Below are 46,988 nucleotides of genomic sequence, written 5' to 3'. Positions count from 1 at the left end.
TGCGGGGAAACTCGCACGTCCGGTTCGGCGGGCGGGGCATGGAAACGTACCAGAAGCAATTCCGGCAACGCGCCATGCCCCGACCCACCATGGCTGTCACGGAGCAAGGTGGTGAAAACGCGCACGTTGAAGAAGTTCCGGAACGAGAGAACTGGTGCCAGGGTGGCACTGTTCGTCCCCAGTACCCCAGGATGGCGACAACTTCATCGTTGTCATCAGCAGTCCGAAAAGGATCGCGCCAAAGCCTTACGATGGCGCTTTGGCAGGCACGGAGGAAGCATGTCCAGGCTGAGCGCTGACCTTGTGCGCAAGTACGCCTGGGCGGAGCCACTTGCGCTTGAACTGGTTTGGGCCGTGACCGTCGTCGAGGGTAGTTCCCTGCCAACTGTCGTTCGCGCCTTCGGCGGTGACCCAAGCACACCAGAAGGAATGCTGACTTTTCGGGAGGCGGAACGGGAAGTACGGCGCTCCGCGAAAGAGTTCGGCGAGTTCTTCTTCTTTCAAGTGTTCACCCACGGTCGCTACGTGGTCGCGCTGGAAAACAACGGCTACAGTGGTGTTATCCCTGAATTGGGTCGCAGGGTTACGGCAGCGGGCGGGCGATACTTCAGTTACTTTCGAAATGACAACGGGGCAAGCAAACTCGTACAAGCGATCGATGGGCGGATAACCGCCTACCTTGAGCCGCTGTTCGCGGATGAGCCGCAGCAAATCGGCGAGATTCGGCCCGCGTGGATTGGCGGTGTGGGTATAGACACTGAAACGCTGTGGGCAACCTGCTTCGCGCTGTTGGAAGAACAAACCGGACTTGCCTTCGACCCCGACTGGTTCAACACGAAGCTACCCACGTACCGGATTCCTGACCCCTACAACCTGTTCAAGGACGTAGAAGGCGCAGACGTCCCGTAGTAACCTCACAGCGGGCGGAGAACGATCGGACCCACCCAAGCAAGACCCAAGCGAACCTCACCCCCACCGCACCAGTCGCACATCGTCAGCCTTCACGAACGCGACCCGGTGTCCAAACTGGATCTCGTAATACTTCTCTCCCCGAACCACGGCATGATTAGCCGGATCAAAAGAAGCAGCCCAGTAATACTCCGACGAAGTGTCCAACCCCACCGAATACCACTGCCGAGCCGAAAGCGTGTACTGCAACGGCACCACATTCTGCACTGGAATGTGCGCCGGATAAACCGCGGCCTCCGGATATGCCCGCCCGTACACCGGAATCGTCCTCGAGACCGGCGTCAGCAGCGTCCCCCGCACCGGAACCACGTCCCGACTCCGCAGCCACCCCTTCTGCCCCAGGTACCACACCGCGGTCCAAGCGCCCCGCCGCTCGGCGACGGCGAACCGCTGCCCCGTGTCCACCCGGCTCCCGTGGTCGGAGATGTGCATGGTCGCCGGGGAACCGTCCGGTCGCAGTCCCACATCCACCAGCAGCGGAGCGTCATCGCTGGGTGCGGCACGCAGGATCACCGACGTCGACCCCCGCGCCGGGCACAGCGCGCTCGGATTGGCGGTGTCGCATCCGAAGAACGCGGGTCGGTTGGAAGCGTAGTCCGGTTTGACCATCACCAGCGGCGACCACGGGCCAACCTCAGCCCGCAGCGGCGCGCCCAGCAGGTCGAAGTAGTGGCCCCAGTCCCAATAAGGCCCGGGGTCCCAGTGCATTCCGCGAACCGTGGCCGGAGTCGTCCCGGGAACATTGTCATGTCCGATTATGTGGGCCCGGTCCAGCGGAATCCGGTGCTTCGCGGCCAGATGCCGCACCAGTTTCGCCGATGTCCGGTACATCGCCTCGGTGTACCAGGAACCCTGCGCGGCGAAGCCCTCGTGCTCCAATCCGATCGATTTGGCGTTGACGTACCAGTTGCCCGCGTGCCAGCCCACGTCCTTGACCGGCACATGCTGGGCGATCAGCCCGTCCGCGCTGCGCAGCGAGTAGTGCCAGCTCACGTAGGTCGGGTCCTGCACCAGCCGCAGTGTCGTGTCCCAGGTCGCCTCGGTGTCGTGGATGACGATGTAGTCGATTTTCGCGCTGCTGGGCCGGTTCGCCTTGTCGTGGTTGCCGTAGTCGTTGTCCGGCAACTGTTGGTACGGCGCGGGAATCCAGTCGCAGGCCACGGTCGCGGGGCACTCGGTCGGACCGGCGACCGGCCCGCGCAAGCCCAGGCGCGTCACCGCGGCGGTGTCCGGGCGCGCCGAGGGCGCTGGGGCGAGGCGGACGCGGTGGCCGTCGTCGGTCACGCGCTCGACGCCTTGCCGCAGCACGGAAAACACCTCGTCCGCGAACGCAGAGGCAGCCCCGGCGGCGGTGGCCCCGCTGTAGCGCGCGACCGCCCCGTACCAGGCGCCCGGGTCGGCCGAGGAGCCGAACGGGCGCTGGTAGTGGGCGAGCAGCGCCGCGCCGCCGCGGATGTTGGCCGCCGGGTCCGAGCGCAGCACGGAAGCGTCCGTGCCGGTGAGGTCCGCGGCGAGTTCGATGGTCCGCAGCGCGGGGGAGTCGAAGTCGCCCTCGCCCGGTTCCGGGGTGAGCGTCTCCCGGGAGTCGTCGCCGCGCGGGTCTTCGGAGCCTTCGTCGTGATGGCTGCCGCCCGCGTTGGCCGCGACCACATCGGTGAGGTGCATCGGCCCGTACCCGGCGGCGGTGCTCGGCCGGCCGCCGTTGGCGTCCCACCTCGACTCCAGATAGGACACCGCGAGCAGCACCGGCTCCGGCACCCCGAACTCGGCGGCGGCCGCGCGGAACTGGCTCTGGCGGTCGGCGGGGGCGGCGGCGACCGGTGTCGCCGGGGCGGTCAGCGCGATGGTTGCGACGGCAAGGGCCAGGGTGCGCGACACGGGCGGCCTCCCGGACGTGGAGTGATCGTGAGGTCACTCTCCTGCCGGGTGGCCGCCCGCGTCAATCAGTTGCCCGATACGTACACAGTCGGTGTATCCGTCACACGCGGTGCAGGGTGGGATCGCGGTCCTCGACGACGAAGGTCGCCGCCGTCTCCGCCTGCGCGCCAGCGGTACGGACGTACGGCAGCACGCGGTAGTCCGCCCGCAACTCGTCGGCGGTGAACCGGGTCCGGATGTAGCCGCGCCGGTTCTTGGAGAACTTCAGGTGCGGGTTCTCCGCGAGCACGGTGGCGTTCGCGTCATCGTTGCCGTCGCCGCCGGAAGTGATTGACGTGGTAACGAATTCGGTCGCCACGCCCCGGGAGTCGGGCCGGTCGTGGCGCTCCTTGACCTCGGCCGCCCAGTGCCGGTGCACGTCGCCGGTGAGGACCACGCCGTTGCGCACCCCGCCGAGCCCGGCGGCCACCCGGTCGCGGCTGGCCTGGTACCCGTCCCAGGCGTCCATGCTGAACCCCTGCCGCTCACCGGCGGTCAGGTCGCGCTGGGCGAAGAACACCTGCTGGCCCAGCACGTCCCAGCGGGCCCGCGATGCGCGCAGGCCGTCGAGCAGCCAGCGCTCCTGCTCGGCCCCGGTGATGGTGCGGGCCGGGTTCAGCCGCTCCGCGCAGTCGATCTTCGTGCCGTCGCCGCAGGCCTGGTCGTCGCGGTACTGGCGGGTGTCGAGCATGTGGAACGTGGCCAGCGAGCCCCACCGGACGCTGCGGTAGAGCCGCATGTCCGTGCCCTGGGGACGGGCCGCCGCGCGCAGCGGCATGTTCTCGTAGTAGGCCTGGAACGCTGCCGCCCGCCGCCGCGGGAACGCCGGGTCCGGCTGCTCGGGCACGTCGTCGGCCCAGTTGTTCTCGATCTCGTGGTCATCGAAGACCACCAGCCAGGGGGCGACCCGGTGCGCCTCGCGCAGGTCGGCGTCGCTCTTGTACTGCGCGTGCCTGAGTCGGTAGTCAGCCAGCGTGCGGGTCTCCGGACCGACGACCGCACGCACGTCGGCGGCTTTGCCCGCGTACTCGTACTGGTAATCCCCCAGGTGCAAGACGAGGTCCGGGTTGTCCTCGGCGAGCCTGCGGTAAGCGGTGAAGTAGCCCTCGCCGTAGTGCGCGCACGACGCGAAGCACATGGTCAGGCCGGTGCCGACGGTCCCCGGCGCGGGGGCGGTGCGGGTGCGGCCGGTCTCGGAAAGGTGCTCCTGGACACGGAAGCGGTAGAAGTACTCGGTCCCGGGGCGTAGACCCGCGAGTTCAATGTGGACACTGTGTGCCGATTCGGGCCGGGCGAACTCCACGCCCGCGCGAACGACGTGGTGAAACCGCTCGTCCGTGGCCACTTGCCACCGCACGGGCAGCGCGCGGTCGGGCATCGCGCCTAACCCGTCGAGGGCAAGCGGGTCCTGGGCCAGCCGGGTCCACAGGACGACGCCGTCCGCGGACGGGTCGCCGGAGGCGATGCCGAGAGTGAACGGGTCGGAGAGCTTGCGGCTCGGGGTGGCCAGGGCGGGCGCGGCGAGCGCGGTCAAACCGAGCGCGGCAGCACTACCGACGAGCACAGAGCGACGGGTGGTGGGCATAAGAGGTGACCTCTCAGTTCGGTTTACCGCCCGCACGTTTGCACCGGGCCGTGTCGCTCGCCCCACGCCAGGATGAGAGGTCGGTGAAGCGCTACCGTCGGGCACGTGCATCCCGTGTTGTCGCTGCTGCGCGACCGAAAGGCCGAGGGCAGCCGCCCGGGTGGGCGCACCGACGGCCGCAGGCTGGCGCTGGCCATCGAGGGCGGCGGCAGCCGGGGCGCGTTCGCGGGCGGCATGGTCGCCGGGCTGGACGACCTCGGCCTCACCGACTGCTTCGACGCGGTCTACGGCGCCTCGGCCGGGACCCTCAACGGCGCGTGGTTTCTCGGCGGGCAGGCCCAGGTGGGCGTCCTCGGCTGGTCCGACCCGGCGGTGATGCGCCGGGTCACCAACCCGTGGCGGGCGCTGCGCCGGGGGCGGGTCGTGGACACCGAGCACCTGGTGCACGTGGTGTACGAGGCGGTGCCGATGAACTTCGCGGCGATCCTGGCCAACCCGATCACGTTCCACCCGCTGGCCACCGACGTGCGGACCGGCGCCGCGGTAGACCTGCGCCCGTACGTCCACGATCAGCGGACCCTGCAACTCGCGTTGCGCGCGAGCACCGGTCTGCCACTGCTTTCCGGTCGCCCGGTAGAGCTGGGCGACCGGTACTGGATAGACGCCGGTTTGGCGGAGGCCATCCCTTACCGGACGGCGGTAGCCGACGGCGCCACCGATGTGCTGGTGTTGCGGACCCGCCGCGCGGGGTGGACGGCGGAGTCGCCGTCCCGGCTGGAGACCGCGGTGGTCGCGGGCTATCTGCGCCGGGTGGCCCCGGGCGCGCTGGCGGGCTGGGTCGACCGGCACCACCGGCAGCGCGCCGATGACGAGCACCTGGCCGACCACCCGGCGATCCTCCAGGTGCGCCCGCCCGCGTCCGCGCCGGAGGTGCCCCGCCTTTCCCGCGACACCGACCTGCTGCGGCGCGCCGTCGAACTGGGCCGGGCGGCGGCGGTGGCCGCGCTCAGCTGACTTCGCGCCGCAGGCAGACCCGGGCGGCGGGGTCGAGTCCGATGGCGGCTTCCCGGTCTATCAGCCGTTGGAGGTCAGGAGTCGGCTCGATTAGCCGGAAACCAATCCGCCGGTAGTATGGAAAGTTCCATGGGACATCTCGGTAAGTCGTCAATGTGAGAGCACCCAGCCCGCGGGTCTTGGCCCAGTCGGATAGGTGATCGATCAACTTTTGGCCAAGCCGTTGTCCCCGGTATATCGGATCTACGCTTACCTGCGCGATGTGGGCGCATCCGCCGATCTCCTCGGCCAAGAGATACCCACCGACGCGGCCGGTCTCGGCTACCCAAGACCGGCCGAGAAAATCGCGCAGGTAGTCGTCGGGTGGCAGTGGGAAATCCGCGATAAAGGCCAGCCCGACATCGCGGAACTGGAGCCCGGCGGCGAACTCGATCTCGCGGAGCCGATCGAAGTCCGCCGGGCGCACCTGTCTGATCATCCGACCACCCTTTCCGTCGTCGGCCCGTTCGGCGGAGCGCACGGACCTGTGGTAGGCCACTTGGCCGCCGCAGGCGCTAGCCCGGACGGCCGACTTGTCATCACGCGCACAAGTCTCACCCCATGATCACAGCTTTGAGCAACAATTCACCTGATCGAAAAGACCGGCGTTGACACTAGTGGGTGAGTGCGATAGCAGTCTGTATGAGGGACTTCCCGCGTGGGTCATCGTTACTACTCGATCGGGTGATTTAGCTGATGATGCGCATCACATTTGGTCTGAATGTCGGCGTCAGCTTGCTGCCACGCGCGTTCGACCCCAGAGGGGGTGGATGCGCGGCCGCGAACCCGAAATCGATCCGTATTCGAGGAATGCGATGCTGACCGGCGGCCCGGTCGACCTCGAATCGTCTGGCGCCGCTTCGGGTGAGTTGACCGCACCCGACGTGCGCACCCTGCGCCCGCCCCGCTACGCCCGCGCGGGCGAGTGGTACCCGCAGCGACACCAGTGGGCCGACGTCGCGACCTGGCAGCGCGAGGTCGCCGACGTCTTCGCCGCGGGTGAGCGCTCCCGCCGGGCCCCGGTGGTCGCGGTCATCCGCATCGCCGAGCGCGACCGCATCATGGCCAGGTTCGGCCGCGCGGGCCTGGCCCAGGTGTACGACCGGGTCGCGGCCACGCTCAGCGCCGAACTCGCCCAGCACGAGCTCATCGGCCTCGACGAGCACGACGGCATCGTCGTGCTGCTGCGCGGCACCGCGGACCGGCAGGTCAGCCGCAGGCTCGGCGGCATGATCTCGCGGATCGCCCGGACCATCATCCGGCTGGGCGACCAGACCATCGAGGTCACCCCGATCTGCGGCTGGACCAGCGCGGTCATCGGCAAGGCCCCCGGCGACCTGCTGCGCCGCGCCATCGAGGCAGGCGACGTCGCGGGCACCCACCTCGACCTGATCCCGCGCCGCTGGCGGCCCGACCAGCCCGCGATCCCCAAGACCTTCCTGCCCAAGTCGGTGCGCAACACCCTGCAGGCGCTGCTGACCGTGGTGCTCGGCATGGTCGTGCCGTTCCTGGTGCTGCTGGGCATGTACCAGCTCGGCATCGACCTCGCGACGCCCGCGTATCTGCTGGTCACCTTGGCTCTCGTGGTGACATCCGCGCTGATCTGGGCCGAGGGCCTGCACGCGCTGGACCCGCCCAAGCTGCCCGCGGCCCCCGACCACTACCCGCAGGCGTCCGCCATCATCGCCGCGTACCTGCCCAACGAGGCCGCGACGATCATCGACACGCTGCGCGCTTTCCTGGCCCAGGATTATCCAGGCCGGTTGCAGGTAGTGCTGGCTTACAACACCCCGTATGACCTGCCGGTAGAGGACGAACTGCGGGCCCTGGCCGCCCGCGACCGCAGGCTGGTGCTGCTGCGCGTCGAAGGGTCCACCTCGAAGTCGCAGAACATCAACGCCGCGCTGCAGGTCGTCACCGGCGTGTTCACCGGCGTGTTCGACGCCGACCACCAGCCCAGCCCGGACGCCTACCGCCGCGCGTGGCACTGGCTCAACGCGGGCGCCGACGTCGTCCAGGGGCATTGCGTGATCCGCAATGGCGCCGAATCGTGGGTCTCGCGCACGGTGGCGGTGGAGTTCGAGTCCATTTACGGCGTCAGCCACTCCGGCCGGGCGCAGTTGCACCAGTTCGGCCTGTTCGGCGGGTCGAACGGGTTCTGGACCACCGCGGTGCTGCGGGACGTGCGGATGCACGGCCACATGCTCACCGAGGACATCGACTCGTCGTTCCGCGCCCTGCTCAGCGGCCACAAACTGGTCTACGACCCGCTGCTGCTCAGCCGTGAGCTGGCCCCGGTCACCATGCGCGCCCTGTGGAACCAGCGGATGCGGTGGGCGCAGGGCTGGAGCCAGGTGTCGCGTCGGCACCTCGCCGCCGCGCTGCGGTCCACCCAATTGAGCAAGCGCAACAAGATGGGCACCGCGTTCCTTCTCGGGTGGCGCGAGTTGTACCCATGGTTGTCGGTGCAAATGATTCCGGTGGTCGCGTTCCTGGCCTGGCGTGCAGGCGGTCCGCAGAACCTCGATTGGGCGATTCCCACATTCGTGCTAACGTCGCTCTACACGCTCTCGGCGGGCCCGGTGATGGTGCTATTCTCATGGCGGCTCGCGGCACCGGAAATCCGCAAGAACAAACGGTGGTTCGTGGCTTATCTATTTGTCTCGACCTTCTTCTACACCGAGATGAAAAACCTCATCAGCCGCGTCGCCCACATCAAGGAACTCCTCGGCGAGCGTCAGTGGATCGTCACCCCGCGGCAGTCGGGGTCGAAACGGGGCCCGTCATGACAGTGCCGAACCCCCAGCAGCCGAACCCCCAGCAGCCGAACGGCGGGCAGCCCGCGTCCGGACAGGCCAAACCCCAGCAGGGAAAGTTCAACCTGGAGGGGTACCGCGCGGTCGCGGCCATCGTGGTGGTCGTCTTCCACGCGTACCAGCACAACCGCTACGGCGAGCACTGGTTCTGGCCGCTGGAAGGCACGTTCTGGCACCACGCCCTGATGAACACGGACATGTTGGTCGACATGTTCTTCATCCTGTCCGGCTTCCTGCTCGGGTACCCCTACGCCAAGGCCGCCCTCGGCGTGGGCAAGCCGAAACCGGCCAGGGCTTTCCTGCTGCGCCGGGCAGTCCGGCTCATCCCGCTCTACCTGATCGTGGTCTTGGTTGTCTGGGCAATCAGCAATCCCGTGCTCCCCGGCGACTGGCGGGACCTGGTCCTGCACCTGACGTTCACCCACGTCTGGAGCAACGAGAAGATCTTCTACACCAACGGTCCTGCTTGGACTCTCGGCGTCGAGGCCTACTTCTATGTCCTCTTGGCCGTTCTCGGCGCCTGGGCGCAGCGGCGTCTCCCGCGTATGCGGTCCAAGAGCGCTCAGGTCACCGCGCTCCTGACCGGCACTGCGGTCCTCATCGCGATCAGCCTCGTCTACAAGTTCTGGGCCGTCTACGCGATGCGGTTCCCGGTGGACGGCTGGTCGATCTGGTTCAACCCGATCGCCAAGCTGGACATCTTCGCCATCGGCCTGCTGCTGGCCATCGCCTGCGCCGCGGGCCTGCGGTGGCCCAACGCGGGCGTGCGCACCCTCGTCGGCCTGTCCGGCGCGGGCGTGATCACCCTGGGGATCTGGCTGCGGTACAACCACATGCCGGAGACGTTCTCCCACACCTTCTTCGGCGCGGGCATCATGCTGGTCGTCGCCGCCACCGCGCTCAGCCTCGCCGACGGCCCCCGCTGGCTCCGCTGGGCGCCCATGGTCTCCCTGAGCACGGTCAGCTACAGCATCTACCTCTGGCACGAGCCGATCCTGCGCGTCATCGACGGCACCCGGCTCCTGCCCCGGCCCGGTGACCCGGCGGCCTTCTACGTCACCGCCGTGGTGCTGGTCGCCGTCGCGGTCCCCGTCGCGTACCTGAGCTACCGCGTCATCGAGGTCCCCGCCCAGCGCGTCATGGGCGCCTTCGACCGCCAGGGCCGCCCGCGCGACTACTACCTCCCCCTGCCCAGCGTGACCAGACCCGTCAACCCGAGCCACAACGGACACCTCTAGGCAAGAGCCCAGGTCACAACGTTCACTCGGACGAGTCCGGGGGGTCGTTGCAGCGTTAGCAGTCGCGTGGGTAGAGTGCTAGTTGCACGGCGCCAGTACCGCCCCGGCACCCGCGACGGCGGGGTGGCAGGAGCCGTAACGTGCGGCGTCGACATCGGTATCGCCATCGACACTGATTCGACACCGCGCGAGCTGTATCAGGTACCTGCCAACGCTTTCGACGACCCGTGGAGGTCACAGCGGTGAGCGTGAACATCAAGCCGCTCGAGGACAAGATCGTCGTCCAGGCGAGCGAGGCCGAGGCCACGACCGCCTCCGGTCTGGTCATCCCCGACACCGCCAAGGAGAAGCCCCAGGAGGGCAAGGTCCTGGCTGTCGGCCCCGGCCGGATCGACGACAAGGGCAACCGCGTCCCCGTGGACGTGGCGGTCGGTGACGTCGTCATCTACTCCAAGTACGGCGGCACTGAGGTCAAGTACAACGGCGAGGAGTACCTCATCCTCTCCGCTCGCGACGTGCTGGCCGTCATCAACTAAGACGTCCGGCTGACCAGCAGAGCGCCCCGGCGGCCCCGTTCGGGGCACCCGGGGCGTTCTCGCATACGAGAGGTAATCAATGCCCAAGCAGATCAATTTCGACGAGGACGCTCGTCGGGCCCTTGAGCGCGGGGTGAACAAGCTCGCCGACACGGTCAAGGTCACTCTCGGCCCGCGCGGGCGCCACGTCGTGCTCGCCAAGAAGTTCGGCGGTCCCACCGTCACCAACGACGGTGTCACGATCGCCCGCGAGATCGAGCTTGAGGACGCCTTCGAGAACCTGGGCGCCCAGCTCGCCAAGAACGTCGCCACCAAGACCAACGACGTCGCCGGTGACGGCACGACCACGGCGACCGTGCTGGCCCAGGCGCTGGTGCGCGTCGGCCTGCGCAATGTCGCCGCGGGCGCCAACCCGACCGCGATCGGCCGGGGCATCCAGGCCGCGTCCGACGCGGTGGTCGAGGCGCTCAAGGCGAAGGCCACCCCGGTCAAGGGCCGCGACAACGTGGCCCAGGTCGGCACCGTCGCCTCCCGCGACGCCTCGATCGGCGCGCTGCTCGGCGAGGCCATCGAGAAGGTCGGCGAGGACGGCGTGATCACCGTGGAGGAGTCCTCCACGCTGGCCACCGAGCTGGTCATCACCGAGGGCGTGCAGTTCGACAAGGGCTTCGTCTCCGCCCACTTCGCCACCGACGCGGAGGCGCAGGAGGCGGTCCTGGAGGACGCGTACATCCTGCTGCACCGCGAGAAGATCTCGGCGCTGGCCGACCTGCTGCCGGTCCTGGAGAAGGTCGCCGAGAGCGGCAAGTCGGTGCTGATCATCGCCGAGGACGTCGAGGGCGAGGCGCTGTCGACCCTGGTCGTCAACGCCCTGCGCAAGACGATCAAGGCCGTCGCGGTCAAGGCGCCGTTCTTCGGCGACCGCCGCAAGGCGTTCCTCGACGACCTCGCCGTCGTCACCGGCGGCCAAGTCATCGCGGCCGAGGTCGGCCTCAAGCTGTCCGAGGCGACCCTCGACTCGCTGGGCACCGCCCGCCGCGTCGTGGTCACCAAGGACGACACGACCATCATCGACGGCGGCGGCGACAAGGCCGACATCGCCGGGCGCGCCGAGCAGCTCCGCAAGGAGATCGAGGCGACCGACTCCGACTGGGACCGCGAGAAGCTCCAGGAGCGGCTGGCCAAGCTCTCCGGCGGCATCGCCGTGGTGAAGGTCGGCGCGGCCACCGAGACCGAGCTCGCCGAGCGCAAGCACCGCATCGAGGACGCCGTCGCGGCCACGAAGGCGGCCGTCGAGGAGGGCATCGTCCCCGGCGGCGGCTCCGCGCTCGTCCAGGTCGCCAAGGAGCTCGAGGGCGGCCTCGGCCTCACCGGCGACGAGGCGACCGGTGTCGCCATCGTCCGCGAGGCGCTGTCCGCGCCGCTGTTCTGGATCGCGGCCAACGGCGGCCAGGAAGGCGCGGTCGTGGTGAACAAGGTCCGCGAGCTGCCCTGGGGCCAGGGCTTCAACGCCGCCACGCTCACCTACGGCGACCTGCTCGCCGCCGGTGTCGTCGACCCGGTGAAGGTCACCCGCTCCGCGGTGGCCAACGCCGCCTCCATCGCGCGGATGGTCCTCACCACCGAGGTCTCCGTCGTGGAGAAGAAGGAAGACGAGCCCGCCGGTGGCCACGGGCACGGCCACGGCCACGGTCACTGACCAGCCAGGTAAAACGAAGGGCCCGGTCTCGCGACCGGGCCCTTCGCCATCGGGGGGTGTGGTGCCGTCTGAGGGGTGTTGTCGTCAAGTCTTGCCGGACCTCACTTGGCCACGGCCAGGGTGCGCTTGCCGGTTTTGATGATCGCCTCGCGTTCGGACTCCGAGAGCCCGCCCCAGATGCCGTAGGGCTCGTGCACGGCAAGCGCGTGGCTGCGGCACAGCGAGAGCACCGGGCAGGCGTGGCAGATGGCCTTGGCCTTGGCCTCTCGACGCGCGCGGGCCGGGCCGCGTTCCCCGTCGGGGTGGAAGAAGAACGCGCTGTCCATGCCTCTGCACGAGCCGTCCAACTGCCAGTCCCACACGTCGGCGTTCGGACCGGGGAGCCTGCGTGTGTCCGCCATGGCGGCCGCCTCCATGTCAGTGGGCTGGGAGAGTCAATACTCCATTCGGTGCAGCGCTTTACACGCTAGAACCGCGCCAATGCTTGTTCAAGGGTGATCGACTCATTGGTTGGTCGATTCAGCCGATCGGCATCACCCGGTAGACGCAGCGTGGTCGTGTATCCAGTTGCCGGACACCGCATGTCACCCGACGATGGGGGTATGGGGACCGCATCCGAGCCCGCGAGAACGGGCGGGTCGACCAAGGGGGATGTCGCCCTCGCGGACGTTTCCGGTGGTGGCACCGCCGTCGAGGACCCCGAGAACCCGGAGAAGCCCGAGGACTCCGAGGACTCCACCGACTCGACCGGCGTCGTCGCCGAGCCGCCGCTGCCGGTGGCCGCCGTCGCGCGCAGGCTGGGCATCGCCCCGTCGACGCTGCGCACCTGGGACCGCCGCTACGGCGTGGGCCCCACCGGGCACACCACCGGCAGCCACCGCCGCTACGCCCCGGGCGACATCGCCCGGCTGGAGATCATGCAGCGCGCGCTGCTCAAGGGCGCCGCGCCCGCGGAGGCCGCCGAGTACGCGCTGCGGGCCACCGGCGAGCCGGAGGAGCCGGACCGGGTCGCCGAGCGCGTCCCGGCAAATCAGTCAGCCAATCACTCGGCTAATCAGTCGGCCAATCAGTCGGCCAATCACCATGGGGGCAGGCGGCTGCCGCTGCCCGGCGGCTCACCCGCCGCCCGCGGCCTGGGGCGGGCGGCGATGGCGATGGACGACGAGTCGGTCCAGCGGATGATCGCCGACGCGATCGCGGCCGACGGGGTCGTCGCGGTGTGGGACGGCGTCGTCCGGCCGGTCTTGGCCGCGGTCGAGAGCCGGTGGGCGTACGCGGGCGACTGCGTCGAGATCGAGCACCTGGTCAACGAGTGCGTGTTGGCCGCGATGATCCGTGCCACACCTCTTGTGCCAAGACCGCGCAACCCGCGTCCGGTGCTGCTCTGTTGTGTGCCCGGCGAGACGCATAGCCTTCCGCTCTATGTGCTGCGCGCCGCTCTTGCCCGACGTGAGGTCGGCACGCTCATGCTCGGCGCGGCCGTCCCGGGCCAGGCCCTGGCCGCCGCGGTGCGCAGGACCGCGCCCGCCGCGGTCGCGATCTGGGCGCAGGTGCCCGGCCAGGCAGACGGCAGGACGCTGCTCGATGTGCCCAGGACCCGTCAGCGCGTGCACCTGTTCGCCTGCGGCCCCGGCTGGCTCGACGTCGACCTGCCCGGCCGCGCCGAGCGCCTCGACGACCTCGCGGGCGCGGTCGAGCGCATCGAGTCGTTCGTTCTCGGTGACCGGGACTCCACCACGTGAGTGACCCCGATTGGGCCCAGCCGTGGGACGCGGCTTTCGGCCCCACGCCCGGCTTGTGTCCCCCAGCCGTGGAGTCGGCGAATTCGCGGCCCCGGGAGTCCTGGCTGGCGGCGGTCGCTCTGGGTGGTCGGGGCTACTACGCCGCGGCCGCCGCGCGGCTGTGGCCGCTGGTCCGCGGACCCGACGCCGTGCTCGCCGCGCTGGCCGCGGCCGCCCTCGCGTCGCACCGCAGGCAACTCGGCGACCACGCGGGCGCCAGGAGCCTCGACGGGACCGGTCTGCGCGCCCTCGCCGACGCCGGTCTGCTGAACCCGGACGGCATCGACGCGGACCACTCCGATCGCGCGGGCGACCCAACCGCGTCCGAGGGCGCCGACGCCCGTGCCGCCCGGTCCGACGTCCTGCTCGGGCTCGCAGCCGACGCCGTCGGGCTCGGCCGCCCCGACGAGGCGCGCCGCCTGTTCGGAATCGAAGCCACCTCGGCCGACGCGGGCTGGCGCGCGGTGATCCGGCGCGGCTGGGTGGCCGCCGAGATCGAGTTGTCGGCCGGGCGCGCCGCCGCGGCCGTTGCGCCCGCGCGGGCGGCTGAGCGGGCCGCGGCGCGATCGGCGTCGGTCCGCCACCGGGCCAAGTCCGCGCTCGTGCTCGGCGCAGCGCTCGCGGCGGCGGGCGAGCGGGCGGCGGCCCGGGAGTCGATCACGGTCGCGCTGGCGGCTGCCCGGCGGCACGGGCTCCGGCCGCTGGTCTGGCCGTGCGCGCTCGTGCTGGCCGATCTCGACCCCGCCGGGGCGGACGGGCACCGGCGGGTCGCCGCCGCCGCCCTGCACTGTGTGTTACGACACGCCGACCCGGGTGCCCGCCGGTCGGCGGAATCGTCGCCATGGGTTCCTACCTGGATGTTTGTCCTTGCTCCGAACAGGTGAACACACCCAGACGGTCATCCGGCGGATTAGTTGACAGATTTACCACCGGATCGTGTCAAGGTTGGGCCCCCGGCGTCCGATAGGGAATTGGAACGTCACTCGGCTGCAGGAAGGAGTCCCCGTGACGACGGTCTTGATCTGCGACGACCGCCGCAGCGTCCGGGAAGGCTTGACCCGTGTCATGTCCGCTGTACCAGGGGTCAGTCGCATCGACTGCGTAGCGCACGGTGACGAGTTGCTCGCCCGCTTCTCCCGGCAGCCTGTCGATGTCGTCCTCGTCGGCACGCAGCGCGCGGTGCCCACCGGGGTCGAAGCGACTCGGCGACTCGTCTCCGCCAATCCCCAGGCGAACGTCATCGTCTTCGGCGCACCGGACGACGCGGGCAGTATCGCCGCGGCGATCGCGGGCGGCGCTCGTGGCTACCTGCGCTGGGACGCCTCGCGTCCCGAGCTGGTCGCCGCGTTGGCGCACACCTTGGCGAGCACTTCTGTGCCCGCGCCCAGGCAGCCCTCCGACCCAGGGGTGCAGCTCACCGACCGCGAACTCCAGGTTCTGCGCGGTATGAGCCAGGGCAAGAGCAACGGCCAGATCGGCCGTGAGCTGTATCTCTCCGAGGACACGGTGAAGACCCACGCGCGGCGGCTGTTCCGCAAGCTGGGTGTTCGGGACCGTGCGCAGGCAGTGGCTCACGGGTTCCGGCGCGGCCTGGTGTCCTGAGCGCTGTGCCCTCGGGCGCCGTGCCGCGCAAGGAACACGGCGCCGCAAGGTTCGCAGGGACTTAAGAGAACAGCGTCGGCGGCGAGCCGTGCGTGCCCGTGGCAAGACGGGCACGCACGGCTTGTCGTGTCTTCCTTGTGATGGCCCCTCGCCCGTCACCGCCGCGGCCACCGGCTACTGTGTCGCCTGTCACGCCGACCCCCGGGCGGCCGCGCGGCGGTCAACACTGCGCCAGGAACTCGACAACCAGGGCGGTACGGTGGGCCATGGGCGGTCGAGGCAGGCACTCGACCGGGTTCGGCGAACATGACCACACTCGTAACGCCAGGGCTGCATTCTGCGATGACCACATTGGGGGACGGACTGGACGGGTCAGTAAGCGCTGCCGTCGAGGGTGACCCTCGGGCTATCGAGCGCGTGCTCGCGTCCGTGCGTCCCCTGGTGGTTCGGTACTGCCGAGCCAGGGTCGGCAGGCAGGAGCGGTCGTACGCCTCGGCGGACGACGTGGCGCAGGAGGTGTGTCTCGCGGTGTTGACGGCTCTGCCCGGCTACCGCGACCAAGGCCGGCCCTTTCTGGCCTTCGTCTACGGCATAGCCGCGCACAAGGTCGCCGACGCGCACCGGGCCTCGGCCCGCAACCGGTCCGAGCCGGTCGCGGACGTGCCGGACGGCCCGGAGATCGAGGCTGGCCCCGAACAGCGGGCGATGCAGGGCGAGTTGTCGAGGCGGATGAGCGAACTGCTCCAGGTACTTCCGGACAAACAGCGTGAAATCGTAGTGCTGCGCGTGGTGGTCGGCTTGTCGGCGGAAGAGACCGCCGAGGCGGTCGGCTCGACGCCAGGAGCGGTTCGAGTGGCCCAGCACCGGGCGCTTGCCCGGTTGCGCAAGACGTTGTCCGCGGAGGAGGTGGTCTGAGTGCCCGATGAAAGCGACGAGCGTGGCGTGGACGAGGCGGCATCGCAGAGCCCGCGCGCCGAGCGCTCGAACGTGACCCCGGTCGCGTTCGGATCCGGTCTCCGCTTGGACGACGCGTTCGACCTAGGCGACGACGACCTGAACGACGCCGACGATTCAGACATCGACGCGGTCGACATCTCTCTTGTGCACGCCGACGACGCGTTCCTCGACGCGCTCGGCGGCGCCGTGCGCGGCGAGCGGCTCCCGGCTTCCCGTGACCTGCCGGACGACTTCCGCGGTGACGATTTCCGTGGCGACGAACTCGCCGCCCTGCTCTGCTCGTGGCGCGACGAGGTCGACGCCGCGCCGATCGGCGAACTGGTCGACACCAAGCTCGCCGTGGCCACCGTGTACGCGGCCAAGGCCCGCAAGCGCCGCAGACCCCGGCTGCTTGTCCCGTTCGCCGCCGCGGCGGCGGTGCTGGCCATCGCGTTCACCGGCGCGGGCCTGGCCGCCCAGGACGCCCGCCCCGGCGACCCCCTGTGGGGCCTGACCAAGGTCCTCTACGCCGACCACGCCCGCTCCGTCGAGGCCGCCGTTTCCGTCCGGCAAGACCTGGACATCGCGCAGACCGCCCTGGCCCAGGGCAAGGTCGCCGAGGCCAAGTCGAAGCTGGAGGAAGCGCAGCTTGGCCTGCCGTCGATCGCCAGCGAGGACGGCGCGGCCGACCTCGCGGCCGAACACCAGGACCTGCTCTCGAAACTCGGCGTCCCCGCGAACGGCGTCCAGCCGCCGCCGTCGGCCAACCCGAGCAGCGCGGTCCCCGTGCCGACCACCACACCGTCGACCACGACGCACTCGGTCTCGGTGACCGTGTCTACGAGTTCGCCGTCGACAAGCACCACCACGAGCGAGTCGACCTCGTCTTCCCCGTCGACGACGACGTCCGAGACGCCGACCGGCCCCGCGAAGGTCGACCCGGGCACCACGCCGGAGGAAACCGGCCAGGGCACGCAGAGCATCCGGCTCACCGAGGCGGTCCAGACCCCGGAGCCCCCGGCGTCGTCCCCTTAAGCAGCACACCATCGAAGCACCTTCGCCGCTCCCGCGGCGAAGGTGCTTTCGGCTGCTCCGGATAAGCGCCGCCGACTGTGGCATTCATTACTGTCGGCGGCGCTCATGGTTTTTCGCCCCAGTGCCGTCTCCGCCCGCGTGCCCCTTGGCGGGGCCCCGTGCCGGAAGGCGCCGCCGGAGAGCCCCCTGGCCGGGCCTAGAGGGCGTTTTCGCTCGCGGTGACACCGTCGGCATAGCCGCGGCAGTACTCCCAGCTCACATAGCTCGACGGGTCCGGGTCGAACGCGGGCTCGTGCGGCCGCATCCGGCCGTCGTTGAGCAGCTGCTCCAGGCTCGCCGCCAGCAGCGCCCAGTCGTGGTAGTGCGGCTCCTGGCACTCGCCGCAGTCGACGACGATGCCGCGGACCCCGCGCGGCTCCAACAGCGCCTGGTAGACCGCGAGGTCGGAAAGGTCGCCCAGTAGTTCCTCGCGCTCTTCGAGGGTCATCGGCGGCTCGGTCTCCTCAGCTGGCTCGTCCAGAGCGCGCGCCGGGTCGTCCGGGTCGCCCGCGAAGGGGTCCGGCGGCAGGGCGCCAGCGGGCCGGTCGTCCCAGGGGCCGCCGGTGAACGGGTTGGGGGGAACTGCGTCATGCGGCACGACCACGCACGGTACCGGGCGGAGGCCGAGGCGCGCCCGGATACCATGGGGGAACCGTGCCGCCTGCCGGAACTCGCGGGCCCACGGCGCGGTAGCAGGCCACCCTCGAACCCCCGGCCCGGCCACCGGGTCCGCCAGCCATGCAGGAAGGTCCGCCACCCACCATGACCAGCGAGCTCAACGCTGACGGGGTCCCGCACAAGTTCGCCACCTTGGGCCTCACCTTCGATGACGTCCTGCTGCAGCCAGCGCAGTCGGATGTGATCCCGAGCACTGTCGACACCGCGACCCGTGTCTCCCGGAATGTCACGCTGCGCATCCCGCTGGCGTCGGCGGCCATGGACACGGTCACCGAGGCGCGGATGGCCATCGCCATGGCCCGGCAGGGCGGCATCGGCATCCTGCAGCGCAACCTGTCCATCGAGGAGCAGGCGCGCCAGGCCGAGACGGTGAAGCGCTCCGAGGCGGGCATGGTCACCGACCCGGTCACCTGCTCGCCCGGCGACACTCTCGCCGAGGTCGACGCGATGTGCGCGCGCTACCGGATCTCCGGTCTGCCGGTCACCGACGCCGAGGGCACGCTCGTCGGCATCATCACCAACCGGGACATGCGCTTCGAGGTCGACCACACCCGGCTGGTCAGCGAGGTCATGACCAAGGGCCCGCTGGTCACCGCGCAGGTCGGGGTGTCGGCCGAGGCCGCGCTGGGGCTGCTGCGCAGGCACAAGGTCGAGAAGCTGCCGATCGTCGACGGCGAGGGCAAGCTGCGCGGCCTGATCACGGTGAAGGACTTCGTCAAGACCGAGCAGTACCCCAACGCGACCAAGGACCCGGACGGCAGGCTCATCTGCGGCGCCGCGGTCGGCGTCGGCGAGGACGGCTACAAGCGCGCGATGACGCTGTTCGACGCGGGCGTCGACGTCCTGATGGTCGACACGGCCCACGGTCACGCGCGCGCGGTCCTGGACATCGTCAGCAGGCTCAAGAAGGAGCTGGGAGACGCGGTGGACGTCGTCGGCGGCAACGTGGCCACCCGCGCGGGCGCGCAGGCCATGGTCGACGCGGGCGCGGACGGGGTGAAGGTCGGCGTCGGCCCCGGCTCGATCTGCACCACCCGCGTGGTCGCGGGCGTCGGGGTGCCGCAGATCACGGCGATCTACGAGGCGTCGCTGGCCTGCGCCCCGGCGAAAATCCCGATCATCGGCGACGGCGGCATCCAGTACTCCGGCGACATCGCCAAGGCCATCGCGGCGGGCGCGAGCGCGGTCATGCTGGGCAGCCTGCTCGCCGGGACCGCCGAGGCCCCGGGCGAGTTGATCCTGGTCAACGGCAAGCAGTTCAAGAGCTACCGCGGTATGGGCTCGCTGGGCGCGATGCGCTCGCGCGGTGAGGCCAAGTCCTACTCGAAGGACCGGTACGCGCAAGACGACGTGCTCTCCGACGACAAGCTGGTGCCCGAGGGCATCGAGGGCCGGGTGCCGTTCCGCGGCCCGCTGTCCCAGGTGGTCTACCAGCTCGTCGGCGGGCTGCGCGCGGGCATGGGCTTCACCGGCTCCCGCACGATCGCCGAGCTGCAGCAGGCGCAGCTCATCCGGATCACCGCCGCCGGGCTCAAGGAAAGCCACCCGCACGACATCACCATGACCGTCGAAGCGCCGAACTACACCACCCGCTGACCGTCTCAGCTGACGCGGTTCCACCGAAAGGACCACCCCCAGTGCGGGATCTTGTCGACATCGGCATGGGCCGGACCGCCCGGCGCGCCTTCGGGCTCGACGAGGTGGAGATCGTGCCGTCGCGGCGCACCCGCTCGTCCAAGGACGTCTCGACCACCTGGCAGATCGACGCCTACCGGTTCGACATCCCGCTGATCACGCACCCGACCGACGCCATCGTCTCGCCCGGCACTGCGATCGCGGTCGGCGAGCTCGGCGGACTGGGGGTCCTCAACGCCGAGGGGCTGTGGGCGCGGCACCCGAACGTCGAAGAGGTCCTGTTCCGCCTGGTCACCGCGGCCGAGGACGGGGACGAGCCGGGCGTGCTGGTGCGGCTGCTCCAGGAGTTGCACGCCGCGCCGCTGCGCGTCGACCTGATCGCCGAGGCGGTGAAGCAGGTCCGCGAGTCCGGGGTGACCGTCGCGGTGCGGGTCAGCCCGCAGCACGCCGCCGAGCTGACCCCGGACCTGCTGGCCGCCGGGGTGGAGATCCTGGTCGTGCAGGGCACCATCGTCTCCGCCGAGCACGTCGCCCGGGACTCCGCTGGCGCGGAGCCGCTGAACCTCAAGCGGTTCATCGCCGACCTGGACGTCCCGGTGATCGCGGGCGGCGTGCACGACTACCGCACCGCCATGCACCTGATGCGCACCGGCGCGGCGGGCGTCATCGTCGGCTACGGGCACTGCCCCGGCATCACCACGACCGACAGCTCGCTGGGCATCGGGGTGCCGATGGCCACCGCGATCGTCGACGCCGCCGCCGCCCGGCGGGACTACCTGGACGAGACCGGCGGCCGGTATGTGCACGTGATCGCCGACGGCGACGTGCGCACCAGCGGCGACATCGCCAAGTCGATCGCCTGCGGCGCGGACGCGGTCATGCTCGGCGCGCCCCTCGCGGTGGCCGCCGAGGCGCCCGGCCAGGGCCTGTACTGGACCTCGGCCGCCGCGCACCCGTCGCTTCCGCGCAGCGCCGTGCTGCCGGTCGCCGAGGACATAGAGGTCGACCTCAAGACCCTGCTGTTCGGCCCGTCCTCGGACGCGGACGGCCTGGTGAACCTGTTCGGCGCGCTGCGCAGGGCACTGGCCAAGACCGGGTACTCGGACCTCAAGGAGTTCCAGAAGGTCGGTCTGACGGTCCGCTCGTGAGGCGGGTCGTCGCCGCGGCGGACGGGGTGGCGCTGGCCACCCCCGCCGACGGCGACGCCGCCGCGCTCGCGGCGGACTGGGACAACGCGTTCGACGTCGATCCCGACGACCGGCCGCAGCCCCCGCCGGTGGCGCTGGGTCGGGCGGTGGTGCTCGACGCCGTCACCGGGGCGCTGTTGGGCCAGGTGACCTGGCATGAGGTCCGGTGGGGGCGCACCCGGGCGTGCGCGGCGTGGAACGTGGGGATCGCCCTGCTGCCCGCCGCGCGCGGGCGCGGTGCGGGCGCACGCGCGTTGCGGTTGCTTACCAACCATCTCTTCGCCACGACTGACCTCGACCGGGTAGAGGCGGCCACCGATGTCGACAACGCCGCCGCGCGGCGCGCGTTGCTCGCGGCGGGTTTTCTGGCCGAAGGCGTGGTGCGCGGCGCCCAGTTGCGCGGCGGGGTGCGGCGGGACCTGGCGCTGTTCGGCGTGCTGCGCGGAGACCGCCCCTGACCAGGTGTGTTACCGCAGGTCACAGAAAAATCCACTCAGCCTCTAGCCGGGTCTGTCCACCAGCCCTTAACCTCTGCCCATGGGCGCGCAACTCACCGGTAACAACACTGACTACGACGTGGTCGTGGTCGGCTCAGGCTTCGGCGGCAGTGTCGCCGCTCTCCGTTTGACTGAGAAGGGCTACCGCGTGGCGGTAGTCGAGGCCGGCCGCCGGTTCGCCGACGACGAGTTCGCGAAGACCTCATGGGACATGCGCAAGTACCTGTGGGCGCCCCAGTTCGGCTGCTACGGCATCCAGCGCATCCACCTGCTCAAGGACGTCCTCATCCTCGCGGGCGCGGGGGTCGGCGGCGGTTCGCTGGTGTACGCGAACACGCTCTACCGGCCGCTCAAGCCGTTCTACCAGGACAAGCAGTGGGCGCACATCACCGACTGGGAGTCCGAGCTCGGCCCGCACTACGACCAGGCGTCGCGGATGCTCGGGGTCGTCACGAACCCGACTACCACGCCATCGGACGAGATCATCCAGAAGGTCGCAGCCGACATGGGCGTCGCCGACACCTACCGCCAGACCCCGGTCGGCGTGTACTTCGGCGAGCCGGGCAAGAAGGCGGCGGACCCCTACTTCGGCGGCGCGGGCCCCGAGCGCACCGGCTGCACCGAGTGCGGCTCCTGCATGACCGGCTGCCGGGTCGGCGCGAAGAACACGCTGGTCAAGAACTACCTGCACCTCGCTGAGAAGGGCGGCGCGAAGGTCATCCCGCTGACCACGGTGACCGCGCTGCGCCCGCGGGGCGACGGCTCTTACGAGTTGGACCTGCGCAAGACCGGCACCACGTCCAAGCTGTTCCGCACCACCATCACCGCGGGCCAGGTGGTGCTGGCCGCGGGCACGTGGGGCACGCAGAACCTGCTGCACAAGATGCGCGACACCGGCGCCCTGCCGAAGCTGTCGCCGAAGCTGGGCGAGCTGACCAGGACCAACTCCGAGGCGATCATCGGCTCGGGCAGGCCCAAGGTCGACCCGGAGCACGACTACAGCCGCGGCGTGGCGATCACGTCCTCGTTCCACCCGGACGAGAACACCCACATCGAGCCGGTGCGCTACGGCAAGGGCAGCAACGCGATGAGCATGTTGCAGACCCTGGCCACCGACGCCCGCACCAGCGTGCCGCGGTTCGTGCAGGTGCTGCGGTTCCTCGCCAAGCACCCGATCCGCACGCTCAGCCTGCTCCAGGGCTACCGCTGGAGCGAGCGGACCGTGATCCTGCTGGTGATGCAGAGCCTGGACAACTCGATCACGACCTACACCAAGCGCGGCCTGTTCGGGCGGCGCAAGTACACCTCCAAGCAGGGCCACGGCGAGCCGAACCCGACTTTCATCCCGGCCGGGTACGAGGCCAACCAGCTGACCGCCAAGCACATCGGCGGCATCGCTGGCGGCACCTGGAACGAGATGCTCAACATCCCGCTCACCGCGCACTTCCTCGGCGGCTGCGCCATCGGCGCGGACGCCGACGAGGGCGTCATCGACCCTTACCACCGCGTCTACAACTACCCCGGCCTCTCCGTGGTCGACGGCGCGGCCGTGAGCGCCAACCTGGGCGTCAACCCGTCGCTGACGATCACCGCCCAGGCCGAGCGCGCCTTCTCCCTCTGGCCGAACAAGGGCGAGGTCGACCCGCGCCCCGCCCAGGGCTCCGGCTACCAGCGCGTCAACCCGGTCGCGCCAGCCGCGCCAGCGGTCCCCGCGCACGCCCCCGGCGCCCTCCGGCTGCCCGTCGTCGAGATCCGGGTGAACGGCAAGCCTGCCTCCACCCGCAGCTGACCAGCGGAAACACCCTCAAGATCGCGAGTTGTCCACAGGCCGCCGGAGGCCCCCTGTACCACAGCGGGCTCCGGTGGCACTGTGGGCTACGTGACAAACGCATTCGCCTCCAGCGCCGACCTCGAGCGCAAACCGGAGACCTTCACCGCCTTGGCGGAGGGCGTGTACGCGCTCACCGCCGAGGGCGACCCCAACGTGGGCGCCATCGAGGGTGCGGACTTCCTGGTCTGCTTCGAGGCCAGGGCGACCCCGGTCGCCGCCCGGCGCTGGCTGGCGCTGCTGCGCGAGCGGACCGACAAGCCGGTCCGCTACCTCGTGCTGAGCCACTACCACGCGGTCCGGGTGCTGGGCGCGAGCGCGTTCGACGCGCGGGAGATCGTCACCCACGAGGCCACCCGCGCGCTCATCGCCGAGCGTGGGGCGGCGGACTGGGCCAGCGAGCACGCCCGAATGCCCCGCCTCTTCGAGGAGCCGGAAAGCATTCCCGGCCTCACCTGGCCCACCCTGACCTTCACCGACCGCATGACCATCCCCCTCGGCGGCGACCACGGCGACCTCGTCCTCGCCTACTGCGGCCGCGGCCACACCGCGGGCGACATCGTGGCCTGGCTTCCCACCCACAAAATCCTCTTCGCGGGCGACCTGGTCGAATGCGCGGCCGCCCTCTACACCGGCGACGCCTTCCACGACGACTGGGCAACCTCCACTTTGGACACAGTGGCCGCCTTCGAGGCGGAAACCCTGGTGGGCGGCCGCGGCCCCGTCGCCCACGGCCGAGCCCAGATGGCGGCGGCCATCACCCAAAGCAGACACTTCATCAACCAACTGCGCGACACCGTCGCCCACATCCGCAACTGCGGCGGCTCGGTCCGCCAGGCCTTCCAAGCCGCCCACACCGCCCTGTCCCCCCGCTACGGCCACTGGCCCATCTTCGCCCACTGCCTCCCCTTCAACGTCCAGCGCTACTGGGACGAACTTTCCGGCCAGGACTGGCCCCTCATCTGGACCCCGGAACGCGACCGCGAGGTCTGGGCAAACCTCCGGGGGCCCCAGTGACCATCCCCCCTGCCCCTGCCCCTGCCCCTGCCCCTGCCCCTGCGCACACCGCCGCCGTTGCCCCCGTCGGCGGCAGCGCGGGCTTCCCCGCCGCCGCGGGAACTAGCTCCGCGGGCACCGCCATCGGCCCCGCTGTGACTGTCTCCGCCTTCGTCGGCACCGGTACCCGACTTGCCGACGCCACCGGCCTCGGCGCTGTCACCTGCGCCCCCGCTACCGGCCTTGCCGCGATCGCTGGCCGCGCGGCCTCAACCCCCACAACACGCGCCGCAATCGGCTCCGGTCCTGCCGCACCGCCCGGTCCTGCCGTGAAAACCATCATCCGTGCGGCCTCAGCCCCCGCCGCGATCGACGTCGGCCGCGGGCCCGCCGCTTTCGCCAACGATGTCGCCTCCGCGACCGTCATGTGCTTTGTCTCCACCGCTTCCGGCCGCGCTGACTCCGGCTCCGATCCCGCCGTCACCTCTGGTCCGGCCGCATCCGCCTGCCGCGCCTCCGCTGCCCCCGGCGGCCCCACCCTTGCCGCCATCGCATTCCGTGGCGGCGGCTTCCAAGCCGGGCCGCGCGCGCGGGGACACCGTGTTCCAAGTCGTCGGCTGTCCGGGCTCGCCTCGGGCGAGTGCTGTCGTGTGGTCCGTATGAGCATGGGGGAGATCCGGTGAGCGAGCCTGTTGTCGTGGTCGGTGCGGGGCCGGTCGGGTTGACGGGGGCTCTTGTCCTTGCCCGCCATGGTGTTCCGAGTGTCGTCGTGGAGGCGTTGCCCGGCCGGATCAAGGTCGGCAGCCGGGCGATCTGCGTCCAGCGGGACATTCTCGACGTGCTCGAACGCGTCGGTGTCGGGTGGCAGGTGGTCGACGCGGGGGTCACCTGGTATTCGGGGCGGATGTTCTACCGGGAGCACGAGGTGTCGGTGATGACCTTCCCGGAGCCGCCGCCCGGGCAGTTCCCGCCGTTCGTGAACACGCCGCAGAACGTCATCGAGCACCTGTTGGAGGCCCGCGTCCGCGCCGAGCCGTTGATCGATCTGCGCTATGCCAACCAAGTGGTCGGCCTGCGCCAAGACGACACCGGAGTCACCGTGGCGGTGGAAACGCCCGACGGTCCCGATTCGGTGCGGGGCACGCATTGCCTCGCGGCCGACGGCAGTCGCTCCACCGTGCGCAAGCTGCTGAACCTGCCGTTCCCCGGCCATTCCTTCGAGGACAAGTTCCTCATCACCGACATCCGCGCGCGCATCGAGCACCCCGTCCCCGAGCGCCGGTTCTACTTCGACCCGGCTTGGAACCCGGGCCGCCAAGTGCTGCTGCACCCGCAGCCGGACTCGGTGTGGCGCATCGACTGGCAGGTCCCAGAGGACTTCGACCTGGCGACCGAGCGCGCCAACGGCGGCCTCGACGCCCGGGTCCGCAAGGTCATCGGCGACCTCGACTACGAACTGGTCTGGGCGTCGCTGTACCGCTTCCACCAACGCCGGGTGCCGACCATGCGGGTCGACCGGGTGCTGTTGGCAGGCGACGCCGCCCACCTCATGAGCCCGTTCGGCGCCCGGGGCATGAACTCCGGCCTGGCCGACGCGGAGAACGCCGCCTGGAAGATCGCCGCCACCCGGGCGGGCTGGGCGGGCCCCCACCTGCTGGACACCTACGACACCGAACGCGGCGCCGCCGCCGACGAGAACCTCCGGGTCACCGCGACCACCATGCGGTTCCTGGTTCCCAGCACCCCCGCTGAACGAGCCCACCGCCACGACGTCCTGGAACGCGCCCGCACCGATCCCGCGGTCCGTCCCGAGATCGACTCCGGCAAACTCTCCGAGCCGTTCTGGTACCTGGACTCGCCCCTCACCACCCCCGCCAGTGCCGAGGACCGAGCCGCCTTCCCCCGCGCCCCAGGCCACCCCCGCCCACCCCTGCCCGGCGTCCTCTGCCCCGACGCCCGACTTCCCGACGGCACCCGCCTGCGCGCCGCCTTCGGGCCGCACTTTACCCTTCTCGCCGCCCCCGAAGCCCCCCTCCCAGCCCTACCCGACGCAGACCGCATAACCACCCGCCGCCTACCCCCCGAAGTCGCCAGAACCCTGCGCCTCGGCCGAACCGGAGCCGCCCTGGTCCGCCCCGACGGCTTCCTCGCCGCGATCCTGCCCGCCCGCCAACCCGGGGAAGACCGCTCAACCCCTGGTCAACCGAGCCCCGCCGACACATCTGTCCTGAATGGACAAATGCGAGCAGATGACGTTGGCGGCCGTTTTTCCGGTGATGGCAGACAAATACCTGGCGGCGAGTCGGTCGCGGCCAGCACGCCCCACCTCGGCAACACCGCGGTCGCGAGCCTTTCGGTCGACAAGTCGCCAGCGCGGCAAGCATTAGCCCAGTCGGAGACCGGGCAACCGTCGGTCGATCACCCGGCGGCTGAACCGCCGCGGGCTTCGACCCTGGCCGACGAGGTCGCCGCCGCGGTGCGGCGGGCCTCGGGTTGGGTGGTGCCCTAGGTGGTTACCCCATTGTCACCAGGGGCCACGGGGAATGGCTTTGGATAGCGGAAGGGTCTCCCGCGACGGCGAGACCGAGTCCGTGCGGGTGGGAGGTCCGGGGCTTGATCAGCAGAAGATCCTTTCTGCGGGCGGCCGGGGTCGGTGCGGCGGTGACGACCGCGGCCTCGTGCACCGGGTCGCCTGGGCCGGGCGAGACGTCGGGGAGCAGTGTGACCGTGCCGTCGCCGAGTAGCCGCCCGGGAGCTGTTCCGCCGGACTGGAACAGGTTGCGGGCGCGGCTCGGCGGGGGGCTGTGGCTGCCGGGGGAGGCGGAGTGGGAGCGGGGCAGGCGGTCGTTCAACCAGCTCTACGACGGCCGCGCGCCCGCGGCGGTGGCCGCCTGCGGGACCGTCGAGCACGTCCAGGCGTGTGTCGAGGTGGCGCGGGCCGCGCACCTGCCCATCGCGGCCCGTGGGGGCGGGCACAGCTACGCCGGGTACTCGGCGCCCGATGGCGGGGTCGTGGTGGACCTGCGGGGGATGTCGGCGGTCGAGGTGCGGCCGGACGGCACGGCCGTGGTGGGGGCGGGCGCGCGGCTGATCGACGTCTACGCCGCCCTCGCGGCCGCGGGGCGGTGCCTGCCCGCCGGGACCTGCCCGACGGTGGGGATCGCGGGTCTGACGCTGGGCGGCGGGATCGGGGTGCTCACCCGCAAGTTCGGGCTGACCTGCGACCGGCTGCTGTCGGCCCAGGTCGTCACCGCCGACGGGGTGGTGCGCACGGCCGCCGAGACCAGCGAGCCCGACCTGTACTGGGCGCTGCGCGGCGGCGGTGGGGGCAACTTCGGCATCACCACGTCGTTCACCTTCGCGACCGAGCCTGCGCCCGACCTCACGGTCTTCCGGCTCGGCTTCCCGGCCGAGGCCGCGCCCGCCGTCCTCGGGGCCTGGCAGGAATGGGTGGCGGGCATACCGGACGAGCTGTGGGCGAACGTGGGCTTCAGCGGGGGATCACCGGTGCGATGCGGAATGAGTGGGTGCTTCGTGGGCTCGCAGGCCGCGCTGAACCCGTTGCTGGACACCCTGTTCGCCCGCGCCGGGGTGCGGCCAACCCGGCGGACCGTGCGGCAGCGCGGCTACCTCGACGCCATGCGGTTTTTCACCGGCTGCGCGCAGCGGCCGATCGCGCAGTGCACGCCGGAGAAGCTGCCGAGGGAAGCGTTCGTCGCCTCGTCTCGGGTGTTGCCCGCGCCGGTGCGTGACCCGGCGGCGCTGGTCGCGCTCCTCGACGGCCGCGACGGCATGGAAGTGCTGCTCGACCCCCTCGGCGGCGCGGTCGCCCGCGTCGACCCGACGGCGACCGCGTTCCCGCACCGGCAGGCGCTGGCGACCATCCAGATCTATCAGAAGACCACAGTGGACGGTCAGGTCGCCGCCGCCCGTGCCGTCGCGGAAGTGCGGGAGGCGCTGGTCGGGGTCGGCGCGCGCGGCGGCTACGTCAACTACATCGAGGCCGCCATGCCCGGCTGGAGCATCGCCTACTACGGCGGGAACGTCAGCCGACTCGGCGCCACCGCCCGCCGCTACGACCCGGACCGGGTGTTCACCTTCGCCCAGTCCGTCCACCGCATGTGACTACAGGTCCAGCCCCGACAACACCATCGTCTGCTCCTCGGTGAAGTCGTCCATCGCCGACCGCACGCCCTCGCGGCCGGTGCCCGAGCCCTTGACCCCGCCGTAGGGCATCTGGTCGGCCCGGAACGAGGGCACGTCCCCGATGACCACGCCGCCCACCTCCAGTTCCGCCGCCGCGCGGAACGCCGTCCGCAGGTCGTGGGTGAACACGCCCGCCTGCAAGCCGAACTCGGTGCTGTTGGCCACCTCGAACGCCTCGTCGACCGAATCCACGACCGACACCACCAGGACCGGGCCGAACACCTCCTCGCACGACACCTTCGCCTCGGCCGGAACGTCGGCCAGGACAGCGGGGGCGACGGTCGTGCCGGTGCGGGCGCCGCCGGTCAGCACCCGCGCCCCCGCCGCTGCGGCCTCCGCGATCCAGCTCTCGACGCGCTTGGCGTTGTCCTCATCGATCAGCGGGCCGACGTCGACCGCCGGGTCGTGCGGGTCGCCGGTGCGCAGGGACTCGACCGCGGCGACCAGGCGCGGCACGAAATCCTCCGCCACCGCGCGGTGCACGACGACGCGCTGCACCGCGATGCAGGACTGCCCCGCCTGGTAGTTGCCGAACGTCGCGATCCGCCGCGCCGCGTGGTCCAGGTCCGTCCAATCCGGACAGACGATGGCCGCGCTGTTGCTGCCCAGTTCCATCACCACGTGCTTGCGCGGCGCGGCGGCCATCAGCCCCCAGCCGACGCCGGTCGACCCGGTGAACGAGATCACCGGCAGCCGCGGGTCCTCGACCAGCGACGACATCGCCGACCCGCGCACCGGCAGCACCGAGAACGCGCCCGAGGGCAGGTCCGTCTCGGCCAGGATCTCCCCGAGCAGCAGCGCCGAGAGCGGGGTCGCCGACGCCGGTTTGACGATCACCGGGGCGCCGACCGCCAGCGCGGGCGCGACCTTGTGCGCCACCAGGTTGAGCGGGAAGTTGAACGGCGCCACGGCCAGCACCGGCCCGCGCGGCCGTCGCCGGATCACCGCCAGCCTGCCCTCGCCTCCTGCGTCGGTGTCCAGGCGTTGCAGGTCGCCGACGAACCGGCGGGCCTCTTCCGCGGCGAACCGGAACGTCGACGTCGCGCGGGCGACCTCGATCTCGGCCCACTTCAGCGGCTTGCCGTTCTCCGCGGTGATCGTCTCGGCGATTTCCTCTGCCCGCGCGGCCAGCGTCGCGGACACGTGGTCCAGGGCGGCGGCGCGCAGGTGCGCGGGCGACGACCGGAACTCCTTGGCCACGGCGGCCGCCGCCGCGACCGCGCGCTCGACCTGCTCCGGCGTCGGCGCTGAGACGGTCGCCACATCGGTGCCGTCGTAGGGATGCCGGACGTCGAAGGTGGTCGCGCTGCTCTCCGGCCTGCCCGCCACCCAGAACGGGCGGGGTTTGGCCACGATGGCGTCTTCGTCTTCGGTCATGCCTCAACGGTATGCCCGAAATGCGGCGTGGGCGCGTCCGGTTACCATGGCTTTGGCTGACCGACGATGGTGACTAGGGTTCCGCCGCGCTCGCGCGGGTCTGGTTCGAGCGTCACGGAAAACCTGCGCGACAGGTGCGCAGGCAGGCATCTCCGGGAGAGAAACCCAGGGAGGGACCGGTCGGCGCACAGTGCTGGACTGCTGTGTGCCGAGAAGGTGTCCCGTGCGGCAGCCTTCTCGCGCTCCGGCTTCCGGCACCCACGGAAGGTGAAGAGCCCGATGACAGAACAGAACCGCCCGGTCCTCGTGGTGGACTACGGCGCGCAGTACGCCCAGTTGATCGCCCGCCGGGTGCGCGAGGCGCAGGTCTACTCCGAGGTCGTGCCGCACACCGCGACCGTCGCGGAGATCGTGACCAAGGAACCGGCCGCGATCGTGCTTTCCGGCGGCCCGGCAAGCGTCTACGCCGAGGGCGCGCCCGCCGTCGACCCGGCCCTGTTCGCGGCCGGGGTGCCGGTTTTCGGCATCTGCTATGGCTTCCAGGCGATGGCGCAGGCGCTCGGCGGAACCGTCGAGCACACCGGCACCCGCGAGTACGGCCGCACCGACCTCGGTGCGGGCACCGGCGTCTTGCACGACGGGCTGCCGGGCCGTCACCCGGTGTGGATGAGTCACGGCGACTGCGTCACCAAGGCCCCTGAGGGTTTCGCGGTCACCGCGTCGTCGGAAGGCGCGCCGGTGGCCGCGTTCGAGGACACTGAGCGTCGTTTCGCAGGCGTGCAGTACCACCCGGAGGTGGCGCACTCTCCGCACGGTCAAGAGGTCCTGCGCCGCTTCCTGCACGACATCGCCGGTATCCGTCCACAGTGGACGACGTCGTCGATCGTGGACGAGCAGGTCGAGCGGATTCGCGCGCAGGTGGGCGACGGCAAGGCCATCTGCGGCCTGTCCGGCGGCGTCGACTCCGCTGTCGCGGCCGCGTTGGTGCAGCGCGCGATCGGCGACAGGCTTACCTGCGTGTTCGTAGACCACGGTCTCCTGCGCGCCGGTGAGCGCGCCCAGGTCGAGCGGGACTACGTGTCCGCGACCGGCGTCCGCCTGGTCACCGTCGACGCCCGCGAGCGCTTCATGGCCGCCCTGGCCGGGGTGACCGACCCCGAGGAGAAGCGCAAGATCATCGGCCGCGAGTTCATCCGCGTGTTCGAGCAGGCTGAACTCGACCTGCAGGTTGAGGCGGGCGAGAAGTACCGCTTCCTGGTCCAGGGCACGCTCTACCCCGACGTGGTGGAGTCCGGCGGCGGCACCGGCGCGGCGAACATCAAGAGCCACCACAACGTCGGCGGCCTGCCGGACGACCTGGAGTTCGAGCTGGTCGAGCCGCTGCGCGCGCTGTTCAAGGACGAGGTGCGCCGGGTCGGGCTGGAACTGGGCCTGCCGGAGACGATCGTGCACCGGCAGCCGTTCCCCGGCCCCGGCCTGGGCATCCGCATCATCGGCGAGGTCAACGCCGCCCGCCTGGAGATCCTGCGCGCCGCCGACGCCATCGCCCGCGAAGAGCTCACCGCGGCGGGTCTCGACCGCGACATCTGGCAGTGCCCGGTAGTCCTGCTTGCCGACGTCCGCAGTGTCGGCGTCCAAGGCGACGGCAGGACTTACGGCCACCCGGTAGTCCTGCGGCCGGTGTCCAGCGAGGACGCCATGACCGCGGACTGGACCCGGCTGCCCTACGACGTCTTGGAGCGGATCTCCACCCGGATCACCAACGAGGTCGCCGAGGTCAACCGCGTCGTCCTCGACGTGACGAGCAAGCCCCCGGGCACCATCGAGTGGGAATAGCACCGCGTGGGATAGCGCTGCCGGGATAGCGCTGCCTGGATAGCACCGCCCGCATAGCACCGCGTGGGAACAGCACGCGCGAGAACGGCCCGGTCACCGTGTGGTGACCGGGCCGTTCGGCGGTGAGCGGCGAAGGGATCTACTCGCGCTTTCCCTTCCCCCGCATCGAGGACGCCAGCAGCAGCAGGCCCACCACCACGGCCCCGCCCGCGACCAGCCACCTCGGGTCCAGCATCGGCACCCAGATCTGGCCGTCGGTCAGCACGTAGGCCGACACGAACAGGGTCGCGATCCCGGCGAACATGGTCAGGAAGTCGGGCCGCTTGCGCCCCACCTTGGTCTCGTCGTGCTCAGCCACGGCGCACCTCCACGCTTCCTGGTCCGGTGACCTCAAGGTCGAGGTCCAGCTTGAGACCGCCCGCCCCGTCGGGGCCGAGGTCATCGGTCCTGGTCACATCGGGGCTCGGGCCGTCCGCCTCCTGGCCGAGGCAGCTCACGCTGCCGATGCCCGCGGCGCAGCGCACCGTGACGTCGGCGTTCCTCGGCACGACCACGGTCACGTCGCCCACGTCCACCTGGGCGCGGGTCTTGACCGAGCCGCTCGCGGGGAGCACGGTGAAGTCCAGGTCGATCGAGCCGATGTCGCGCTGGTACTCGGGTTGCACGTGCTCTAGGGCGGTCGGCTGCTGACGGAGGTCGCCGATGCTGTTGGTGGAGAAACCGTTCGGCCAGACCAGCGTCAGCGCGATCCCCAGGGCCGCCAGCGGCATCGCGAGCCCGATCAGGCCGCGCCCGCCGCGGACGAACGACCCGGCGACCAGGCCGAGACCGAGGATGGCCAGGACCACGCCGATGACGTGCCGCGCGCTGACCCAGCCGAGGTAGGGCTCGGCCAGCACCGCCGCGCCGACGGTCAGGAACACCGCCGCCAGGGTGATCACGCCGACCCTGGACCGGCCGCGCGGCGCGGGCGGCTCCGGGTCGGGCCCTGACCCGCCGGGTTCGGGCAGGTCCCAGGCGAACGGCGCGGCGCCGAGCGGGTCCCACGCGGGCGGGGTCGTGCGCTGTCCGTGCTCGTCGACCGGGGTCGCCATGGCGACCGTCGGGGCGTCGGCCGAGGTCGGGGCGGGCGGTGCGCCCAGGTGGCCCCGGCCGCGGTGCAGCAGGAAGAGCAGGCCGAACACCACCGCGAGCCCGAGCCAGCCGCTGAGCGTGCGGTCGAAGAAGACGCCGAAGGCCGGGATCAGCGCGATGCACAGCGCGATCGTGAACGGCGTCGACGTGGAGCTGCGGCCTTTGCCGTGCAGCGCCTCGGCCGGTGACGCCTCGTCGCCTTCCTCGGCGAGGAACAGCCAGCCCAGCAGGTAGAACAGCAGCCCGGCCCCGCTGTAGAAGGTCGCGACCACGAACGCGACCCGGACCACCAGCGGGTCCATGCCGTAGCGGTTGCCGATGGCCGCCGCGACGCCCGCGACCTTGCGGCCCCGCCGGGGCCGTCGAGGGCGGGTCGCCCAGAAGTCCTTGAGCGTGTCCTCCACGCCCAGTGCGCCATGCGCGTTGTTCATCGATGTGCCACTCACGTTTCCCAGCATCACTCCGCGGCGGGGCCCTCTGCATCGGGGAACGACCCTGACTTCCCGCTCAGGGTCGTTCCCCGATGTGGCGCGGTGGTCGCCGTGTGAGCATTCTGGTGTGGAAGCAGCAGTCGGGGAGCACCTGCCGTCGGCGGAGGCGGACATCGAGCGGGCACAGACCACAGCGGTGAGCGCGGAGCGGGCACAGCCGACCCTGTACCGGCGCCGGTCCGGCCGCGCCGTCGCGGGGGTCGCGGGCGGTCTCGCCGACCACCTCGGCATGGACGTGCTGTGGGTCCGCATCGCCTTCGCCCTGCTCGCCGCGCTCGGCGGCGCCGGGGTCGTCGCCTACGGCCTGCTGTGGATCTTCGCCCCGCAGGCGCCGGTGGACGAGTCGGCCCCGGGCATCTCCCGCAAGGAGCGCCAGCAGGCGTTCGGTCTGGTCGCTCTCGGCACCGGGCTTACCGTCGGCGCGGGAACACTGTCGGGCGCGGTAAGCGGCTGGGTCGCGGGCGCTCTTACCGTGGCGCTGGTAGGCGCGGCCCTGGTGTGGCGGGAGGCCGACCAGTCGCAGCGGCGCCGGGTCACCGGCGCGGTGCTCGGCGGCGGCGGCCGGGCCGCGGTCATCCGCGTGCTCAGCGGCGCGGCGCTGGTCGCCACCGGCATCACGATCTTCCTGATCAGCAGCATCGGCCTCGACCAGGTGCAGTTCGCGCTGCTGGCGGTCCTCGCCGCCCTGGTCGGCGTGGCCGTGCTGACCGTCCCCTGGTGGCTGCGCCTCGTCCGCGACCTGGGCGAAGAGCGCCGCGCGCGCATCCGCACCGAAGAGCGTGCCGAGATCGCCGCCCACCTGCACGACTCGGTCTTGCAGACCCTCGCGCTGATCCAGAAGCAGGCCGAGGCCCCACGGGAGGTCCTGCGGCTGGCCCGGGGCCAGGAGCGCCAGTTGCGGAGCTGGCTGTACGGCCCGTCCGGCTACGGCCGGGCCCTCTCCGACGGCCCGGCGGCCGGGGTCCTGTCCGAGGCCCTGGCCCGCGCGTCCGGCGAGGTGGAGGACACCTTCGCCGTCAAGGTCCAGCACGTCGTCGTCGGCGACTGCGAGGTGGACGAACGCCTCATGGCCGTGGTGATGGCCGCCAGGGAGGCTATGGTCAACGCCGCCAAACACGCCGGGGTGGCCGAGGTCTCGGTCTACGGTGAGGTGGAGGAAGAGAGGGTCACCGTGTTCGTCCGCGACCGAGGCAAGGGCTTCGATCCCGACACGGTGCCCCAAGACCGCCACGGCCTGGCCGACTCCATCCGCGGCCGAATGGAACGCCACGGCGGCGAGATCCGCCTGCGCACCGCCCCCGGCGACGGGACCGAAGTGCAACTGCACATGCCCCGCACGAAAGTGACCTCATGACGGAAAACATGGACGCCAACCCCACCACCCCCAAGCCCCCCGTCCGGGTCTACCTGGTCGACGACCACAGCATGTTCCGCGCGGGCGTCCGCGCCGAACTGGACACCATCACCGACGACATCGAGGTCATCGGCGAAGCGGGCACCGTCGGCGAAGCCGTGGCGGGCATCAACCACCTCAAGCCGGACGTGGTCCTCCTCGACGTCCACATGCCCGACGGTGGCGGCGCGGAGGTCCTGCGCCAGGCCCGCAAGTCCCAGCCGGAAGTCGTGTTCCTGGCCCTTTCGGTCTCCGACGCGGCAGAAGACGTCATCGCCGTGATCCGATCAGGCGCCCGGGGCTACGTCACCAAGACAATCTCCAGCCAAGACCTGGCCACCGCGGTCCTCCGCGTCGCCGAGGGCGACGCAGTCTTCTCCCCCCGCCTAGCCGGTTTTGTCCTGGACGCCTTCGCCGACCGCCCGGGTGCGGCCCCCATCAACGACCCGGAACTGGACCTGCTGACCCCCAGAGAACGAGACGTCCTCCGCCTCCTGGCACGCGGCTACGCCTACAAAGAGATCGCCTCGGAACTGTTCATCTCGGTGAAGACGGTAGAAACCCACGTCTCCAGCGTCCTACGCAAAACCCAACTCTCCAACCGCTACGAACTGTCCCGCTGGGCTTCCGACCGCCGACTCGTCTAGCCACAACCGCCAGACACCCCATCGAGCCAACCCGCCAAGGGCAACCGGGGACTCAGCCATCCCCGGTCTTGGCATAGTTGTCGATCTTCAACTTGCCATCCTGCTCAACGAGCGCGTAAGAGTACGGCTCAGAGGAGACCTTCCCCCTCTTATTCACGAAAACCACCTCAGCAGCCACCCGGTCGCCCTCAACGCGCGCCGAAGTCAACTGCACCGAGATCAGAGAGTCGTAAAAGTTCTTATAGACCGCGTAACCGTTAGACTTCGCTCTCGCCCGCTCGGTAAGCAACTCCCACGCCGCTTTAGTGTCATGCGGAAGCAGCCCGTAATACTCCCGCACCGCGTTCTCGTACTCGGCAGCCGCCCGCGTCGTCGTAGTCGTGGTGGCGGTAGTGGTGGTGGTCGTCGTCGTGGTTCTGGTCGTGGTAGTCGTCGGCTGGGTAGTCGTCGTGGTTTTAGTCGTAGGAGATGCCGAGGTCACAGGCGGAACGGTGGTCGACGTCGTGCCGCCCGCCCGCGGGGAGTCGGTGGCGTTGAGCAGACTGGCCACCAGGATGCCGATCAACGCCGCGGCGACTATCGCCAGCACGGTAAGCAGGATCGACCGCGAGTCGGCCCGCTTCTTCCGCGGCACCGGCCGCTGACCGCGGCCGCCGCCCGCGGGCGTTCTCGGCCCGGAGCCGTTGGCGCGCGACGGCGGACCAGAGCGACCCGGGTCAGGCCGGATGACCGGGCGCGCGCCGGACGGCGTCGGCTCGGCGAACGGGTTCAGGTCGAGCCGCGTGCCCGGGTGCCCGTGCGGCGGGGTGCCCGGCGGCGGCCCCACGATCGGCCGCGGCGGCTTCGGGTACGGGTCGGTGCGCTGGTGGGCGATGGCGATCGACGGCAGCGGCTTGCCCGCGGCGACGGCGGCGAGCGCGTCTTTGGCCTCGGTCATCGTGGGCCGTTCCCTCGGGTCGGCCCGCAGCAGCTGCATGAGCAGCGCGGTCAGCGGCCCCGCCTGCCGCGGCGGCATGACCTTGCCCGCCGCCACCGCGTACAGCAGCGCCAGGGTGTTCTCGCTCAATCCGAACGGCGAGTGCCCTTCGACGGCGGTGTAGAGCGTCGAGCCGAGGGAGAACACGTCCGCCGCCGAGGTCGGCTGCTCGCCCTTGGCCACTTCGGGCGCCAGGTAAGCCGGGGTGCCCGCGAGCATCCCGGTCGCGGTGACCGTGACGTCGCCGGTGGCCCGGGAGATGCCGAAGTCGGTGATCTTGACCGTGCCGTCCTCGCCGAGCAGCACGTTCGCTGGCTTCACGTCCCGGTGCACGATCCCGGCGGCGTGCGCGGCGACCAGCGCGGCGGCGACCTGGGTGCCGATGCGCGCCGCCTCCGTCGGCGGGAGGAACTCCCGTTCGTTGAGCACCGTCGCCAAGCTCTTCGACGGTAAGTACTCCATGATTAGCCAGGGCTCGTTGTCGTGCTCGGCCACGTCGTAGACGGTGATCGCGTTCGGGTGCGCCAGCCGCGCCGCGATGCGGCCCTCGCGCATGGCCCTGCGGCGCGCCTCGTCTGCCTGCGCCTCGGTAAGCCCGGGCTGGGAGAGCAGCTGCTTCACCGCGACGGTCCGGTGCAGCCGCTCGTCGTGCGCCTTCCACACCACACCCATGGCGCCGCTGCCGATGCGCGTGCCGAGCTGGTAGCGCCCGGCCACCAAGATCTGCTCGCTGGTCATTGCGCTCCTGGCTATCCGGCGGCGGGCGTGGACACGGAGGGCTCCACAGTGGTGGATGGCGGCGGCGGCTGCGTTGGCGTCGTGGTGCTGGTGGTCGTGGTCGTGGTCGCCGTCGTGGTGGTGGTCGTCGGGACGACCGTGGTGGTCGTGGTCGGCTGGACCGACTCCGACGACGTGGTGACGGGCGGGGGCGGCACGACCCGAGTTCCGGGCGGCCGGTTCGTCGTCTCCTGCGGCACGGTCGTCGTGGTGACGACCTGCGAGCTGGGCGCGGTGTCGATCTGGTCGGTGCCCCCGTTGCCGGGGTTCTTCTCGGTGCCCCGGTTGAGTATCAGCAGCACGGCGATCGCCAGGACGACGGCCACCCCGAGCGCGCCGAACACCAGCGGCGTCCGCGAGCGCGGCTGCTGGGCAGGCGCGGCCATCACCACCGGCTGGCCGGTCACCGAGGTGGGCTCCGCCGCGGGGTGGGCGACCAGCCGGGTGGCGGCTTCGGCCGCGGCGGCCAACGCGGCGGGCGGGACGTCGGGGTCCTCGCCGCGGGCGACCGCGCCGAGCATGTCGCGGGCCTTGGCCGCGGTCGGCCGCGCGTCGACGTCGGTGGACAGCAGCGCGGTCAGCACCCCGGTCAGCGGGCCGGACTTCTGCGGCGGGTTGATCTTGCCGGAGGCGACCGCGTGCAGCAGGCCCAGCGTGTTCTCCGACAGGCCGAACGGCGGCTCCCCCTCCACGGCCGCGTAGAGCGTCGAGCCGAGGGAGAACACGTCGGAGGCCGCTCCGGGCTCCCGGCCGATCGCCACCTCCGGCGCCAGGTAGGCGGGGGTGCCCGCGATGAGGCCGGTCTTGGTGACCGTCACGTCGTCGGTGGCCCGGGAGATGCCGAAGTCGGTGATCTTCACCGAGCCGTCGTCGCCGAGCAGGATGTTTCCGGGCTTGATGTCGCGGTGCACGATCCCGGCGGCGTGCGCGGCGGCCAGCGCCGAGGCGACCTGCGCGCCGATCCGGGCGACCTCGGCCACGTCCATCGGGCCCTGCTCGGACAGCGCGATCGCCAGGCTGACCGAGGGCAGGTACTCCATGATCAGGATCGGCACGCCGTCCTCGTCGACGGCGTCGAACACCGCGATCGCGTTCGGGTGGTGCAGCTTCGCGGCGATGCGGCCCTCGCGCATACAGCGGGCCACCGCCTCCTCGGCCTCGTCCTCGGGCAGCCCGGGCGGCAGGAGCAGCTTCTTCACCGCGACCGGGCGGTTGAGCCGCTCGTCGTGGGCGAGCCACACCACGCCCATGGCGCCGCTGCCGATGCGTCGTTCCAGCCGGTAGCGCCCGGCGACCAGCCGGCCCTCGTCGCTCATCCCGACCGGAACCTCCCTTGCCCGCGGTGGGCGTCGCGGGCTTTGTCAACGGTGCGCTGGGTGTGCGCCACCGGTGCGTACCCGGGCAATCAGCTTCCACGACGCGGTCTTGTTCCCGGGTGGCCGACCGCTCCAGGCTAGGCGTTCACGCAGCGCGCACGAACGCAGTCCCATCACCACCGGGATGGGAACGGCGACGGCTACATACTGTCACAACGCGCCCCCTGCCGGGCCGAGGTGTCCGGCGGGGCGTCGGTCAGTTGGACTGAGCGGAGACCAGTTCGGCCGCGATGATCTTCTGCGGCGTGGTGTTCGTCACCGTCAGTAGTTGCTGGATGCGCAGGTGCGTGCCGTCGAGCAGCCGCAGCCGGATCACCGCGAGGACGCCGTCGGAGCGCTCCTGCACGTCGAGCACCTCGATGTCCGCCACCGCGGTCCACGAGCCGATGAACTCCGACAGCGTCGTGCCCAGCAGGTCGCCCGCGAGCAGGTCGAACGCGCCGCTCGGGTTGACCTTGATGAGGCGGTAGTACTCCAGCACCAGTTCCCGGCTGGAGCTGACCGGCCGCTGGGACTGCCCGGTCCTGGCCGGGCTGGTGTCGCCCGCGCCGGTGTGCGCGGCCGAGGTGGACTGGCCGGTGGTGGACTGCCCGGTGGCCGCTGTCTGGTCCGGGGAACTCGGCTGGGCGGGCGGGACGGCGCTGACCTCGCCCGCGGCCGTGCCGTTCCGCTGGGCGGCGCGGGTGTCCGGCCTGCCCTGGCTGGACTCGACGACGGCCCGGTTGAGCTCGTCGGGCAGCAGCGCCCGCTCGCCGGTGATCTGGACCTTGGGCCGCTGCTCCGCCGCGGCCCGGGCGGCGCCGCGGTCGCGGGCGATCATCGTGGCGGTGGCGACCGCGCCGCACAGGGTGATCACGGCCAGGCCGAGGCCGGTCACCTTGGCCAGTTGGGCGCCGCGCGAGGGCGGCCGACGGTGCGCGACCGGGGCGTCGTCGGCAGGCTCGGCCGCCCGCGTCCGCGGCGCGGCGACCTCGTCCACCAAGCCCGCGGACAGGCCGCTCGGCAAGTCGGCGGGCAGGGTGAGCGGCGGGGGCTGCTTCCTGATCAGCTCGGTGACGTGAACCGAACCGGAGCGCACGCGCCGCTTGCCGGTCGTCGGACGATCCACTGTCGCTTTCCTCCGCTTGAGTCGGCCATCGGGGCAACTCGTACCGTGTGCCCCGGTGGTTACACCACTCTTTCTCGGCTCGTCACCCGATCGAGGCGATGGGCGGCGAAATTTTTCACCCGAAAAGAGCAATCGTCACGCGGTGCTTCGGCCGCGATCTGCTAGATCGAGTGCCATCGGCCTAACCGGGCCGCCACCTGAGGCCCGGCGCCTCCCACAGCGCGGGCCACCGCGTCTACCTGGGCGAACGGGGAAAAACGGCCGCTCACGCGGCCGCCCGCTCGTCGCTGATGCGGGGATCGGAGCCATAGGTGAAGACCAGTTCGCGTTCTTCGGTGGTCACTGTCCCGTCTTTGTGGACGACCCGCAACGTCGACCGCGTCGTCCCGTTGTTGGGGTCGATGACGATCTGCTGCACCTCGACGCGCTCCACGTCGGCGTAGCGGCGCTCGATCTCGGCCTGGCCCGCGCGGCGCATGTGCCCCGCGGTGAGCGCGTACGCCGCGTCCGGGTCCTCGGTGACCTCCCGGTAGTACGCCTCGGTCAGGTCGCCCATCACCTCGGCGTCGTTGGCGGGCGCGACGAGCAGCGGGCTGGTCACCGTGCTGCGCGAGGGCGGCGCCGCCGAGGTCGTGCTCGGCCGCGGCGGCGGGCTCGACACGACCGTGGACGGGGCGGTGCCGGTGGTCGACGGCGTCAAGGCGGTGGTGGTGGTCTGGACGGTCACCGTGCGGCTCGCCGACGGCCTGCGGACGGCGACCGTCGTGGGGGTGTCGGCGACCTCGCTGCTCGGCTGGTCGCCCCGGACTGTCGGCCGCTCGGTAGGCGGCTGGGGCTGCTGGTGGCTGGGCAGGGCGGGCAGGCCCGGCAGCGCGTCGACCACGTCCGGCTTGCGCGGACCGGTCATCAGGGCCACCGCGGCGTAGGTCAGGCCGACCAGCACGAGGATCGCCGAGGCCACCGCGAACCAGGCCGCGTGCCGCCACGACTTCGGCGGCGTGACCGAGGCGGGAATACTGCCAAGATCAAATTTCGCGAGCCCGGTGGCGGGGCTTTCCGGGGACTCGGTCTCGGGCCATTCGGGATCGCGGTAATCGGTTTCCCGGTATTCCTTACCGCGCTGGGCGGTGTCCGGGTATCCGGTGGCCCGGTAAGGGGAATCGACGCTGTCTGTGTCGTCAGCGTCGAGGTAGCTGGCGAGGTAGTCGACATGCCCCATGACCGGCAGGATGTCGGTGTCCTCTGCCCCGCTGACAGCGCCGCGATGGTGCCTGCCTCGACCTGGCTCGGTTTTCGGAGAGCCGCTGTTCGGAGAGTCGCCGTCCACTCGGGAAAGCGTAAGCCGTAGCGCAGCGTTCGGACGGCAGGGCGGGAACCCGCCAGCGACACCACTCTTTCGAGTGAATTGTCGGAGCGGTTTCCACTGTGGGCGTACGGCCGGGCTTGCTTCGGGGCCTATTTCTGGCCGCGGTACTTCGCCATGGTGGTCGACAGCGCGCTGCCCGCGACCGCGCCCGACCCGCCCGCGAGCAGGATCGCGAGCACGTCGGTGAAGCCGCTGCCGCTGGTCAGCAGCCAACCGAGGACCGCGCCCGCGGTGGTCACCCCGGCGACCGGCCACCGGCCGCGCACGTACTGCGCGACCGGCGCCCCGCTCGCCCCGCGCTTGCGCGCGGCGGAGTTCAACAGCGCGAGGTATCCGACGTAGCCGAGAGCGGCCACCACGGCGACGATGGCGACGAGAACCGCGATGAGATCAAGCATGGTCCCAGTCTGCCCCAGCCGCGCCACCGCGGAATGGGGGAAGCCCCTGGTTCCACCCTGACATCGGCCGCGGCGGCCGTGACGGCCCCGGGCGAGAGCGGCCTCAGCGGCCGAGTTTGCCCCGGCCGAGGTCGAGCAGCGCCATCGCCAGCGTCCGGCCCGCCGGGCCGAGTTCGCGGTAGCGGGCCACCACGTCCATCTCCCGGTTGACCACGATGCGGGGACCGCCCGCGGCCATCCGGGCCGCGCCGATCGTGCGCGACACCTCCGCCCGGCGCTTCACCAGCCGCAGGATCTCCTGGTCGAGGTGATCGATTTCCTTGCGTAGCTCGGCGACTTCCTCAGGCGCGGGCAGTTCGACACCCGGCCGGGGCACGCTCGTGCCGTCCTGGCTCGGCTCGGCGGCGTTCGGCGCGGCGGTGTTGGTGTCTTCGGTGATGGGGCTCATCGTGATCCTCGGCGTTTCGGCGGAGTTCGGATTCCCGAGAGCAAGCGAAGGCCCCGGGTCCGAGGACTCCGGGGCTTCGTGGTGGAGTGCGGTGCCTACGCCACAACGGGAGCCGGAGTCCGGGTCCCGTAAAAAAAGTCGAAGTAGCCAGGCATGACACCAGTGTTACACAGGTTCGTCCCGGCGGTCGACCTGACCTCCCCACTTCGCCCGGACGCGCCGGTCGTCGCGATCGTCGGTGCCCACCGGTACCGTTGTCCGCACGATGGAAGCCCTCTTCGACCTCCCCACCGAGCCCCGCGTCCCCAGCCCAGCGCCGGGCTCAGCGGCCCTCCTCGACGACCTCAACGACCAGCAGCGGCGCGCCGTCGAGCACGCGGGCACACCGCTGCTCGTCGTCGCGGGCGCGGGCTCGGGCAAGACCCGGGTCCTCACCCGCCGCATCGCTTACCTGCTCGCCGAGAGGCACGTGCATCCCGGCCAGGTCATGGCGATCACCTTCACCAACAAGGCCGCCGCCGAGATGCGCGAGCGGGTCGCCGACCTCGTCGGCCGCCGCGCCAACGCCATGTGGGTGTCGACGTTTCACTCGATGTGCGTGCGCGTCCTGCGCCGCGAGGCCAAGACCCTGGGACTGACCAGCAGCTTCTCCATCTACGACGCCGACGACTCGCGCAGGCTGATCACCCTGGTCGCCCGCGACCTCGACCTCGACCCCAAGCGCTACGCCGCGCGCACCCTGTCGGTGCACATCTCCAACCTCAAGAACGAGCTGATCGACGCCGAGACCGCCAAGGGCAAGGCCACCAACGACCTGGAGCGGCGCGTCGCCGAGGTCTACCTCGAGTACCAGCGCAGGCTGGGCGAGGCCAACGCGATGGACTTCGACGACCTGATCATGCGCACGGTCGGGCTGCTGCAGGACTTCCCGGACGTCGCCGAGTACTACCGCAGGCGCTTCCGGCACGTGCTGGTGGACGAGTACCAGGACACCAACCACGCCCAGTACACGCTGGTCCGCGAGCTGGTAGGCAAGGGCTCCGAGGGGCTGCCGCCCGCCGAGCTGTGCGTGGTCGGCGACGCCGACCAGTCCATCTACGCGTTCCGCGGCGCGACGATCCGCAACATCGTGGAGTTCGAGCGCGACTATCCGCAGGCCACCACGATCCTGCTTGAGCAGAACTACCGCTCCACCCAGAACATCCTCGCCGCGGCCAACGCGGTGATCTCGCGCAACCCCGACCGCCGCGACAAGCGGCTGTGGACCGCAATGGGCGACGGCGAGAAGATCGTCGCCTACGTCGGCGACAACGAGCACGACGAGGCCGCGTTCGTCGCGGGCGAGATCGACCGCCTGGTCGACACCGGGGCGGCCAACAACGGCGACGTCGCCGTCTTCTACCGCACGAACAACCAGTCGCGGGTGTTCGAGGAGATCTTCATCCGGCTCGGTCTGCCCTACCGGGTCGTCGGTGGCGTCCGGTTCTACGAGCGCCGGGAGATCCGCGACGCTCTCGCGTACCTGCGCGTCCTGGCCAACCCGGACGACACCGTCAGCCTGCGCCGCATCCTCAACGTGCCCAAGCGCGGCATCGGAGAGCGCGCGGAGGCGTGCGTGTCCGCGCACGCCGACCGCGAGCGGGTGTCCTTCGCCACCGCCCTGCGCGCGGCCACCGAGGGCAAGGTCGCGATGCTCAACCCGCGCTCCCAGCGCGCGATCGCCGGGTTCGTGGAGCTGATCGACGGCCTGCGCCGGTTCGTCGACGACGGCCAAGACGTCGCCGAGGTGCTCGACGCCGTCCTCGACCAGACCGGCTACCGCGCCGAGCTGGAGGCCAGCGACGACCCGCAGGACGCCTCCCGGCTGGAGAACCTGACCGAGCTGCTCACAGTGGCCCGCGAGTTCACCGAGCTGCCCGCGCCCCCCGAAGACGACGTGCCCGCTGACACCGAGCCGGTAGAGCAGACCGGGCCGCGGGCAGGCTCGCTTGCCGCGTTCCTGGAACGTGTGTCGCTGGTCGCCGACGCCGACTCGGTGCCCGACCCCGACGAGGACAGCGGCGGTGTGGTCACCCTGATGACCCTGCACACCGCCAAGGGCCTGGAGTACCCGGTCGTGTTCTCCACCGGCTGGGAAGACGGGATCTTCCCGCACATGCGCGCCCTGGGCGACCCGGTCGAACTGGCCGAGGAACGCAGGCTCGCGTACGTCGGCATCACCCGGGCGCGTGAGCGGCTGTACCTGTCGCGGGCCATCGTGCGGTCGGCGTGGGGCCAGCCGATGACCAACCCGGCGTCGCGCTTCTTCGACGAGATCCCGGCCGACCTGATCGAGTGGCGCCGCGTCGGCCCGGAGCGCTCCGCGCCCACCCGGGCCACCACCTGGGGCGGCCGCACCGGCGGCGACTCGGCGCAGGCGGGCCTCGCCGGGCGCGGGATGCGGTCGACGTCGTTCAAGGGCTGGCAGGACACCCCCGCCCTGTCGCTGAACGTCGGCGACCGCGTCAACCACGACAAGTACGGCCTGGGCACGGTCGTGGCCACCGCAGGCCAGGGCCCGCGCGCCACCGCCACCATCGACTTCGGCTCGTCGGGCACGATCCGCCTCATGCTGATCGGCAGCGTGCCGATGGTGAAGCTCTAGTCGTCGATGGCCTGGTAAGCCGAGGTCAGAAAGTCCGCGCGCACCGGGGGGCCTGCCGGTGAGGTCCAGGCCTGCTGGGTGAGCAGGATGCCGGTCAGGTCCTCGGCCGGGTCCATCCGGGCGGTGGTGCCGAGGCCCCCGTCCCAGCCGAACGCGCCGGGCGTCTTGTCGACGGCGTCGCGCCGGGTGACCACGGCCAAGCCGAAACCCCAGCCGAAGGTGTCGAAATCCACCACGCCCCGGTTCGATTTCTGCCCCGGCGTGAGCTGGTCGGTCGTCATGGTCCGCACGGACAGCCGCGACAGGATGCGCCCACCCGGGTAACGGCCGTTGTCGAGCAGCATCCGGCCGAACGCGAGGTAGTCGTCCGCGGTCGAGACGAGGCCGCCGCCGCCGGACGGGAACGCCGGGGGCGCGTTCCACTGGCCGTTCTCGGCCGGGTCGTACACCGCCAGGTCGTCACTCTCCGGAGTTCTGGTGTAGGCGGTCGCGAAGCGGTGCGTCTTGGTTTCCGGAACGTGGAAACCGGTGTCCACCATGCCCAGCGGCGCGAAGATCCGCTCGCGCAGGAAGGCGTCGAGCGGCTGGCCGGACGCGCGCGCGACGAGAACGCCGAGCACGTCGTAGGACGTGTCGTACCACCAGGTTCGGCCTGGTTGCGTCAGCAGCGGCAGTCGCCCTATCCGCCGTATCCACTCGTCCGGGTCGGGTGGGGACGCGGGCGTCGGCGGTCCGGGAGCCAGGCTGACCCGGGCGATCTCGTCCTGGATCGGGTAGGTGCCGGGCGGGGCCATGATGAGCCCCTGGCCGAAGGTCGACGCCATAATGTGACGGACAGTGATCGGCTGCTCGGCGGGAACGGTGTCCTCGGTCGGGCTGTCGAGACTGCGGAGAACGCGTGGGTCGGCCAGTTCGGGCAAGAGATCATCGACAGGGTCGTCCAGTCGGAGCACGCACTCTTCGAGCAGGATCATGGCCGCGACGGCCGTGACCGGCTTGCTCATGGACGAGATCCGGAAGATCGTGTCGCGCGCCATCGGCGCGCCGCCGACCGCTTGGCCGCCCATCGCCTCGACGTGCGTCTCGCCGTGCCTGCTGAGCAGGGCGACCAGGCCGGGAACCGAGCCGCGATCGACATGACCGGCCAGCGCCGCGCGCCAGCGGTCCAGCCTGGGCTTCGAAAGACCGCTCACGAGGCCGCCTGACCCGTTCGGCGGCCGCGCGATGATTCGCCCGCACGCTCGCTCATGGCAGCAACCTATCGCGTCGCCGCTGGTCGAACGGCAGTTCGAGAAATTGTCGGTGCCCTGCGGTTCACTGTCCTCATCGACAACGACGGCGAGAGGGGCCGGGATGAACGAGGGATCGCACCAGGCGGCGGATCAGCTTTCGGTACCACTTTCGGGTTGGTTCGGGGCTTCGCGCCGTTTGGGATCGCGCGCGAGGAGGTACACCGGCCCAGTCAGAGCCGAATGCCCCGTGCGGAGAGCCAGGAGGTGGGATTGAGCTTGCGACCGTCGGCGTCCCAGACCTCGAAGTGCAGGTGCGGGCCAGTGGACTGGCCGCGATTGCCCATGTGGGCGATGAGCTGTCCCGCCTTGACCTTCTGGCCTTCGCGCACGACGTAGTCGTTGACGTGCCCGTACACCGAGACGGTGCCGTCCTTGTGCTGGATGCGGACCCAGAGGCCGAAGCCGCTGGCCGTGCCCGCCTCGAGGACGACGCCGTCGGCGACCGAGACGATCGGAGTGCCGATGCGGTTGGCGATGTCGATGCCGTAGTGGGTCACGCCCCAGCGGGCGCCGAACCCTGAGGTGAAGGTGCCCTGCGCGGGGCGCACGACCTTGGGCCGGGCCGCTTCCTCCTGCTTGGCCTTGAGTTCGGCCGCGCGGGCGGCCTTGGCCTGGTTGACGCGCTCGGTCGTGGCCATCTTCTGGGCCTCGACGGTGCCGTCGGACTGCCTGGCCAGGGCGAGCAACTCGGGGGCCGACTCGGTGTCGCCGCCCATGCCCATCGACGCGGCGGCGGTGCGGGCACCAGCCAGCGGCATGATCTCGTCGGACGAGCTCGCCGGGTCCGGCGTCGTGGTCGACTGGAGCGTCTGTCCGGCGGCCGCGGCGGCGAAAGCGCCGACGGCGACGGCGGCCACGACGACGCGGCCACGGAGCGCGGAGGACGGGGGAGCGATCCGGTGGGCACCGCGAACGCGGTTCGCACCGCGTTCGATGGCTTCGTCGAGCGCGGCGAACTCACGTTCACCGCCGGTGGAGCGATGTCGGGACAAGACCTAGCCTTCCGCCTTCGGGGAGCCCGTCTCGAACACCTGCTCGCGGGGGACGAGCATCGGGTGTCGGACACCGGGCGGGGGACCCGGCTGGGTCGGCGTGGTGCTGGATGCCGTCCCTGTCCTATTCGTGATCGGACTGTGACAACGGACCCGGGGACAGTAACGGGGGGGCGGCTTGGCGGGCAACAGTCGTCACCCGGTTATGCCAAGGGGCTGGCTGGGCGAAAGTTGATGTCCTGCGCTTACTACGCAAAGTTAGATCGATGTCACGGCCCTAGTGTGATCTGCGTCTCGGTTCAATCGACCATCCGGGTGGCGACGCGCGCCTGCCCCGCCCGTCCCCGCAGGTCACGAAACGCGCGAAAACGACACCCCCGCCGCCCCCGCGTCACTGCCCCGAGATCACCCGCCTGCCGGATCGCCAAACCGAGCAGGCCGCGCTTCGCGCGCCTGCGAGGGGCGGCCTGCGAGGGGCGGCCTGCGAGGGGCGGCCTGCG

The 46,988-nt window shown here is 70.8% G+C and carries 38 protein-coding genes; 22 read left to right on the top strand and 16 right to left on the bottom strand.

Features of this window, described 5'->3' with window-relative positions:
• Positions 1 to 279: 279 nt before the first annotated feature.
• Positions 280 to 909, top strand: coding sequence for a DUF6461 domain-containing protein (locus BLS56_RS29760; RefSeq protein ID WP_139191075.1), 630 nt, complete (start codon positions 280 to 282; stop codon positions 907 to 909).
• A gap of 57 nt (positions 910 to 966) precedes the next feature.
• On the opposite strand, the gene BLS56_RS29755 is transcribed toward BLS56_RS29760, so the two are convergent.
• Both BLS56_RS29755 and BLS56_RS29750 read right to left on the bottom strand, forming a co-directional pair.
• Entirely contained in the window at positions 967 to 2,847 is a 1,881-nt protein-coding gene (locus tag BLS56_RS29755; RefSeq protein ID WP_091457797.1) for a peptidoglycan recognition protein family protein, read from the bottom strand.
• A gap of 100 nt (positions 2,848 to 2,947) precedes the next feature.
• Positions 2,948 to 4,471 (bottom strand): alkaline phosphatase D family protein, encoded by a 1,524-nt coding sequence (locus BLS56_RS29750; RefSeq protein ID WP_091457794.1) that lies wholly within the window; start codon positions 4,469 to 4,471, stop codon positions 2,948 to 2,950.
• 105 nt (positions 4,472 to 4,576) lie between these two features.
• Between BLS56_RS29750 and BLS56_RS29745 the strand changes: the two genes are divergently transcribed.
• Positions 4,577 to 5,485 carry a patatin-like phospholipase family protein gene (locus tag BLS56_RS29745; RefSeq protein WP_091457791.1) on the top strand — a complete coding sequence of 303 codons (909 nt, stop codon included), beginning with the start codon at positions 4,577 to 4,579 and terminating at the stop codon, positions 5,483 to 5,485.
• On the opposite strand, the gene BLS56_RS29740 is transcribed toward BLS56_RS29745, so the two are convergent.
• Positions 5,478 to 5,963: a GNAT family N-acetyltransferase gene (locus tag BLS56_RS29740; RefSeq protein WP_091457788.1), complete on the bottom strand. Its 486-nt coding sequence runs from the start codon at positions 5,961 to 5,963 to the stop codon at positions 5,478 to 5,480. The two genes, BLS56_RS29745 and BLS56_RS29740, sit on opposite strands and share 8 nt — an antisense overlap.
• Before the next feature lie 376 nt (positions 5,964 to 6,339).
• On the opposite strand from BLS56_RS29740, the gene BLS56_RS29735 reads away from it, so the two are divergent.
• The 4 genes from BLS56_RS29735 to groL all read left to right on the top strand — a co-directional run bounded on the left by BLS56_RS29735 (position 6,340) and on the right by groL (position 11,813).
• Positions 6,340 to 8,313, top strand: coding sequence for a glycosyltransferase family 2 protein (locus BLS56_RS29735; RefSeq protein ID WP_091457786.1), 1,974 nt, complete (start codon positions 6,340 to 6,342; stop codon positions 8,311 to 8,313).
• The gene (locus tag BLS56_RS29730) at positions 8,310 to 9,578 is read left to right on the top strand and encodes an acyltransferase family protein (RefSeq protein WP_091457783.1); all 1,269 of its coding nucleotides are present in this window, start codon (positions 8,310 to 8,312) and stop codon (positions 9,576 to 9,578) included. The genes BLS56_RS29735 and BLS56_RS29730 overlap by 4 nt, the downstream gene beginning before the upstream one ends.
• Before the next feature lie 242 nt (positions 9,579 to 9,820).
• On the top strand, positions 9,821 to 10,114 hold the full coding sequence (gene groES / locus BLS56_RS29725; protein WP_026316263.1) for a co-chaperone GroES: 294 nt from the start codon (positions 9,821 to 9,823) through the stop codon (positions 10,112 to 10,114).
• 79 nt (positions 10,115 to 10,193) lie between these two features.
• The gene (gene groL / locus BLS56_RS29720; protein WP_091457780.1) at positions 10,194 to 11,813 is read left to right on the top strand and encodes a chaperonin GroEL; all 1,620 of its coding nucleotides are present in this window, start codon (positions 10,194 to 10,196) and stop codon (positions 11,811 to 11,813) included.
• A 101-nt stretch (positions 11,814 to 11,914) separates the two neighbouring features.
• On the opposite strand, the gene BLS56_RS29715 is transcribed toward groL, so the two are convergent.
• Complete coding sequence (locus BLS56_RS29715; RefSeq protein ID WP_091457813.1) at positions 11,915 to 12,214, bottom strand: WhiB family transcriptional regulator; 300 nt, start codon at positions 12,212 to 12,214, stop codon at positions 11,915 to 11,917.
• Between the two features lie 201 nt (positions 12,215 to 12,415).
• Here BLS56_RS29715 and BLS56_RS29710 point away from each other — a divergent pair, with 201 nt between their 5' ends.
• The 5 genes from BLS56_RS29710 (at position 12,416) to BLS56_RS29690 (ending at position 17,167) form a co-directional block, all read left to right on the top strand.
• A complete protein-coding gene (locus BLS56_RS29710; protein WP_091457776.1) occupies positions 12,416 to 13,555 on the top strand; it encodes a MerR family transcriptional regulator in 1,140 nt (379 codons plus the stop codon).
• Positions 13,552 to 14,478, top strand: coding sequence for a hypothetical protein (locus BLS56_RS29705; protein ID WP_091457772.1), 927 nt, complete (start codon positions 13,552 to 13,554; stop codon positions 14,476 to 14,478). The genes BLS56_RS29710 and BLS56_RS29705 overlap by 4 nt, the downstream gene beginning before the upstream one ends.
• 121 nt (positions 14,479 to 14,599) lie before the next feature.
• Complete coding sequence (locus BLS56_RS29700) at positions 14,600 to 15,196, top strand: response regulator transcription factor (RefSeq protein WP_018682728.1); 597 nt, start codon at positions 14,600 to 14,602, stop codon at positions 15,194 to 15,196.
• 342 nt (positions 15,197 to 15,538) lie between these two features.
• Positions 15,539 to 16,111 (top strand): sigma-70 family RNA polymerase sigma factor, encoded by a 573-nt coding sequence (locus BLS56_RS29695; protein ID WP_091457768.1) that lies wholly within the window; start codon positions 15,539 to 15,541, stop codon positions 16,109 to 16,111.
• Positions 16,112 to 17,167 (top strand): anti-sigma-D factor RsdA, encoded by a 1,056-nt coding sequence (locus BLS56_RS29690; RefSeq protein ID WP_091457763.1) that lies wholly within the window; start codon positions 16,112 to 16,114, stop codon positions 17,165 to 17,167. It abuts the gene before it with no gap.
• Between the two features lie 196 nt (positions 17,168 to 17,363).
• Here BLS56_RS29690 and BLS56_RS29685 read toward each other — a convergent pair whose 3' ends face one another.
• Positions 17,364 to 17,735: a DUF5319 domain-containing protein gene (locus tag BLS56_RS29685; RefSeq protein WP_091457810.1), complete on the bottom strand. Its 372-nt coding sequence runs from the start codon at positions 17,733 to 17,735 to the stop codon at positions 17,364 to 17,366.
• 233 nt (positions 17,736 to 17,968) lie between these two features.
• Between BLS56_RS29685 and guaB the strand changes: the two genes are divergently transcribed.
• The 7 genes from guaB to BLS56_RS29650 all read left to right on the top strand — a co-directional run bounded on the left by guaB (position 17,969) and on the right by BLS56_RS29650 (position 28,152).
• Positions 17,969 to 19,480 carry an IMP dehydrogenase gene (gene guaB, locus BLS56_RS29680; RefSeq protein ID WP_091457758.1) on the top strand — a complete coding sequence of 504 codons (1,512 nt, stop codon included), beginning with the start codon at positions 17,969 to 17,971 and terminating at the stop codon, positions 19,478 to 19,480.
• Between the two features lie 41 nt (positions 19,481 to 19,521).
• On the top strand, positions 19,522 to 20,667 hold the full coding sequence (locus BLS56_RS29675; RefSeq protein WP_091457752.1) for a GuaB3 family IMP dehydrogenase-related protein: 1,146 nt from the start codon (positions 19,522 to 19,524) through the stop codon (positions 20,665 to 20,667).
• Positions 20,664 to 21,164 (top strand): GNAT family N-acetyltransferase, encoded by a 501-nt coding sequence (locus tag BLS56_RS29670; protein WP_091457746.1) that lies wholly within the window; start codon positions 20,664 to 20,666, stop codon positions 21,162 to 21,164. The genes BLS56_RS29675 and BLS56_RS29670 overlap by 4 nt, the downstream gene beginning before the upstream one ends.
• Positions 21,165 to 21,243: 79 nt before the next feature.
• Positions 21,244 to 22,992 carry a GMC family oxidoreductase gene (locus BLS56_RS29665; protein WP_091457741.1) on the top strand — a complete coding sequence of 583 codons (1,749 nt, stop codon included), beginning with the start codon at positions 21,244 to 21,246 and terminating at the stop codon, positions 22,990 to 22,992.
• A gap of 90 nt (positions 22,993 to 23,082) precedes the next feature.
• A complete protein-coding gene (locus BLS56_RS29660) occupies positions 23,083 to 24,048 on the top strand; it encodes an MBL fold metallo-hydrolase (protein WP_091457808.1) in 966 nt (321 codons plus the stop codon).
• A 658-nt stretch (positions 24,049 to 24,706) separates the two neighbouring features.
• Positions 24,707 to 26,536 (top strand): FAD-dependent monooxygenase, encoded by a 1,830-nt coding sequence (locus BLS56_RS29655; RefSeq protein ID WP_091457736.1) that lies wholly within the window; start codon positions 24,707 to 24,709, stop codon positions 26,534 to 26,536.
• 212 nt (positions 26,537 to 26,748) lie between these two features.
• The gene (locus BLS56_RS29650) at positions 26,749 to 28,152 is read left to right on the top strand and encodes an FAD-dependent oxidoreductase (protein WP_324187545.1); all 1,404 of its coding nucleotides are present in this window, start codon (positions 26,749 to 26,751) and stop codon (positions 28,150 to 28,152) included.
• On the opposite strand, the gene BLS56_RS29645 is transcribed toward BLS56_RS29650, so the two are convergent.
• A complete protein-coding gene (locus tag BLS56_RS29645; protein ID WP_091457729.1) occupies positions 28,153 to 29,610 on the bottom strand; it encodes an aldehyde dehydrogenase family protein in 1,458 nt (485 codons plus the stop codon).
• A gap of 279 nt (positions 29,611 to 29,889) precedes the next feature.
• On the opposite strand from BLS56_RS29645, the gene guaA reads away from it, so the two are divergent.
• A complete protein-coding gene (guaA, locus tag BLS56_RS29640) occupies positions 29,890 to 31,446 on the top strand; it encodes a glutamine-hydrolyzing GMP synthase (protein ID WP_091457723.1) in 1,557 nt (518 codons plus the stop codon).
• A 139-nt stretch (positions 31,447 to 31,585) separates the two neighbouring features.
• Here the strand turns inward: guaA and BLS56_RS29635 are convergent, their stop codons facing one another.
• Both BLS56_RS29635 and BLS56_RS29630 read right to left on the bottom strand, forming a co-directional pair.
• Positions 31,586 to 31,804 carry a hypothetical protein gene (locus tag BLS56_RS29635; protein WP_091457721.1) on the bottom strand — a complete coding sequence of 73 codons (219 nt, stop codon included), beginning with the start codon at positions 31,802 to 31,804 and terminating at the stop codon, positions 31,586 to 31,588.
• Positions 31,797 to 33,026 (bottom strand): PspC domain-containing protein, encoded by a 1,230-nt coding sequence (locus BLS56_RS29630; RefSeq protein ID WP_228772042.1) that lies wholly within the window; start codon positions 33,024 to 33,026, stop codon positions 31,797 to 31,799. The genes BLS56_RS29635 and BLS56_RS29630 overlap by 8 nt, the downstream gene beginning before the upstream one ends.
• Before the next feature lie 112 nt (positions 33,027 to 33,138).
• Here BLS56_RS29630 and BLS56_RS29625 point away from each other — a divergent pair, with 112 nt between their 5' ends.
• Both BLS56_RS29625 and BLS56_RS29620 read left to right on the top strand, forming a co-directional pair.
• Entirely contained in the window at positions 33,139 to 34,425 is a 1,287-nt protein-coding gene (locus tag BLS56_RS29625; RefSeq protein WP_407640565.1) for an ATP-binding protein, read from the top strand.
• The gene (locus tag BLS56_RS29620; protein ID WP_228772041.1) at positions 34,422 to 35,111 is read left to right on the top strand and encodes a response regulator; all 690 of its coding nucleotides are present in this window, start codon (positions 34,422 to 34,424) and stop codon (positions 35,109 to 35,111) included. Before BLS56_RS29625 ends, BLS56_RS29620 begins: the two co-directional genes overlap by 4 nt.
• Before the next feature lie 52 nt (positions 35,112 to 35,163).
• On the opposite strand, the gene BLS56_RS29615 is transcribed toward BLS56_RS29620, so the two are convergent.
• The 6 genes from BLS56_RS29615 to BLS56_RS29590 all read right to left on the bottom strand — a co-directional run bounded on the left by BLS56_RS29615 (position 35,164) and on the right by BLS56_RS29590 (position 41,560).
• Positions 35,164 to 36,825: a serine/threonine-protein kinase gene (locus BLS56_RS29615; RefSeq protein WP_091457714.1), complete on the bottom strand. Its 1,662-nt coding sequence runs from the start codon at positions 36,823 to 36,825 to the stop codon at positions 35,164 to 35,166.
• Between the two features lie 11 nt (positions 36,826 to 36,836).
• On the bottom strand, positions 36,837 to 38,180 hold the full coding sequence (locus BLS56_RS29610) for a serine/threonine-protein kinase (RefSeq protein WP_091457711.1): 1,344 nt from the start codon (positions 38,178 to 38,180) through the stop codon (positions 36,837 to 36,839).
• A 256-nt stretch (positions 38,181 to 38,436) separates the two neighbouring features.
• Complete coding sequence (locus BLS56_RS29605) at positions 38,437 to 39,348, bottom strand: hypothetical protein (RefSeq protein WP_091457708.1); 912 nt, start codon at positions 39,346 to 39,348, stop codon at positions 38,437 to 38,439.
• A 265-nt stretch (positions 39,349 to 39,613) separates the two neighbouring features.
• A complete protein-coding gene (locus tag BLS56_RS29600; protein WP_139191074.1) occupies positions 39,614 to 40,675 on the bottom strand; it encodes a hypothetical protein in 1,062 nt (353 codons plus the stop codon).
• 128 nt (positions 40,676 to 40,803) lie between these two features.
• A complete protein-coding gene (locus BLS56_RS29595) occupies positions 40,804 to 41,112 on the bottom strand; it encodes a hypothetical protein (protein WP_091457804.1) in 309 nt (102 codons plus the stop codon).
• Between the two features lie 103 nt (positions 41,113 to 41,215).
• Entirely contained in the window at positions 41,216 to 41,560 is a 345-nt protein-coding gene (locus BLS56_RS29590) for a chorismate mutase (protein ID WP_228772040.1), read from the bottom strand.
• 265 nt (positions 41,561 to 41,825) lie between these two features.
• Here BLS56_RS29590 and pcrA point away from each other — a divergent pair, with 265 nt between their 5' ends.
• Positions 41,826 to 44,204, top strand: coding sequence for a DNA helicase PcrA (gene pcrA, locus BLS56_RS29585; protein WP_091457703.1), 2,379 nt, complete (start codon positions 41,826 to 41,828; stop codon positions 44,202 to 44,204).
• Here the strand turns inward: pcrA and BLS56_RS29580 are convergent.
• Positions 44,201 to 45,397 carry a serine hydrolase domain-containing protein gene (locus tag BLS56_RS29580; protein ID WP_091457701.1) on the bottom strand — a complete coding sequence of 399 codons (1,197 nt, stop codon included), beginning with the start codon at positions 45,395 to 45,397 and terminating at the stop codon, positions 44,201 to 44,203. The genes pcrA and BLS56_RS29580 overlap by 4 nt on opposite strands.
• Positions 45,398 to 45,666: 269 nt before the next feature.
• Positions 45,667 to 46,488: a M23 family metallopeptidase gene (locus tag BLS56_RS29575; RefSeq protein WP_091457698.1), complete on the bottom strand. Its 822-nt coding sequence runs from the start codon at positions 46,486 to 46,488 to the stop codon at positions 45,667 to 45,669.
• Positions 46,489 to 46,988 lie beyond the last annotated feature (500 nt).

It is taken from the genome of Actinokineospora iranica (genome assembly GCF_900101685.1).
GTDB classification, from domain to species: domain Bacteria; phylum Actinomycetota; class Actinomycetes; order Mycobacteriales; family Pseudonocardiaceae; genus Actinokineospora; species Actinokineospora iranica.
Note: the sequence above shows the minus strand (reverse complement) of the source record. Positions and strands in the feature narration are given on the sequence as shown.

Excerpts from the sequence above, each read along its gene's own strand:
- BLS56_RS29740 (WP_091457788.1), bottom strand. The coding sequence starts at position 5,963 with ATGATCAGACAGGTGCGCCCGGCGGACTTCGATCGGCTCCGCGAGATC.
- BLS56_RS29615 (WP_091457714.1), bottom strand. The coding sequence starts at position 36,825 with ATGACCAGCGAGCAGATCTTGGTGGCCGGGCGCTACCAGCTCGGCACG.
- BLS56_RS29695 (WP_091457768.1), top strand. The coding sequence starts at position 15,539 with ATGACCACATTGGGGGACGGACTGGACGGGTCAGTAAGCGCTGCCGTC.
- BLS56_RS29645 (WP_091457729.1), bottom strand. The coding sequence starts at position 29,610 with ATGACCGAAGACGAAGACGCCATCGTGGCCAAACCCCGCCCGTTCTGG.
- BLS56_RS29595 (WP_091457804.1), bottom strand. The coding sequence starts at position 41,112 with ATGCTTGATCTCATCGCGGTTCTCGTCGCCATCGTCGCCGTGGTGGCC.
- BLS56_RS29665 (WP_091457741.1), top strand. The coding sequence starts at position 21,244 with ATGGGCGCGCAACTCACCGGTAACAACACTGACTACGACGTGGTCGTG.
- guaB (WP_091457758.1), top strand. The coding sequence starts at position 17,969 with ATGACCAGCGAGCTCAACGCTGACGGGGTCCCGCACAAGTTCGCCACC.
- BLS56_RS29620 (WP_228772041.1), top strand. The coding sequence starts at position 34,422 with ATGACGGAAAACATGGACGCCAACCCCACCACCCCCAAGCCCCCCGTC.
- groL (WP_091457780.1), top strand. The coding sequence starts at position 10,194 with ATGCCCAAGCAGATCAATTTCGACGAGGACGCTCGTCGGGCCCTTGAG.
- BLS56_RS29610 (WP_091457711.1), bottom strand. The coding sequence starts at position 38,180 with ATGAGCGACGAGGGCCGGCTGGTCGCCGGGCGCTACCGGCTGGAACGA.
- BLS56_RS29730 (WP_091457783.1), top strand. The coding sequence starts at position 8,310 with ATGACAGTGCCGAACCCCCAGCAGCCGAACCCCCAGCAGCCGAACGGC.
- guaA (WP_091457723.1), top strand. The coding sequence starts at position 29,890 with ATGACAGAACAGAACCGCCCGGTCCTCGTGGTGGACTACGGCGCGCAG.
- BLS56_RS29760 (WP_139191075.1), top strand. The coding sequence starts at position 280 with ATGTCCAGGCTGAGCGCTGACCTTGTGCGCAAGTACGCCTGGGCGGAG.
- BLS56_RS29710 (WP_091457776.1), top strand. The coding sequence starts at position 12,416 with ATGGGGACCGCATCCGAGCCCGCGAGAACGGGCGGGTCGACCAAGGGG.
- BLS56_RS29750 (WP_091457794.1), bottom strand. The coding sequence starts at position 4,471 with ATGCCCACCACCCGTCGCTCTGTGCTCGTCGGTAGTGCTGCCGCGCTC.
- BLS56_RS29590 (WP_228772040.1), bottom strand. The coding sequence starts at position 41,560 with ATGAGCCCCATCACCGAAGACACCAACACCGCCGCGCCGAACGCCGCC.
- pcrA (WP_091457703.1), top strand. The coding sequence starts at position 41,826 with ATGGAAGCCCTCTTCGACCTCCCCACCGAGCCCCGCGTCCCCAGCCCA.
- BLS56_RS29715 (WP_091457813.1), bottom strand. The coding sequence starts at position 12,214 with ATGGCGGACACACGCAGGCTCCCCGGTCCGAACGCCGACGTGTGGGAC.
- BLS56_RS29735 (WP_091457786.1), top strand. The coding sequence starts at position 6,340 with ATGCTGACCGGCGGCCCGGTCGACCTCGAATCGTCTGGCGCCGCTTCG.